The 57,671-nt window shown below is 66.1% G+C and carries 54 protein-coding genes, 1 tRNA gene and 1 riboswitch (2 of these 56 cut by a window edge); of the genes, 28 read left to right on the forward strand and 27 right to left on the reverse strand.

What is annotated here, in order from left to right:
- From atpB to J7I79_RS10625, 4 genes are all read right to left on the reverse strand, one after another.
- On the reverse strand, positions 1-316 hold the beginning of the coding sequence (gene atpB / locus J7I79_RS10610) for a F0F1 ATP synthase subunit A (protein WP_104172342.1). Its footprint begins 485 nt before the window's first position; only the first 316 of its 801 coding nucleotides appear in the window; its start codon is at positions 314-316; its stop codon lies off the left edge, out of view.
- 91 nt (positions 317-407) lie between these two features.
- Positions 408-737, reverse strand: coding sequence for a hypothetical protein (locus J7I79_RS10615; protein ID WP_104172421.1), 330 nt, complete (start codon positions 735-737; stop codon positions 408-410).
- Positions 724-1,215 (reverse strand): hypothetical protein, encoded by a 492-nt coding sequence (locus tag J7I79_RS10620; protein WP_104172341.1) that lies wholly within the window; start codon positions 1,213-1,215, stop codon positions 724-726. Before J7I79_RS10620 ends, J7I79_RS10615 begins: the two co-directional genes overlap by 14 nt.
- Before the next feature lie 107 nt (positions 1,216-1,322).
- On the reverse strand, positions 1,323-2,489 hold the full coding sequence (locus J7I79_RS10625; protein WP_214952968.1) for an MraY family glycosyltransferase: 1,167 nt from the start codon (positions 2,487-2,489) through the stop codon (positions 1,323-1,325).
- A gap of 296 nt (positions 2,490-2,785) precedes the next feature.
- Between J7I79_RS10625 and J7I79_RS10630 the strand changes: the two genes are divergently transcribed.
- Positions 2,786-3,682, forward strand: coding sequence for a glycosyltransferase (locus J7I79_RS10630; protein ID WP_104172339.1), 897 nt, complete (start codon positions 2,786-2,788; stop codon positions 3,680-3,682).
- Here the strand turns inward: J7I79_RS10630 and J7I79_RS10635 are convergent.
- The 10 genes from J7I79_RS10635 to argS all read right to left on the reverse strand — a co-directional run bounded on the left by J7I79_RS10635 (position 3,679) and on the right by argS (position 16,435).
- Positions 3,679-4,437, reverse strand: a complete 759-nt coding sequence (locus J7I79_RS10635; RefSeq protein WP_214952970.1) for a WecB/TagA/CpsF family glycosyltransferase — start codon at positions 4,435-4,437, stop codon at positions 3,679-3,681. The genes J7I79_RS10630 and J7I79_RS10635 overlap by 4 nt on opposite strands.
- On the reverse strand, positions 4,434-5,234 hold the full coding sequence (locus tag J7I79_RS10640; protein ID WP_311380561.1) for an L-threonylcarbamoyladenylate synthase: 801 nt from the start codon (positions 5,232-5,234) through the stop codon (positions 4,434-4,436). The genes J7I79_RS10635 and J7I79_RS10640 overlap by 4 nt, the downstream gene beginning before the upstream one ends.
- Positions 5,231-6,139 carry a peptide chain release factor N(5)-glutamine methyltransferase gene (prmC, locus tag J7I79_RS10645; RefSeq protein WP_214952972.1) on the reverse strand — a complete coding sequence of 303 codons (909 nt, stop codon included), beginning with the start codon at positions 6,137-6,139 and terminating at the stop codon, positions 5,231-5,233. Before prmC ends, J7I79_RS10640 begins: the two co-directional genes overlap by 4 nt.
- Positions 6,140-6,157: 18 nt before the next feature.
- Entirely contained in the window at positions 6,158-7,231 is a 1,074-nt protein-coding gene (prfA, locus tag J7I79_RS10650) for a peptide chain release factor 1 (RefSeq protein ID WP_104172335.1), read from the reverse strand.
- A 107-nt stretch (positions 7,232-7,338) separates the two neighbouring features.
- Complete coding sequence (gene rho / locus J7I79_RS10655; RefSeq protein ID WP_214952974.1) at positions 7,339-9,513, reverse strand: transcription termination factor Rho; 2,175 nt, start codon at positions 9,511-9,513, stop codon at positions 7,339-7,341.
- A gap of 346 nt (positions 9,514-9,859) precedes the next feature.
- Entirely contained in the window at positions 9,860-10,846 is a 987-nt protein-coding gene (thrB, locus tag J7I79_RS10660; RefSeq protein ID WP_214952977.1) for a homoserine kinase, read from the reverse strand.
- Positions 10,847-10,848: 2 nt separating this feature from the next.
- Positions 10,849-11,955, reverse strand: coding sequence for a threonine synthase (thrC, locus tag J7I79_RS10665; RefSeq protein ID WP_214952979.1), 1,107 nt, complete (start codon positions 11,953-11,955; stop codon positions 10,849-10,851).
- Positions 11,956-13,272, reverse strand: a complete 1,317-nt coding sequence (locus J7I79_RS10670) for a homoserine dehydrogenase (protein WP_214952981.1) — start codon at positions 13,270-13,272, stop codon at positions 11,956-11,958. It lies immediately after the preceding gene.
- Complete coding sequence (gene lysA, locus J7I79_RS10675) at positions 13,273-14,766, reverse strand: diaminopimelate decarboxylase (RefSeq protein WP_214952983.1); 1,494 nt, start codon at positions 14,764-14,766, stop codon at positions 13,273-13,275.
- 4 nt (positions 14,767-14,770) lie between these two features.
- Positions 14,771-16,435: an arginine--tRNA ligase gene (argS, locus tag J7I79_RS10680; protein WP_214952985.1), complete on the reverse strand. Its 1,665-nt coding sequence runs from the start codon at positions 16,433-16,435 to the stop codon at positions 14,771-14,773.
- A 235-nt stretch (positions 16,436-16,670) separates the two neighbouring features.
- Here argS and J7I79_RS10685 point away from each other — a divergent pair, with 235 nt between their 5' ends.
- The 6 genes from J7I79_RS10685 to J7I79_RS10710 all read left to right on the forward strand — a co-directional run bounded on the left by J7I79_RS10685 (position 16,671) and on the right by J7I79_RS10710 (position 21,275).
- On the forward strand, positions 16,671-17,147 hold the full coding sequence (locus J7I79_RS10685) for an FMN-binding protein (protein ID WP_214952987.1): 477 nt from the start codon (positions 16,671-16,673) through the stop codon (positions 17,145-17,147).
- Between the two features lie 44 nt (positions 17,148-17,191).
- A complete protein-coding gene (locus tag J7I79_RS10690) occupies positions 17,192-18,064 on the forward strand; it encodes an FAD:protein FMN transferase (protein ID WP_214952989.1) in 873 nt (290 codons plus the stop codon).
- A 5-nt stretch (positions 18,065-18,069) separates the two neighbouring features.
- Positions 18,070-19,581, forward strand: a complete 1,512-nt coding sequence (locus J7I79_RS10695; RefSeq protein WP_214953128.1) for an FAD-dependent oxidoreductase — start codon at positions 18,070-18,072, stop codon at positions 19,579-19,581.
- Between the two features lie 76 nt (positions 19,582-19,657).
- Positions 19,658-19,730 (forward strand) — tRNA-Arg (locus J7I79_RS10700).
- A gap of 136 nt (positions 19,731-19,866) precedes the next feature.
- Complete coding sequence (locus J7I79_RS10705; protein WP_214952991.1) at positions 19,867-20,910, forward strand: M4 family metallopeptidase; 1,044 nt, start codon at positions 19,867-19,869, stop codon at positions 20,908-20,910.
- Between the two features lie 62 nt (positions 20,911-20,972).
- A complete protein-coding gene (locus J7I79_RS10710; protein ID WP_214952992.1) occupies positions 20,973-21,275 on the forward strand; it encodes a protealysin inhibitor emfourin in 303 nt (100 codons plus the stop codon).
- Here J7I79_RS10710 and J7I79_RS10715 read toward each other — a convergent pair.
- A complete protein-coding gene (locus tag J7I79_RS10715; protein ID WP_214952994.1) occupies positions 21,272-22,240 on the reverse strand; it encodes a GlxA family transcriptional regulator in 969 nt (322 codons plus the stop codon). The two genes, J7I79_RS10710 and J7I79_RS10715, sit on opposite strands and share 4 nt — an antisense overlap.
- Positions 22,241-22,321: 81 nt before the next feature.
- On the opposite strand from J7I79_RS10715, the gene J7I79_RS10720 reads away from it, so the two are divergent.
- From J7I79_RS10720 to hrpA, 3 genes are all read left to right on the forward strand, one after another.
- On the forward strand, positions 22,322-22,489 hold the full coding sequence (locus tag J7I79_RS10720) for a hypothetical protein (protein ID WP_214952996.1): 168 nt from the start codon (positions 22,322-22,324) through the stop codon (positions 22,487-22,489).
- Positions 22,490-22,615: 126 nt separating this feature from the next.
- Positions 22,616-23,632 carry a YafY family protein gene (locus J7I79_RS10725; RefSeq protein WP_214952998.1) on the forward strand — a complete coding sequence of 339 codons (1,017 nt, stop codon included), beginning with the start codon at positions 22,616-22,618 and terminating at the stop codon, positions 23,630-23,632.
- Positions 23,633-23,645: 13 nt separating this feature from the next.
- Positions 23,646-27,671, forward strand: coding sequence for an ATP-dependent RNA helicase HrpA (gene hrpA / locus J7I79_RS10730; protein ID WP_251042644.1), 4,026 nt, complete (start codon positions 23,646-23,648; stop codon positions 27,669-27,671).
- A gap of 60 nt (positions 27,672-27,731) precedes the next feature.
- On the opposite strand, the gene J7I79_RS10735 is transcribed toward hrpA, so the two are convergent.
- From J7I79_RS10735 to J7I79_RS10745, 3 genes are all read right to left on the reverse strand, one after another.
- Positions 27,732-28,160, reverse strand: coding sequence for an HIT family protein (locus J7I79_RS10735; protein ID WP_214953002.1), 429 nt, complete (start codon positions 28,158-28,160; stop codon positions 27,732-27,734).
- A complete protein-coding gene (locus J7I79_RS10740) occupies positions 28,157-29,338 on the reverse strand; it encodes an NAD(P)-dependent alcohol dehydrogenase (RefSeq protein WP_251042645.1) in 1,182 nt (393 codons plus the stop codon). The genes J7I79_RS10735 and J7I79_RS10740 overlap by 4 nt, the downstream gene beginning before the upstream one ends.
- A 63-nt stretch (positions 29,339-29,401) precedes the next feature.
- Complete coding sequence (locus tag J7I79_RS10745) at positions 29,402-30,238, reverse strand: sulfurtransferase (protein ID WP_214953004.1); 837 nt, start codon at positions 30,236-30,238, stop codon at positions 29,402-29,404.
- Between the two features lie 136 nt (positions 30,239-30,374).
- On the opposite strand from J7I79_RS10745, the gene J7I79_RS10750 reads away from it, so the two are divergent.
- Positions 30,375-31,475: a PLP-dependent cysteine synthase family protein gene (locus J7I79_RS10750; protein WP_214953006.1), complete on the forward strand. Its 1,101-nt coding sequence runs from the start codon at positions 30,375-30,377 to the stop codon at positions 31,473-31,475.
- Here the strand turns inward: J7I79_RS10750 and J7I79_RS10755 are convergent.
- Entirely contained in the window at positions 31,472-32,128 is a 657-nt protein-coding gene (locus tag J7I79_RS10755; protein ID WP_214953007.1) for an MBL fold metallo-hydrolase, read from the reverse strand. The genes J7I79_RS10750 and J7I79_RS10755 overlap by 4 nt on opposite strands.
- Before the next feature lie 127 nt (positions 32,129-32,255).
- Here J7I79_RS10755 and J7I79_RS10760 point away from each other — a divergent pair, with 127 nt between their 5' ends.
- Complete coding sequence (locus tag J7I79_RS10760) at positions 32,256-32,720, forward strand: Fur family transcriptional regulator (protein ID WP_214953132.1); 465 nt, start codon at positions 32,256-32,258, stop codon at positions 32,718-32,720.
- An 8-nt stretch (positions 32,721-32,728) separates the two neighbouring features.
- Here J7I79_RS10760 and J7I79_RS10765 read toward each other — a convergent pair whose 3' ends face one another.
- From J7I79_RS10765 to J7I79_RS10790, 6 genes are all read right to left on the reverse strand, one after another.
- Positions 32,729-33,616, reverse strand: a complete 888-nt coding sequence (locus J7I79_RS10765) for a metal ABC transporter permease (RefSeq protein ID WP_214953009.1) — start codon at positions 33,614-33,616, stop codon at positions 32,729-32,731.
- Complete coding sequence (locus J7I79_RS10770) at positions 33,617-34,432, reverse strand: metal ABC transporter ATP-binding protein (protein WP_214953011.1); 816 nt, start codon at positions 34,430-34,432, stop codon at positions 33,617-33,619.
- 113 nt (positions 34,433-34,545) lie between these two features.
- The gene (locus J7I79_RS10775) at positions 34,546-35,511 is read right to left on the reverse strand and encodes a metal ABC transporter solute-binding protein, Zn/Mn family (protein ID WP_214953013.1); all 966 of its coding nucleotides are present in this window, start codon (positions 35,509-35,511) and stop codon (positions 34,546-34,548) included.
- A gap of 135 nt (positions 35,512-35,646) precedes the next feature.
- Positions 35,647-36,717, reverse strand: a complete 1,071-nt coding sequence (locus J7I79_RS10780; RefSeq protein WP_214953015.1) for a hemolysin family protein — start codon at positions 36,715-36,717, stop codon at positions 35,647-35,649.
- Positions 36,714-38,051: a hemolysin family protein gene (locus tag J7I79_RS10785; RefSeq protein ID WP_214953017.1), complete on the reverse strand. Its 1,338-nt coding sequence runs from the start codon at positions 38,049-38,051 to the stop codon at positions 36,714-36,716. Before J7I79_RS10785 ends, J7I79_RS10780 begins: the two co-directional genes overlap by 4 nt.
- Positions 38,052-38,416: 365 nt before the next feature.
- Entirely contained in the window at positions 38,417-39,898 is a 1,482-nt protein-coding gene (locus J7I79_RS10790) for a GuaB1 family IMP dehydrogenase-related protein (RefSeq protein WP_214953019.1), read from the reverse strand.
- Positions 39,899-40,169: 271 nt separating this feature from the next.
- On the opposite strand from J7I79_RS10790, the gene J7I79_RS10795 reads away from it, so the two are divergent.
- The 6 genes from J7I79_RS10795 (at position 40,170) to J7I79_RS24950 (ending at position 47,840) form a co-directional block, all read left to right on the forward strand.
- Positions 40,170-43,979, forward strand: a complete 3,810-nt coding sequence (locus J7I79_RS10795) for a multifunctional oxoglutarate decarboxylase/oxoglutarate dehydrogenase thiamine pyrophosphate-binding subunit/dihydrolipoyllysine-residue succinyltransferase subunit (RefSeq protein WP_214953021.1) — start codon at positions 40,170-40,172, stop codon at positions 43,977-43,979.
- A gap of 163 nt (positions 43,980-44,142) precedes the next feature.
- The gene (locus tag J7I79_RS10800; protein WP_214953023.1) at positions 44,143-44,742 is read left to right on the forward strand and encodes a GDSL-type esterase/lipase family protein; all 600 of its coding nucleotides are present in this window, start codon (positions 44,143-44,145) and stop codon (positions 44,740-44,742) included.
- 120 nt (positions 44,743-44,862) lie between these two features.
- Positions 44,863-46,149: a serine hydrolase gene (locus J7I79_RS10805; protein WP_214953024.1), complete on the forward strand. Its 1,287-nt coding sequence runs from the start codon at positions 44,863-44,865 to the stop codon at positions 46,147-46,149.
- An 80-nt stretch (positions 46,150-46,229) separates the two neighbouring features.
- Positions 46,230-47,057 carry a DUF4097 family beta strand repeat-containing protein gene (locus tag J7I79_RS10810; protein ID WP_214953026.1) on the forward strand — a complete coding sequence of 276 codons (828 nt, stop codon included), beginning with the start codon at positions 46,230-46,232 and terminating at the stop codon, positions 47,055-47,057.
- Positions 47,058-47,681, forward strand: a complete 624-nt coding sequence (locus J7I79_RS10815; RefSeq protein WP_214953028.1) for a PadR family transcriptional regulator — start codon at positions 47,058-47,060, stop codon at positions 47,679-47,681.
- Positions 47,682-47,765: 84 nt separating this feature from the next.
- Positions 47,766-47,840 carry a 50S ribosomal protein bL37 gene (locus tag J7I79_RS24950; protein WP_104061284.1) on the forward strand — a complete coding sequence of 25 codons (75 nt, stop codon included), beginning with the start codon at positions 47,766-47,768 and terminating at the stop codon, positions 47,838-47,840.
- 145 nt (positions 47,841-47,985) lie between these two features.
- On the opposite strand, the gene rsrA is transcribed toward J7I79_RS24950, so the two are convergent.
- Both rsrA and J7I79_RS10825 read right to left on the reverse strand, forming a co-directional pair.
- Positions 47,986-48,246 carry a mycothiol system anti-sigma-R factor gene (gene rsrA / locus J7I79_RS10820; protein WP_028270137.1) on the reverse strand — a complete coding sequence of 87 codons (261 nt, stop codon included), beginning with the start codon at positions 48,244-48,246 and terminating at the stop codon, positions 47,986-47,988.
- Positions 48,243-49,016 (reverse strand): sigma-70 family RNA polymerase sigma factor, encoded by a 774-nt coding sequence (locus J7I79_RS10825; RefSeq protein WP_251042646.1) that lies wholly within the window; start codon positions 49,014-49,016, stop codon positions 48,243-48,245. The genes rsrA and J7I79_RS10825 overlap by 4 nt, the downstream gene beginning before the upstream one ends.
- Positions 49,017-49,380: 364 nt before the next feature.
- On the opposite strand from J7I79_RS10825, the gene J7I79_RS10830 reads away from it, so the two are divergent.
- The 10 genes from J7I79_RS10830 to J7I79_RS10875 all read left to right on the forward strand — a co-directional run.
- Complete coding sequence (locus J7I79_RS10830; RefSeq protein ID WP_214953030.1) at positions 49,381-49,929, forward strand: DoxX family protein; 549 nt, start codon at positions 49,381-49,383, stop codon at positions 49,927-49,929.
- A 6-nt stretch (positions 49,930-49,935) separates the two neighbouring features.
- Positions 49,936-51,312 (forward strand): 3-phosphoshikimate 1-carboxyvinyltransferase, encoded by a 1,377-nt coding sequence (aroA, locus tag J7I79_RS10835; RefSeq protein WP_214953032.1) that lies wholly within the window; start codon positions 49,936-49,938, stop codon positions 51,310-51,312.
- Positions 51,302-52,417 carry a ribosome small subunit-dependent GTPase A gene (locus tag J7I79_RS10840; RefSeq protein ID WP_214953034.1) on the forward strand — a complete coding sequence of 372 codons (1,116 nt, stop codon included), beginning with the start codon at positions 51,302-51,304 and terminating at the stop codon, positions 52,415-52,417. Before aroA ends, J7I79_RS10840 begins: the two co-directional genes overlap by 11 nt.
- Before the next feature lie 111 nt (positions 52,418-52,528).
- Entirely contained in the window at positions 52,529-53,341 is an 813-nt protein-coding gene (gene hisN / locus J7I79_RS10845; protein ID WP_104172301.1) for a histidinol-phosphatase, read from the forward strand.
- Positions 53,342-53,533: 192 nt separating this feature from the next.
- Positions 53,534-53,647: riboswitch (SAM riboswitch) on the forward strand.
- 34 nt (positions 53,648-53,681) lie between these two features.
- On the forward strand, positions 53,682-55,109 hold the full coding sequence (locus J7I79_RS10850; protein ID WP_214953036.1) for an aminotransferase class V-fold PLP-dependent enzyme: 1,428 nt from the start codon (positions 53,682-53,684) through the stop codon (positions 55,107-55,109).
- Positions 55,110-55,172: 63 nt separating this feature from the next.
- The gene (locus J7I79_RS10855; protein ID WP_214953038.1) at positions 55,173-55,946 is read left to right on the forward strand and encodes a class I SAM-dependent methyltransferase; all 774 of its coding nucleotides are present in this window, start codon (positions 55,173-55,175) and stop codon (positions 55,944-55,946) included.
- A gap of 31 nt (positions 55,947-55,977) precedes the next feature.
- A complete protein-coding gene (locus tag J7I79_RS10860) occupies positions 55,978-56,691 on the forward strand; it encodes a metal-dependent transcriptional regulator (protein ID WP_214953040.1) in 714 nt (237 codons plus the stop codon).
- 60 nt (positions 56,692-56,751) lie between these two features.
- Positions 56,752-57,171, forward strand: a complete 420-nt coding sequence (locus J7I79_RS10865) for a CrcB family protein (protein ID WP_214953042.1) — start codon at positions 56,752-56,754, stop codon at positions 57,169-57,171.
- Positions 57,168-57,536 (forward strand): CrcB family protein, encoded by a 369-nt coding sequence (locus J7I79_RS10870; RefSeq protein ID WP_214953044.1) that lies wholly within the window; start codon positions 57,168-57,170, stop codon positions 57,534-57,536. The genes J7I79_RS10865 and J7I79_RS10870 overlap by 4 nt, the downstream gene beginning before the upstream one ends.
- Before the next feature lie 94 nt (positions 57,537-57,630).
- Positions 57,631-57,671, forward strand: partial view of a hypothetical protein gene (locus J7I79_RS10875; RefSeq protein ID WP_214953046.1) — the beginning only. It continues 331 nt past the right edge of the window; the window shows 41 of its 372 coding nt (coding positions 1-41); its start codon is at positions 57,631-57,633; the stop codon falls past the right edge of the window.

The following is a 57,671-nucleotide window of genomic DNA, read 5'->3' on the forward strand; positions in this document are numbered from 1 at the left end:
AGAAGAAGAGGCTGAACAACAGCGGGACGTACTTCATGAAGTCCTTGCCGCCAATGATGTCCTTGGCGATGCTGTTGCGGACGAAGCCATAGGCGGCCTCACCTGCAAACTGCAGTTTGCCTGGAACAAGCTGCTGCTTCCGCGCAGCTAGCAGAAAGAATGTAGCGATAATGACGACCGACAGGATTACCAGCAGCATCTGCTTGGAGAATCCGTCTGCCACACCCCACGGCAGGATTGCCGGCAGGTGCATTTCGTCAATTCCAGGAGGATTGAACTCTCCTGAATCTTGGGCCGGGAGCGCAAGCGCGATCAACGCGTTTCCTCTCTGCAGTGTCCATCATTGGGCGTTGGTGAGGGTCCGGCGATCTTCATGACCGCCCTTCCCCATGTGAAATTGTTAGGCATTACTGTTCCTCGTCCTTGGACGGGCCGCTGGCTGCACTGTCTTCACCAGTTGACGTTCTGTTACTGGTGAGGCCGTGCATATGAGAAAGATAGAACCCTCCCGCAGCTCCAAGCAGAGCGCCTGCGAGCACAATCCAGCGGGTTCCCCACAGATAATCCAGACCCCACCCTATCAAACTCCAGACGATGATTCCGCCAATTATGTAGCTAAAGACGGCGATGCCGGCGTTGTATCCGCCGTCCCCGCCGTCGGAAGATACGCCGGGAGAACCGGACGTGGAATTGGGGATTTGCCGCACGTTTTTGCGCTTGGAATTACGGCTGCTCATCATGGCCGTCTTTCACGGGTTCGGGGTCGTTATAGATGCGGAAGCGGGCTTTGCTGAAACCGTAGATCTCGGCAGCCTGCCAGAAGACGACGCAGGCAACGGCTCCAATCAGGAACCAGCGGTCGTGGAGCCAGTCGGGTGTGCCGATGACAAAGAGCACCACGGCAAAACCCACGACTTTGACGAAGTAGGTGACGACAAAGACCCCGATGGCACCTGACGGATTGTTCCGGCCGACGAAATGGCCAACCAGGAGGCTGATTGCGAAGAAGGCCATGACCAGGAGGCCGCCGAAAGTGCTGGACAGCACTCCCCCGGCGCCGTTGAGGATGGCGGCCGGTATTCCCGCGAGGACAAGACCGGCCAGCCCGGCGCCGCTGCTCAGAATCAACAGCCGCAGCCACAGTGACTTCGTGGGGCCCGAGACACCAACGGGTCCGTTGCCGGAGCTAGGTCCGGGTTCGGCGTTGGAGGTCATGAGATCCCAATCGTCGTGTACTGCGCGCTGGCAAGGGTGGGTGCGGCGAATGGCCGCACTCGAATTCTACATGAGATAGAAATTATTCGGAAAAGAGACGTCAACGCTCATTCCTGCCCCGCTGCTTCGGCTTCGGCTTCGGCTTCGGCCTCTGCTTCCGACCGCGGACCGGGCTTCGGGGCCTTGTCGCGAAGGTACGGCCATGCGGTCACCACGGCCATAACGGCGGCCGCGGCCACGTCCATGGCCAGCACCGTCTGCCACGGGAAGATGGCGAATGCCAGGCCGCCGAACGCCAGGATGCACGTCCACATGTACATCAGGACGACGGCGGTCCGGTGGGAGTATCCGATGTCCATCAGTTTGTGATGGAGGTGCCCGCGGTCGGCGGACCAGGGCGAACGGCCCAGCGCCGTGCGGCGAACGACAGCCAGGCCAAGGTCCAGCAACGGCAGGAACAACACTGCGAACGGCAGGAGGATGGGGATGATGGTCGGTATACCGTTGGCGCGGTCATAGAGTCCGGAGGTGATCTGGCCGGTTGACACGATGCCTGCGGAGGCCAGGAGCAGGCCGATGAGCATGGCGCCGGAGTCGCCCATGAAGATCTTCGAGGGAAACCAGTTGTGCGGCAGGAAGCCCACGCAGCTGCCCACCACGACGGCGGTCAGGAGTGTCGCGAGGTCGGACTTGTCCAGCACGTCCGAGTTGCGGTGCACCCAGTAGGCCGTCAGGAAGAAGGCAGCGCCGCCGATGATGGCAACGCCGGCGGCCAGCCCGTCGAGCCCGTCGATGAAGTTGAAGGCGTTCATGGTGGTCACGATCAGACCGGCGGTGAGGACTATGCTCACGATCTCGTTCTCGAGGATGATCGGTTCCGGTACGAACGGGACGATGGCCATCCTGACGCCCCAGATGGCCACCACCATTGCTGCGGCGCTCTGGCCGATCAGCTTCACCCACCACCGCAGGTCCAACAAGTCATCTGCGAGGCCCACTATGACGATCAGCGTCGCGCCGGCGAGGACCCCCCACGGGGAGGCGTTGCCGCGGTAGATGTCTTTGACGAAGAATGACTGGCTGGCAACGCAGAGCGCCACCAGGAATCCTGCGTAAATGCCCAGGCCTCCCAGCCTGGAGACCTTGTGTGAGTGCGTGTCGCGGCTGCGGATCGGCGAAAACAGTTGAAGCCTGTTGCCAATCAGGCGTGCGCCCCAGGTTGCGCCATAGGACACCACGGCCGCAGTGAGCATCATGAGCAGGTACATGATCATGGGGACGCCACCTTCCCCGTGCCGTCAGCGGAACCGGCCCTGGGCAGCGTGTATCCCTGCGGCCGGGTCAATGCCGGGCGGCTGGGATAGCTCGGGCGGGATTGCTGTGGAACTGACTTTCGATAAATGAAACTTCTCCGTCGCCGTGCGCGCGGCAGGCAGTGCGTAGTGCCTGACAGGGCTGTATTACAGTGGACTCTAGTCAAGATACTAATGCCAACGGCTTGCTGGCTTCGCGTCACACGGCCCAATGCCGGCGGGAAAACCACCGGCGGCCGTGTTGAAAGGAACCAGCAATGTCCATGTCGGTTGCAGTTGCTGCCGTAACGTTTGACCGTCCCCGTGAGCTCGCCGTTCTGCTGAACGCCATCAACAGGCAGACTTCGCCTGTCCGTTCCATTTGCCTCGTGGACAGCGGCACCGTGCCCGCCAAGGACGTGGCGGAAGAGCACTCCAACGTGGACTATGTCCGGTCGGAAGCGAATCTGGGCGGCGCCGGCGGCTTCTCGCTGGCCATCCTCAAGGCAGTGGCCAGCGGCGCTGACTGGATCTGGATGATGGACGACGACGCCGAGCCCGGTGACCCGGAATGCCTCGCCACGCTGCTCCGCGAGGCTGAGTCGCGCGGCCTCGACGCGGTTGTCCCGCTGGTGGCTGCGCCCGGCCACCCTGATCGGCTGTCCTTTTTCTTCCGTCTCGACGGCAAAGTGACGCATGACCGTGCGGAAGTGGAGAAGCTCGGCTTCCTGCCTGACGATGGCCACTTCTTCAACGGCGCGCTGATCCGCTCGGACGTCTTCTTCAAGGTGGGCCTGCCCGACATGCGGCTGTTCATCCGCGGCGACGAGGTGGATTTCACCATCAGGCTCCGCAAGGCGGGAATCCGGTTCGGCACGGTAACCACGACGGCAATCACGCATCCGCACGCGTTTGCCGAGACGAAGCACGTTTTCGGCGCCCGGTGGCACGTGATTGTTCCGGAGACCGCTTTCAAGCGCTATTACTATTACCGGAACCGCGGCTACCTGATCCGCCGCCACTTCCGGGTCAAGTCCCTCGTGGCGGACGTGGGCGGCTACCTCGGCTACTTCCTGCGTCGCGGCGACTTCCGCGGGCTGGCCGACTGGTTCCGGGCGTTTTCCACCGGACTCCGCGGCAAGGGGTTCGCACCCCTGAAGGACCAGAAGTTCTAGCGGTTTGACGTAAAGCGTCGGCGGATCAGGAGCGCCATGAGCACCCACGGCTCACCGAACACGCGGTAAGCCACCCTGCGCGGGTGCAGCATGAGCCGCCACGCCCATTCCAGGCCCAGGCGGCCAAGCCAGCGCGGTGCCAGCTTCTGGATGCCGGCAATCTGTTCGATCGCTCCGCCCACCGCGCAGTATACGGCCGGCGGAAGGTCGTCCAGCCGGCGGCGGAGAACCATCTCCTGCAGGGGCATGCCGAGGCCGATCAGCACCAGCTGCGGGCGAAGCTCCGCCAGCCAGGCCACGGCCTGGTCCTCAATTTCGTCGTTCCAGCTTTCGCCGGGCATGCCGGCAACCTTGGCATTCGGCACGATCCCCGCCAGGCGCGCCACTGCTTTGGCGTTGGCCTCTGCTCCGGCGCCGATCACGGCAATCCGTTCGAGGCCTTCGACATTCCCCAGGGCCGGGATCCAGTCGGTGGAGCCCAGCCGGTAATCCATGACCGGCCCGTCGGCTTCCCCCGAGCGTCCCCACAGCAACAGGACCGGGGCGCCGTCGAGCAGCACAACATCGCTGCTGTCGTAGAGGGCGCGGAATTCCGGGTCCGAATGGAAGAGCGTCACGCTGTGCAGGTTGTGGCCCACCACCGTGCGGGTGACGCCTTCAGCGACAAAGCGGTTGAGCGTCGCGGTCATCTCGGAAACGGTGAGTGGCGTCGCGTCCACGCCAAGAACAGGGATGTGCCGCCGCGTCATGATCATTCGGTGCCGGTTCCCGTCACGCGCGGTTGGGCAGCGGGAGCCGGTTCAGCAGGCTCATCTGGTTCCGGCTCCGGTTCAGCCACCATTTCATGGCCGGGTTCCGTTTCGGACGCCGGGACGCCGGCGGCATTACCGTCAATATCCAACAGGCCCGGGACAACCTCGCGGAGCCGTTCCAGGGTGATGGCACCCTGGCGGACCACCCTGAGCGGCTGTGCAGTGGCGTCGACGATCGTGGACGGAAGAGCCTCAACGTCCCCGTCGCCTGCCGGCCGCAGCCCACCTTCGAGGTAGACCTCCACCGATTCCGCGAGCTGGGTCATGGCGTCGGCGGCGGTCCGGGCAGCCGGCTGGCCGGTCCGGTTCGCGGAGGACACCGCCAAGGGTCCGGTCAGCGTCAGCAGGTCCTGCGCGACGTCGTCCGCCGGCATCCGCAACGCCACGGTGCCCTTGGTTTCACCCAGGTCCCAGTCCAACGAAGGCTGTGCGTGGAAAATCATGGTGAGGCCGCCCGGCCAGAAGGCCTCGGCAAGCTTGCGGGCCTCTGCGGGCACATCAGTTGCCAGTCCGTCCAGGGCATTGAGCCTCGGAATCAGGACGGGCGGCGGCATCTGCCGGCTGCGGCCTTTCGAGACGAGCAGCATGGTGACGGCCTGCGGCGAAAAGGCGTCCGCGGCGATTCCATAAACCGTGTCCGTCGGGAACACCACGCATTTGTGTTGGCGGATGGCCCGCTGGGCATGCTCCAGCCCTTCAGCCCGCTGGTCGGCTGCCGTACAGTCATAGGTTGTGGTCACTGGCCTATTCTTTCATCACTTTGGTCAGACGGTTCGGTAAGGACCGCGCTGGTGGCACGTCGCTTGCCGTTGAGGTCCACGTGCGTTGTCACATCGGACCAGCAACCGGAGTTCTTCAGCATCGCTGCGATCCACGCTGCCTGGACTTCGGCGTGTTCCATCACGAAGTAGCCGCCGGGAACGAGCAGCCGGGCAGCGGACGCCGCTGCCGCCGTCGGAAGTTCCATTCCGTCCGCTCCCCCGCCGTAAAGCGCCTCGGGCGGATCGTGCAGGGCAACCTCGGGTTCGTTGGGGATCGCTTCCGCGGGAATGTACGGCGGATTCGACACCACGACGTCGAAAGTTCCGTTGTGTTCCGGCAGCGCATCGCGAAGGTCCCCGCGGACCAGTTTGACGCCCAGCGGCGCCAGGTTCCGTGCCGCCCAGGCATGCGCGAATTCACTGAACTCCACTGCGTGGACTTCAGCACCGGGCACCTCGTGCGCCACCGAGCCCGCGATGGCTCCTGAGCCTGTGCCCAGGTCCACCACCTTAGGGTGGTCCCTGCCGTGCAGCCGCTCCAGGTCCTTGAGCCAGTCAATGACCAGCTGGACTACCGACTCGGTTTCCGGCCGGGGAATGAACACGCCGGGACCCACGGCAAGCTGCAGGTATCGGAAGTGGGCCACACCGGTGATGTGCTGCAGCGGGACGCGACGTACGCGCTCCGCCACCAGGTCGGCATAGCCGTCCGGCTCCGGGGAATCCCCCAGGAGCATGGCCCGCAGCCTGCCCAGCCCGACGCCCAGGAGGTGGTCCGCCAGCAGTTCCGCGTCCACGCGGGGACTGGGAACACCGGCATCGGCCAGCAGTGCGGTTGCTTCGCGGACCGCCTCCGCCAGGCTCAGTCCTGTTCCAAGTGTCATCAAGCGACCGGCCGGGGACTATTCGCCGATGGCGTCGAGGCGGGCCTGTTCGTCCATCTCGATGGCCGACTGGATCACGGGCTCGAGGTCGCCGTTCATGACCTGGTCCAGGTTGTAGGCCTTGTAACCGGTGCGGTGGTCCGCGATCCGGTTTTCCGGGTAGTTGTACGTACGGATCCGCTCCGAGCGGTCCATCGTGCGGATCTGGGACTTCCGCTGCGCGGAGTTCTCGGCGTCGATCTGCTCCTGCTGGTGGGCCAGGATGCGGGCACGCAGGACGCGCATGCCGGCTTCACGGTTCTGCAGCTGGGACTTCTCGTTCTGCATGGCCACCACGATTCCGGTGGGAAGGTGGGTGATACGGACCGCGGAGTCCGTGGTGTTAACGGACTGTCCGCCGGGTCCGGAGGACCGGTAGACGTCGATTTTGAGATCGTTCTGGTTGATCTCGAGTTCCTCGGGCTCGTCCACTTCCGGAAGCACCAGCACGCCGGCAGCCGAGGTGTGGATGCGGCCCTGGGATTCCGTCACGGGGACGCGCTGCACACGGTGCACGCCGCCTTCGAATTTGAGCCGCGCGTAGACGCCCTCTGCCGGATCGTTGGAGTTGCCCTTGACGGCCATCTGGACGTCCTTGTACCCGCCGAGGTCCGATTCGGTGGCTGAAATGAGTTCCGTCTTCCAGCCGCGTGATTCCGCGTACCGGGTGTACATACGAAGCAGGTCGCCGGCGAACAGGGCAGCCTCATCGCCGCCTTCACCGCCCTTGACCTCAAGGATCACGTTGCGGGCATCGTCCGGATCGCGAGGAATCAGCAGGCGCCGCAGCTTGGCCGACGCCGCCTCCAGGGCAGCCTCCAGCTCGGGAACCTCCGCCGCAAACTCCGGATCCTCCGAAGCCATTTCCTTCGCAGCAGCGAGATCATCCTGGATCGCATGCCACTTGTGGTAAGCGTCCACAATGCCATTAAGCTGCGCAGACCGCCGCCCCAGCTTACGGGCCAGCCGCTGGTCAGCATAAACAGCAGGATCCCCCAGCTGCGCCTGAATGGCATCATGCTCATCAAGCAGGCCGTGTACGGACTCAAACATTTCAAAACCTCTTTCGACTCTTACAAGTCTAGTTTCACGGGACTTAACGACGAACCGCCCAAAATATGCCGGCCATCAGGCCGGCATATTTTGAGCGGTGAGCGCAGCTACTTGTCGTTATCCGACTTCGCACCAAGCGTCGTCTTCTGGACCTGCATGAGGAACTCAACGTTGCTCTGGGTCTCCCGGATCTTGTTGGTCAGCAGCTCAAGGCTCTGCTGCGTTTCGAGTCCGGAAAGGACGCGGCGCAGCTTCCACATGATCTTGACTTCCTCGGGGGAAAGCAGGTTCTCTTCGCGGCGGGTACCTGACGCGTTGACGTCCACTGCCGGGAAGATGCGCTTGTCCGCGAGCTGGCGGGACAGGCGCAGTTCCATGTTGCCGGTGCCCTTGAACTCTTCGAAGATGACCTCGTCCATCTTGGAGCCGGTCTCGACGAGAGCGGTTGCCAGGATGGTGAGCGAGCCACCGTTTTCGATGTTGCGGGCTGCACCGAAGAAGCGCTTCGGCGGGTACAGCGCTGCGGAGTCGACGCCACCGGAGAGGATACGGCCGGAAGCCGGTGCCGCCAGGTTGTAGGCGCGGCCCAGACGGGTCATGGAGTCGAGGAGCACCACAACGTCCATGCCCATTTCCACGAGGCGCTTGGCGCGTTCGATGGAGAGCTCGGCCACAGTGGTGTGGTCGTCGGCGGGACGGTCGAAGGTGGAGGCAATGACCTCGCCCTTCACGGTGCGCTGCATGTCCGTGACTTCTTCTGGACGTTCGTCAACGAGCACCATCATGAGGTGGACCTCAGGATTGTTGGTGGTGATCGCGTTGGCGATGGACTGCAGGATGAGCGTCTTGCCGGCCTTCGGCGGCGAAACGATCAGGCCGCGCTGGCCCTTGCCGATCGGGGCAACCAGGTCGATGACGCGGGGGCCGATCTTCTTGGGGTCCGTCTCGAGGCGCAGGCGCTCGGAGGGGTAGAGCGGAACGAGTTTGGCGAACTCGACGCGGTCCTTGAGCTCTTCCGGCGTCTTGCCGTTCACTGAGGTGACGCGGACCAGGGCGTTGAACTTCTGGCGGGCCGACTGCTGGCTGCGGTCTTCGCCTTCACGCGGTGCCCGGATGGCGCCGACTACGGCATCGCCCTTGCGCAGGTTGTACTTCTTGACCTGGGCGAGGGACACGTAGACGTCGTTCGGGCCCGGCAGGTAACCGGAGGTGCGGATGAACGCGTAGTTCTCCAGCACGTCCAGGATGCCGGCGACGGGCAGCAGGACATCGTCCTCGGTGACCTCGACGTCGTCGACGTCCGGTCCCTGGGCGCGTCCACGACGGCGGTCGTTACGGTCGCGGAAGCGGTCGTTGCGGTCGTTGCGCGAGTTGTCCCGGCTGTCCTGGCCGCCTGTCCGGTCGTTGCGGTCACGCCGGTTGCGGCGGTTGCGGCGGCTTCCGCCGTCTGCATCATCGCTTTCGCGGGTGTCGTCGCGGCGCGTTTCACGCGTACCGGTGGTGTCTCCGCCGTCGCGGCCGCCTCGGGTGCGGGCGGTCTGGCGTTCGTTGCGCTGACCGGCTTCGGCAGCCTCGCCGCCCTGGTCACCTCCGCGCTGCTCACGCTGTTCGGTGCGCTGTTCACGCTGTTCGGTGCGCTGTTCACGCTGCTCGGTGCGCTGTTCACGCTGCTCGCCACGCTGTTCGGCGGGGGCCTCGGCCGGTGCTTCAGCTTCGGCGGCCGGAGCCTGGGCTGCCGCTTCACCGCGGCGGCGGTTCCGGGTGCGGGGCTGGCGGCGCTCTGCGGCTTCAGGTGCAGCAGCTTCTGACACAGCGGCCTGGCCGGCTTCAGGAGCCGACGGGGCTGCGGGCGCCTCGCTGGGTGCGCCTTCCGGGGCGGGTGCCTCGGTGGCAGGAGCGGTCACTACACCGTCGCTGCCGGCGCGGCGGCTGCGGCCACGGCGGGCACGTGTGCCTTCCGCGGCGGGAGCCTCCGCGGCTTCAGCCGCAGGGGCCGCAGCAGCCGGCGCTTTTGCCCGGGTCGAGATGGTTTCGCCGGTCTTCTCAGCGCCCTTGGCCGGAGCCTTGGTGGCTGAAGTGCCCGCACGATGAGCGGAAATGGCGGTCACCAGATCGCCCTTGCGCATGCGGGATCCGCCGGAAATACCCAACTGGCTGGCGAGAGCCTGCAGCTGGGCGAGCTTGAGGCCTGCAAGGCCGCTGCTCTTGGCGGGTGCTGCCGACAAATCGGTAGCAGAAGATGATATGTCCACAGCTGGAGACAGCTCAGTGGTTTCGGTCACGAAGGATCCTTCCCCCTCGACGGCGTCCAGACTGGGAGCTGGACGCGATGATTTGATCTGGGCTGCAGTTCAGATCTACAGCCGGATTTCGGCCTTGCCGGACGGAATTCGGCCAGCAGGGCCGGATACTGATACACCTCGACATTCCAGCAAGAGACCGGAATGGCGGACTGACGCTTCAGGGGTGCAGAGTGATTCTGCAGGTTCCTGCGACAGACCAAAGCAGGCGGCACCGGAGACTATTGCGCAGTTGAATTTCAGAGCAGCAAACGATTAGACAGGCGCCATGGCCAACATCGGGTTCTTTTGACTGCGATTCTGATTCTTTGACTAACTGCCTGCGGGATTACCGCCGGTGCACTCCCACTTTAGCACCTTCGACGTCCACCGCCAGCTTCATCACGCGCCAGCCAACATCCGGCGTGTTGGCCCGGGTGTAGGCGTCAATGAAGTCCACCACCGTGCCGGCCTCGTCTTCGCCGTTGGCCAGCACCAGGACGGTGGGTCCCGCGCCGGAAACAACGGCTGCGTGCCCAGCACGGCGCAGGGCCCGGATCAGCTCCGCGCTGGGGCGCATGGCCTCCGCGCGGTAGCTCTGGTGGAGGTAGTCCTCCGTGCCGGCGAGCAGGAATTCCGGTTTGCTGGTGAGGGCGTGGATGAGCAGCGCCGCCCGGCCGGAGTTCATGGCGGCCGCATGATGGCCCACGGACGCCGGCAGGAGCGCGCGGGCCGCTTCGGTGGAAAGCTCGTAGTCCGGTACTGCGACGACGGGAATCACCGAATCCGCCACGGTAGCGCACGTGCTGCTGTACTGGTCACTGTCCTGCCATGACAGCGCCAACCCGCCGAAAATGGCCGGTGCGACGTTGTCTGGATGGCCTTCCATTTCGCTCGTGAGCTGCAGGATCCAGTCCTTGCCCCGCCGGGAAGCCTCCGGAACCAGCGCATTCGCGGCGGTCACCGCCGCCACGACGGCCGACGCCGAGGAACCCAGGCCGCGGCCGTGCGGGTTGACGTTGTCGGCGGTAATGCGGAGTCCCTCGTGCCGGAAGCCCAGCCGGTGCAGGGCCTCCGTGACGGCCCTGACCACGAGGTGGCTGGCGTCACGCGGAAGCGTCTCCGCACCTTCGCCGCTGAGCTCGAACTGCAGTTCGCCGCTGCCCAGGGTTTCCACGGTCAGGGTGTCATGCAGCGAAAGGGCCAGGCCCAGGCTGTCATATCCCGGGCCGAGGTTGGCGCTGGTGGCGGGCACGCGTACGGTCACCAGCTGCCCGGCCGGGACTGCCGGCGTGCCGGCGGCAGACTCGGCCGGGACTGTGAGGGTGGTTTCCAAGGCTATTTTTCTTCCAGGCCCAGCTCGGCGGCCACGGTGACCACATCGTTGGACACCTTGACAGGCTGGACATCGCTGCCGTCCTCGGTGCGCAGCGCCCACTGCGGGTCCTTCAGGCCATGGCCGGTCACGGTGATCACGATGGTCTTGCCCGCGGGTACCTCGCCGGCCGCGTGCTTCTTGATCAGTCCGGCGACGCCGGCTGCGGAACCGGGCTCGACGAAGACGCCTTCGCGGGCCGACAGCCAGCGGTGGGCTGCCAGGATCTCGTCGTCGGTGACGGCGTCGATGAAACCACCGGACTCGTCACGGGCGGCGATGGCGCCGTCCCAGGAGGCGGGGTTGCCGATCCGGATGGCCGTGGCGATGGTGTCCGGCTCCGTGATGGGATGGCCGGCCACGAAGGGGGCCGCGCCGGCGGCCTGGAAACCCCACATCTGCGGGGTCCGGGTCGACACGGCAGGGAGCGTGCCGGCAGTTTCGGACTCGAAGGGCGCGGCGTACTCCTTGTAGCCCTTCCAGTACGCGGTGATGTTTCCGGCGTTGCCCACCGGCAGGACATGGATGTCCGGGGCGTCGCCGAGCGCATCGACAATCTCGAAGGCGCCGGTCTTCTGGCCCTGGATGCGGGCGGGGTTCACGGAGTTCACCAGGAAGACGGGGTAGGCCTCGCCGAGCTTGCGGGCGATGTCCAGGCAGTTGTCGAAGTTGCCGTCCACCTGCAGCAGCGTGGCGCCGTGCGCGATGGCCTGGCTGAGCTTGCCCATGGAGATCTTGCCTTCGGGCACCAGCACGGCACACTTCAGCCCTGCGGCCGTGGCGTAGGCGGCGGCGGAAGCCGAGGTGTTCCCGGTGGAGGCGCACACGACGGCCTTCGCGCCGGAGGCCACCGCCGCCGTCATGGCCATGGTCATTCCACGGTCCTTGAACGAGCCGGTGGGGTTCATGCCTTCGACCTTGAGGTACACGGTGGAGCCGGTCAGTTCGGACAGCTTTTGCGCGTGGACCAGCGGGGTGCCGCCCTCACCGAGGGTGATGACCTTGGTGCTTTCCGTTACGGGCAAACGATCAGCGTATTCGCGGATGACACCGCGCCATTGGTGAGCCACTTAGACTCCTTCTACCCGAAGAACGGATGTAACAGAATTGATGACGTCGAGGCCCTTCACGGCCTGGACGGTTGCTGCCAGTGCAGCTTCGGTTGCGCGGTGGGTGACGATCCGCAGTTCGGCCGATTCCACGTTGGAGTCGGCATCGCGGTGGATGGTCTGGCGCATGATCTCGATGGACACGCCGTGCTCTGCGAACAGCTGGGCGATCCGTGCCAGCACGCCCGGCTGGTCGGCAACGTCGAGGCCAATGTAGTAGCTCGTGTTCACGGCGTCGATGGGCAGCGCGGGAACGTGGCCGATGGTGGTCTCGGTCTGCGCAGGCCCGCCCAGGACAATCCGGCGGGCGGCGGAGACGAGGTCGCCCAGGACGGCCGACGCCGTCGGGGTGCCGCCGGCGCCCTGGCCGTAGAACATCAGCTCGCCGGCGTTCTCGGCTTCGATGAACACGGCGTTGAACGCGCCATGGACGGCCGCCAGCGGGTGTTCGCGCGGCAGCAGCGTGGGGTGCACGCGGACGGAGACGCCCTCGCTGCCGTCGGCGGCGGTCAGCTTCTCCGCGATGGCGAGGAGCTTGATGACGAACCCGGCGTCCTTGGCCGCGGCGATATCCGACGCGCTGACTTCGGTGATGCCTTCGCAGTGGACGTTCTCCAGGTCGAAGCGCGTGTGGAAGGACAGCGAGGCGAGGATGGTCGCCTTGGCCGCGGCATCAAGGCCTCCGACGTCGGCTGTGGGGTCCGCCTCGGCGTAGCCAAGGCGCTGGGCTTCGGCGAGGGCATCGGCGAACTGCGCACCGGTGGAATCCATCTGGTCAAGGATGAAGTTGGTGGTGCCGTTGACGATGCCGAGGACCCGGGTGATGCGGTCGCCGGAGAGGCTGTCGCGGATGGGGCGCAGGATGGGGATGGCGCCGGCCACGGCTGCTTCGTAGGACAGCTGGACGCCGGCCTTGTCTGCCGCCTCGTAGAGCGTGGGGCCGTCCTGGGCCAGCAGGGCCTTGTTGCCGGTGACCACGCTGGCGCCGTTCTCGATGGCGGCGAGGATCAGGGTGCGGGCAGGTTCGATGCCGCCCATCAGTTCGATGACGAGGTCGGCATCCTTGACCAGGGTGTCGGCGTCGGTGGTGAAGAGTTCCCGCGGCAGCTCAACGTCACGGGGCGCATCGATGGTGCGCACGGCGATGCCGGTCAGTTCCAGGCGGGCTCCGGTGCGGGCCGCCAGCGCTTCGGCGTCCTCAATCAGAATCCGCGCCACCTGGGCCCCAACGTTGCCACAGCCCAGCAGGGCTACCTTCAGGGTTCGCAATTCAGTCATTCAGACTCCCATGTCGCGGTTCAGCAGATCTTGTTCGGTTTCCCCGCGGACAATCAGCCGTGCTGATCCGTCGCGCACAGCGACAACGCCCGGCCGGGCCAGATAGTTGTAGTTGCTTGACAGGGCCCAGCAGTAGGCGCCGGTCCCCGGTACAGCGAGCAGATCACCGGCTGCCACGTCCTCGGGCAGATATACATCTCTAACAACTATGTCGCCGCTCTCGCAATGTTTGCCCACTACGCGGGACAGCTGCGGGGCTGCGTCGGAGCTCCGCGACGCCACAATTGCCGAATAATCCGCGTCATAAAGCACCGGACGGGCGTTGTCGCTCATGCCGCCGTCCACCGACACATAGCGGCGGGGGTGCGTAACGGTTCCTTCTGCATTCGTGGCATTTTCGCCGCCGTCACCGGTTCCGGCGCCGGGCGGGTCCACACGGACGGTCTTGAGCGTTCCCACTTCGTAGAGGGTGAAGGTGGTGCTGCCCACAATGGCGCGCCCCGGCTCAATGGAGATCCGTGGTGCGGTGATGCCCAGTTCGGCGCAGGTGGAACGCACGACGGCGGCCATCGCCTGCGCGATCTCGGCCGGCGGGCGCGGTGTGTCCACCGGCGTGTAGGCAATGCCGTAGCCGCCGCCGAGGTCCAGTTCAGGCAGGACGATGGAGTGTTTCTCCTGCATCGCGGCGAGGAAATTGAGCAGTTTCACGGCGGCCAGCGCGAAGCCGTCCGGTTCGAAGATCTGCGAGCCGATGTGGCAGTGCAGGCCAAGGAGCTCAATGCTGTGGTAGCTCGTGGCCGCGGCCACGGCTTCCTCGGCGGCGGACAGGCCGGCCTGGTCCGTGGAATCCTCCGCCATGGAGAGACCGAACTTCTGGTCCTCGTGGGCGGTGGCAATGAATTCGTGCGTGTGCGCATGCACTCCGGGGGTGAGCCGCAGCATCACCTTGGCGGTTTCGCCGCGGTCCGACGCGATTTTGGCGACGCGCTCCAGCTCCGCGAGGCTGTCCACGACGATCCGTCCCAGCTTCATGTCCAGCGCACGGTGGATCTCGGCGTCGGACTTGTTGTTCCCGTGCAGGGCGACGTCGGCCCCCGGGATGCCGGCGCGGTTGGCGACGGCGAGTTCCCCGCCGGATGCTGTGTCCAGCCGCAGCCCTTCTTCCTCCACCCACCGGACGACGGCAGTGCAGAGGAAGGACTTCCCGGCGTAGTAGACATCCACTCCCCCGCAGATGTCGGCGAAGGCGTCATTGAAGGCGTCGCTGAAGGCCCGGGCGCGTGCCCTGAAGTCGTTCTCGCTCATCACGAACAGCGGCGTGCCGAACTGTCGCTGGAGCTCGCTGACGGGAATTCCGTCGATGGCCAGTTCGCCGGCGTCGTTCCGGGCAACGCCGGCCGCCCACATGGGCTCATGGAGCGCATTGAGGTCTGCCGGGACGGCAAGCCATTCCGGTGCCAGCGGCGATGCGTGGTTCAGGGAATTCCCGGTCATTGCGTCACATCCGTTCCGGCGCCGAAACGCCAAGCAGTTCCAGTCCGTTGGCCAGCACCTGGCTGGTGGCGTCGTTGAGCCACAGCCGCGTGCGGTTGACGTCGGTGATGGGCTCATCGCCCTGCGGGGCCACGCGGCAGGCGTCATACCAGCGGTGGTAGGCCCCTGCAATGACTTCCAGGTGGCGGGCCACGCGGTGCGGTTCGCGCAGTTCGGCGGCCTTGGCCACGATGGACGGGTAGCTGCCGAGGTAGGACAGCAGTTCATTCTCGGTGGCGTGGTCCAGGAGGGCTGCGTCGAACACCTCGTTGCCATCGACATGGCGTTCCACCCCGGCGGCCACTGCATTGCGGGCCGTGCCGCGGGAGCGCGCATGGGCGTACTGGACGTAGAATACCGGGTTCTCGTTGCTGTGCTTCTTGAGCAGGTCGGGATCCAGGGTGAGCGGGGAGTCAGCGGGGAACCGTGCCAGCGAGTAACGGACGGCGTCCTTGCCCAGCCAGGAGATGAGGTCCTTGAGCTCAATGATGTTCCCGGCCCGCTTGGACAGCTTGGCGCCGTTCACTGACACGAGCTGGCCGATCAGCACCTCGATGTTGGCCTCGGGATCGTCGCCGGCAGCGGCGGCGATCGCCTTCAGCCGGTGGATGTAGCCGTGGTGGTCCGCCCCCAGCAGGTAGATCTTCTGGTCGAAGCCGCGGTCCTTCTTGGAGAGGTAGTAGGCGGCGTCCGCGGCGAAGTACGTCGGTTCGCCGTTCGCGCGGATCATCACGCGGTCCTTGTCGTCGCCGAAGTCCGTGGTGCGCAGCCAGACCGCACCGCCGTCGTCGAACACGTGGCCCTGTTCCCGAAGGCGCGCCACGGCACTTTCGATGGCGCCGGCGTCGTGCAGTTCCTGCTCGGAGAAGTAGACGTCGAAGGCAACACCGAAGCCGGCGAGGGTGTCCTTGATGTCCTTCATCTGGGCCTTGTACGCCGCGCTCCGGATGACCGGCAGCGCCGCCACATCGGTCAGCTCGCGGATGTCCGGGTGTTCCGTCAGGACGTGGTGGCCCAGATCGGAAATGTACTGGCCCGGGTAGCCGCCTTCCGGGACGCCGCGGCCGTGCAGCCGGGACAGCACGGAATGGGCGAAGACGTTCATCTGGGAGCCGGCGTCGTTGATGTAGTACTCGGCGGTGACTTTTGCGCCGGAGGCCCGGAGCACGCGGGCGATGGAGTCGCCCAGAGCAGCCCAGCGGGTGTGGCCGATGTGCAGCGGGCCGGTGGGGTTGGCCGAGACGAATTCCATGTTGACCACGTGGCCGGCGAGCGCCGAGTTGGTGCCGTATTGCGGGCCGGCTTCGACGATGGCCCTGGCAAGCGCTCCGGCTGCGGCGGCGTCGACGGTGATGTTCAGGAAGCCGGGCCCGGCGATGTCCACGGCCGATACGCCGTCGATGGTCTCGAGCCGGGCGCTGAGGATAGTGGCGAACTCCCGCGGGTTGGTGCCCGCCTGCTTTGCCAGCTGGAGGGCAATGTTGGTGGCCCAGTCGCCATGGTCCCGGTTCTTGGGCCGCTCCACCCGCACCTCGTCCGGCACGGCTGATACGGAAAGTGCAATATCACCGGCGGCGACGGCGTCTTTCAGGCAGGCGGATATGGCGAGGGAGAGTTCTTCGGGAGTCACACTTCTAGCCTACCGGTGGCCCGCGATAGCGGCGGAATCGGGCCAATGCCATGACGCTGTGAAGGCGCGCAGGAATAAGAAGCCTCACAGAATTGAATCCGGGTTCGTCACAGCCTGAACCATTACGCTGATTCCAACGTTGTCCATCCTGTAACTGCCTGGCTGAACCCGGCCACCCCGGACCCGGGTCCCCAAAAGACGCATCCATACGCAACTACACGAATCGAGTCCCTGCATGAGCTTCCCGGTACGCAAGAGCGTTTTCGTCGGCCTCGCCGGCATGTCCCTGATCGGAACCGTAGCGGGCTGTGCGCCGTCCGCCCAGGCACCGGCGGCACAGTCCACTGCCGCCTCAACCGGCTCGGCAACCAGCGGTGCCCCCATTGCGAGTACTGGCGCCTCGACGTCGGCCGCGTCCGGCTACAAGGACGGCACCTACAGCGCCGACGGAAATTATGTCTCGCCCAACGGGACGGAAACCGTGGGCGTTGAGCTGACGCTTTCCGGCGGAACGGTGTCCGACGTCAACATCACCCAGCATCCCTCCAATCCCAACACGCGCAAGTTCCAGGGCGAGTTCGCCGGCGGGATCAAGGCGCAGATCGTGGGCAAGAAGCTGGATGAGCTGAACGTCTCCAAGGTTGCCGGCTCCTCGCTGACCAGCGGCGGCTTCAATGAGGCCGTGCAGAAGATCAAGTCCGAAGCCCGGTAACTGGGGCGCCGTGTCCGGAGTTCACCGCGTCAAAAGGAGATAACGTGCCGCAACCGGGCTGGGCAGCCTTTAGTTTCGAGGGAATCGGGACCGCCTGGGAGATTTCCACGCCCGGCCCCCTGGACACGGGCCAGCGCCGCCGGCTCCTGGACGTGGTGGAGGATTACGACGCCGCGTGGTCCCGTTTCAGGACGGACTCCCTCGTGGCGCAGGCGGCCAGGGAAGCGGGGCGGTACCAGATGCCGGACGGTGCAGGCGCGCTGGGCCGCCTGTACCGGAGCCTCTACCGGCTGAGCGCCGGTGCCATGACTCCGCTGATCGGCGGCAGCCTGGAACAGCTGGGCTACGACGCGGACTACTCGCTCCGGTCCCGCGGAACCCCGCTGCCCGCCCCGCCGTGGGACGACGTACTGGACTGGCAGGACACTGTGCTGACCACCATGGCTCCCGTGGTCCTGGACGTCGGAGCCGCCGGCAAGGGGCAGCTGGCCGATTTGCTGGCAGCGGAACTCCGGTCCCAGGGCGTCAGCGAACACTTCATCGACGCCAGCGGCGACCTCCTCAATTCCGGCCCCGCTCGGGTGGCCGTCGGCCTGGAGCATCCGTACGATCCCGGACGGGCCATCGGCACCATCAACCTGGGCGCGGGCGCGCTCTGCGCCTCCGCCGCCAACCGGCGGGCCTGGGGCGACGGGCTGCACCATGTGCTGGACGGCACCACGGGGACACCGGTGCGGACCGTCATTGCCACGTGGGCACTGGCGGGGAATGCCATGACGGCCGACGCGCTGGCCACGGCGTTGTTCTTCGTTTCCGGCAAGGCGCTTGAACAGGATTTTGAGTTTTCCTGGCTTACGGTTTTCTCGGACGGAAGTGCCGCCTACTCAGCAGGTTTCGAAGGAGTGCTGTTCGAATGAGTTCCATGATCCAGCAGGTGGACACGTCCCTGAACCGCCTGACCATGTACCGCCTGGTGCTTTGGGTGCTTGCCGTCCTGGCCGCATACAGCCTGCTGCTCAACGTCCTTGGCTGGTTGACGTTCGGCATCCCCGAAATGCTGGCGCACCTGGCGCTCTGCCTGGGACTGACCTACGCGTCGAACCGCGGGCTGGCCGCGCTGTTCCACGTCCGGCCGCACTCCGAATCATCGCTCATCACGGGGCTGCTGCTGTATTTCCTGTTCTGGCCCAGCTTCAAGGCCCTGGACGTCGCGGGCGTCGCGCTCGCCTGTGTCCTGGCGTCGGCCTCGAAATACGCCCTGGCCTGGCGTGGCCGGCACATCTTCAACCCGGCTGCAGCAGGCGCCTTCACAGCAGGCCTGACGGGACTGAACATCGCCACGTGGTGGGCGGCCACTCCCGCGATGCTCTTCCTCCTGGTTCCCGGCATCCTGCTGGTGCTCTACCGCACACGGAAAGTCCTCATGGGCGCCGTGTTCACGGCCGTGTCCGTATCCATTGTGGCCACGGAACTCCTCCGGGCCGGGATGACCCTGGGCGGGGCACTCTGGCAGCCGCTCGCGCAGCGCCCGGTGCTGTTCTTCGTGGGCTTCATGCTGACCGAACCGCTGACCCTTCCGCCGCGGCGCTGGCAGCAGCTGGCGCTCGCCGCCGTCGTCGGGGTGGTGTTCGCGGTGCCCTACAACCTGGGATTCGTGGCAAACTCGCCCGAACTGGCGCTGCTCGTGGGGAACCTGATTGCCTTCCTGGCCGGGCAGCGCGGCGGCATCCGCCTGAACTTCCAGGAATCGCGGCCCCTGACACCCACGACGACGGAATTCAGCTTCCGGCCCGAACGCGCGGTCCGGTTCGCGCCGGGACAGTACATGGAGCTGCACCTGCCCCACGCCAAGTCCGACGGGAAAGGCCGGCGGCGCGTGTTCAGCCTGACCAGCGCACCGGATGCCCGGGACGTCACGATCGGTGTGGGAACCGCCGAACCCGTGTCCGCCGCCAAGCGTGCCCTGCTTGCGCTGCAGCCCGGAGATTCCGTGACGGCAACAGCAGTGGGCGGAGACTTCGTCCTCCCCCGCAGGCCGGCCGGCCCCGTCCTGCTGGTTGCGGCCGGCATCGGCATTACGCCCTACCTTGCCCAGCTCGCCGCGGGTACTGCGAAGAACCGCGACGTTGTCCTGCTGTACCTGGCGAAGTCTGCCCCTGAACTCGCCTACGCGGATGCGCTTGAGCAGTCCGGTGCCCGCGTCATTGCGCGCCTGTCCGACGGCTCCGCGCCGCCGTCGTTCATGGAAGACGCGTGCAATGTGTCGCGGCCGCCGGCACGGCTCGACGGTGCTGCGCTAAAGGAGCTTGTTCCGGACATCGCCGGCCGCGAAGTGTTCGTTTCCGGCTCTCCTGCCAGCGTCCGCTCGCTGCGGGCCGCCGCCCGCGGCGCCGGTGCGCGGCGCATCCGCACCGACTCGTTTGCAGGCTACTGACCGCCGATTTTCCATTGGAGGCCACCTTCCTGCTAAGCTCTAGGACGTCCCGCCGGCAACGGCAGGAACCCTGACTGCCCTCGTAGCTCAGGGGATAGAGCGTCTGCCTCCGGAGCAGAAGGTCGTAGGTTCGAATCCTATCGAGGGCACAGACAAACCCCGCCAGCCCAGCTGGCGGGGTTTCCTGCTTAAGGCCTGTGTGGCCCTTCAGGCGTGTCCCGTCCGCGGCAATGTCGGCACCCCCTCGTAGGCTGGTTCCATCGCCGACGAGCAAAGGGGAAATTCATGTACTGCTCCATCATCCCGCCCTACCTGCTGCGTCGCCTTGCGGCCCGGGACGAACCACGCTTCTCCGCCGTTGCCCGGGCAGCCAAGGAAGCGCTGCTGCATGTCAGGTCCATCCAGGCCACCCGTGCACTTCCGTTGCCGGCCGTCCCGTCCGGAATCCGGCAGCTCAAGCCCGGTCCGCCCAGCCGCACGGTCTATGACGCAAAGGGCTCCGAATCCGTGCCCGGCCAGCTGGTCCGGAAGGAGGGCGAACCCGCCACGGGAGACGCCTCGGCAGACGAGGCCTACGACGGCCTGGGGCACACCCACCGACTGTACGCCGAGGCCTTTGGCAGGAACTCGATCGACGGCCAGGGCCTCCCGCTCGACGCCACCGTGCACTTCGGAAAGCTGTACGACAACGCGTTCTGGGACGGAACCCAGATGGTTTTCGGCGACGGCGACGGCGAAATCTTCCAGCGCTTCACCCGGTCCCTGAGCGTCATCGGGCACGAACTGGCCCACGGCGTCACGCAACACTCGGCCGGCCTCGTCTACCGGAACCAGGCGGGGGCCCTCAACGAATCGCTTTCGGATGTGTTCGGCGCCCTGGTGGAACAGTACGTCGGCCAGCAGCCGGCGCCGGAGGCCAGCTGGCTGATCGGCGAAGGCCTGTTCACCGATCAGGTGGAAGGTGCGGCCCTGCGGTCGCTGAAGGCCCCCGGCACCGCCTACGACGACGACGTACTGGGCAAGGATCCCCAGCCGGACTCGATGGATTCCTACGTGCGGACCAGTGCGGACAACGGTGGCGTGCACATCAACTCAGGCATCCCCAACCGCGCGTTCTACCTGGTGGCGTCGGCACTTGGCGGCAACGCCTGGGAAACTCCGGGCCGGATCTGGTACGACACACTCACCGGAGGATCCCTGCCCGCCAATGCCACCTTCACCAAGTTCGCCAAAGCCACCGCCGCATCCGCGAAGGAACTGTTCGGCGGCGACTCCCCCGAACATGACGCCGTCCGGAAGGCGTGGGAAACTGTGAAGGTAAAGCTGTAACTGGATCGCCGCCGGAGCGGTCAGCCGGCGGCCAGCAGTACCGGAAGCACAGGAACCAGGCCATGAAGATCACTGTCCAGCGCAGCGGCGGGATTGCTGCGCTCAAGCGGGTGTGGAGTGTCCAGGCCACGACGCCCACGGACAAGAGCCGCTGGGAGCCGCTCGTTGAGGCCTGCCCCTGGGACGCCGTCCCGCGGTCCGCTGAGGCCGGGGGCCAGCCGGACAGGTTCATGTATTCGATCAAGGCCGGCCAGCACCGCGCCACGCTCCCGGAGCAGGCTGTCACGGGGCCGTGGCGGGTCCTCGTGGACAACACCCGGGCGGCCGCCGAAGCCGCCCGGAACAGCGGACGCCAGTCCGGCTAGACCGCCGGCTCCAGCTGCCCGCGGAACGCCCTCCGGTAGGACTGGGGGCTAGTGGACAGCACCTTGCCGAAATGGTGCCGGAGCAGTACGGAATGGCCGAACCCGGACTCGCGGGCAATCTCGTCGATGTTCAGCTCGGTGGATTCGAGGAGCTCCTGCGCCCGCAGCACGCGCTGGGAGTTCAGCCAGGCGGCGGGAGTGGCCCCCGTTTCGGACCGGAAGCGGCGCGCGAACGTCCGCGGCGACATGTGGACCCGGGCCGCGAGTTCGTTCACGGTGTGCTCGTTTTCGAGGTTGCGGACCATCCACCGCAGCAGCTCTTCCATGGGCTGTGAACCGCAAGCAGGAATGGGACGGTCGATGAACTGCGCCTGCCCGCCGTCGCGGTGGGGCGGGACCACCATGTCGCGGGCAATGCTCGCCGCCACGTTGGCGCCGAGTTCCACCCTCACCAGGTGAAGGCAGGCATCAATGCCGGCCGCGGTGCCTGCACTGCTGATGATCCGGCCGTCCTGGACATACAGGACGTTTTCGTCCACCAGGGCCGCCGGGTAACGGCTGGCCAGCACCTGCGAATAGTGCCAGTGCGTAGTGCATCTGCGCCCGTCCAGCAGGCCGGCCCGCGCCAGCGCGAAGGCGCCGGAACAGATGGACATCACCCAGGCGCCACGGGCGTGGGCGGCCCGCAGGGCGTCCAAAACGGATTCCGGGACGTCCTGGTCGTGGCCGTAGGGGGCCATGATCACGAGGTCCGCATCGGCGGCCGCTTCCAGCCCCAGCTCCACGTGCAGGGACAGGCCGGACTTGAGCCGGATATCCCCCGGTTCCGGCGTGCAGACACGGAAATCGAAGGCCGGAACCCCGGTCCCCCGGGCCGATCTGTCAATGCCGAACACCTCGAACGCGGTCCCGAACTCGAAGATGGAAAAGTTGGGAACAACAATCACTGCCACCGATTTGAGCATGCTTCCATTATGGCAGAAATTATAGCTTTTTGGTCATTTCTGCCACTGTTTTGTCGCCGGGAACAGTAGAAACATAGAGGCATGGAAACCATCGGAGTTGCACTCATCGTCCTGTTGCTCGTCATCCTGTCAGCCACCATCGCCGCACTCCTCAAGGACGGACGGGGCCATACGCCGCCCGAACGCTCGGAGAAGGACTGGTCCGCACTGGAACTGCCGAGCGTCAGCTACACCCTCAGGAACTACTGACCACCGCCGTCGTGGCCGGCTGCCGCAGGGCAAGCCCGGCCAACGGTCCGACATCTCCACCCATCACAGCAACCTACGCCCCTATCCGGACAGTTATGGTCCGCATAGGGGCGTACATTCGTTCCTATGATCCAGACGTCCGCCCGCCTGCTCCAGTTGTTGAGCCTGTTGCAGGTGCGCCGTGAATGGACGGGACCGGCCCTGGCTGAACGCATGCAGGTGACGGAACGGACCGTCCGCCGCGACATCGGCAAGCTCCGCAGCCTGGGGTATCCCATCCAGGCTTCCCCCGGTGTTGCCGGCGGCTACCAGCTGGGGTCGGGAGCCCAGCTTCCGCCACTCCTGCTTGACGACAACGAGGCCCTGGCCGTGGCCCTGGGCCTCAGCTCGGTGGCGGCAGGCCCGGTTGCGGGGATCGGCGAGGCCTCCGTGCGGGCCCTGGCCAAACTCGAACAGGTGCTGCCGTCCCGGCTGCGCACCCGGTTCTCCACGCTGCGAAACGCAGTGACGACGCTGGCCAGCGACGCCGCGCCGGTTGATCCGCTATTTCTGACGGCGGTGTCGACGGCCATTGCCGACCGCCGCCAGGTGAGCTTCGACTACACAAAGGCCGACGGCGGCGCGGGCCGCCGTCTGGTGGAGCCGTACCGTCTCGTGGACACGGGGCGCCGCTGGTATCTGGTCGCCTGGGATTGCGACCGGGCGGACTGGCGCACGTTCCGGGCAGACCGCCTCGCCTCCATGCCGGCCGAACGGAAGAAGTATGTGCCGCGTCCCCTGCCCGCACCGGACCTGGCAGCCTATGTGCAGCGCTCGGTGACGCGGTCCCCGTACAGGTACGAGGTGGTGGTGCGGCTGCACGCGCCGCTGCACGACGTGGCAGCCCTGGTGGGTCCGCATGTGGCCACCCTGACCGCCGAAGGACCGGACCGGACCATCCTGCGCGCCGGCTGGGACCGGTTCGAGGCCCCCGCCGCACACCTGGCAGGGCTGGACATGGACTTCGAGATCCTCGCCCCGGCGGAGTTCGCGCAGCATGTCAGCAGGCTGGCCGAGCGGCTGGGGAAGGCGGCGGGCGGCGGCGGGCCGGCGGCGGACGGTATCCCTGACGATGAACCAGGCTCACCGGCTGCGCCACAGTAGACTGGTTCCAGCCATGACTTTTCATATTTCGTACCCCGCCGAGCTGCCGGTCTCCGAGCGCCGCGAGGACCTGATGGCCGCCATAGCGGCCAACCAGGTGACCATCATTGCCGGCGAGACCGGTTCCGGTAAGACCACGCAGATTCCGAAGATGTGCTTGGAACTGGGCCTGGGTGAGAACGGACTGATCGGCCACACCCAGCCGCGCCGGCTCGCTGCCCGCACGGTGGCCGAACGCATCGCCGAAGAACTAGGTGTGGAGATCGGCCAGGAGGTGGGCTTCCAGGTCCGCTTCACCGGCGAGGTCAGCCGGTCCACCAAGGTCAAGCTCATGACTGACGGCATCCTGCTGGCGGAGATCCAGCGCGACAAGCTGCTGCGCAAGTACAACGCCATCATCATCGACGAAGCCCACGAGCGCAGCCTCAACATCGACTTCATCCTCGGGTACCTAAAGCGCATCCTGCCGCAGCGCCCGGACCTGAAGATCATCATTACGTCCGCCACCATCGACCCCGAGCGGTTCGCCAAGCACTTCGGCACGGAGGAGGATCCCTCCCCCATCATCGAGGTTTCCGGCCGGACGTTCCCGGTGGAAATCCGGTACCGGCCGCTCTCCCAGCCGGCTGGCGGGGCCGCATCTGCCGGCGACGATGAAGACAACTCCTCCGACGACGAACTCGAGGAGGACCGCGACCCGCTCGACGCCGTCTGCGACGCCGTCGACGAACTGGCCCTCGAAGCGCCGGGCGACATCCTCATCTTCTTCTCCGGCGAGCGCGAAATCCGCGACGCCGCCGAGGCCCTCAACGCCCGGATCCAGTCCAACCGGCGGCTGGCCGGCACCGAGGTGCTGCCGCTCTTTGCCCGGCTGAGCCTGCAGGAGCAGCACAAGGTCTTCCACCCCGGCCGCAACCGGCGGATTGTGCTGGCCACCAACGTCGCGGAAACCTCCCTCACCGTGCCCGGCATCAAGTACGTCGTGGACACGGGCACAGCGCGCATTTCGCGGTACTCGCACCGGACCAAGGTGCAGCGGCTGCCCATCGAGCGTGTCTCCCAGGCCTCGGCCAACCAGCGTTCCGGGCGCTGCGGCCGTGTCTCCGACGGCATCGCCATCCGGTTGTATTCGGAAGAGGACTACGAATCCAGGCCGCAGTTCACGGATCCCGAGATCCTGCGCACCAACCTCGCAGCCGTCATCCTGCAGATGACGGCCATGGGCGTGGCGCGCGGCCCCAAGGACGTGGAGAACTTCCCGTTCGTGGAGCCGCCGGACTCCCGCGCCATCAACGACGGCGTCACGCTCCTCCGGGAACTCGGTGCCTTGACTGCGGCGCGCCCGCAGGAACAGGCGGCCGACGGCGGACACCCAGCCGACGCGCGCCCCCGCGGCGGCCGCCCGGCAGGTGCTGCGGGCGGCAGGAACGGCGGCGGGCTGACCGCCGTCGGGCAGCAGCTTGCCCAGCTGCCCGTGGACCCGAGGCTCGGCCGGATGATCGTGGAGTCCGGCAAGCGCGGCTGCGTCCGGGAAGTCATGATCCTCGCCGCGGCCCTGACCATCCAGGACCCTCGCGAGCGCCCTACCGACAAGCAACAGCTCGCCGCCGAGAAGCATGCGCGGTTCCGGGATGAGAACTCGGACTTCACCGGCTTCCTGAATCTCTGGAACTACCTCCAGGAGAAGCAGCAGGAGCTTTCCTCCACCCAGTTCCGCAGGCTTTGCCGCGCCGAGTTCATCAACTACCTCCGCGTCCGGGAATGGCAGGACCTGTTCGCCCAGCTCCGCCAGCTCGCCAGGCCGCTGGGCATCAGCCTCGACAACAAGCGCCTGGCCGATCCGGTGGGCAACCACGAGGGCATCCACATCAGCCTGCTCTCAGGCCTGCTGAGCCATATCGGTATCCTTGACGAGCGCAAGCGCGAATACGCGGGCGCCCGCGGCAGCCGGTTCGCGGTCTTCCCCGGCTCGGCACTGTTCAAGAAGTCGCCCACCTTCGTGATGGCCGCGGAACTTGTCGAAACGAGCCGGCTGTGGGCCCGCGTGGCGGCGAAGTTCGATCCGCTCTGGGCCGAACAGGTGGCGCCGGACCTCGTCAAACGAAGCTACAGCGAACCGCACTGGTCCAAGAAGATGGGCTCGGTGATGGCCCACGAGAAGGTCACGCTCTACGGGGTGCCCATCATTCCCAGCCGGCAGATCAACTACGGCAAGGTGGACCCGGAACTGTGCCGGGAGCTGTTCATCCGGCATGCCCTCGTCGAGGGCGACTGGCAGACCCACCACAAGTTCTTCCACCGCAACCGTGCCCTGCTCCACGAAGTCGAGGAGCTCGAGGCCCGGATGCGGCGCCGGGGCATCCTGGTGGACGATGAAACACTGTTCGGATTCTATGACGCCCGGATCGGCAAGGACGTGGTGTCCGAACGCCACTTCGACAAGTGGTGGAAGGAAGCCCGTCAGCAGGATCCCGCGCTGCTCGACTTCGACCAGGCGCTGCTGATCAGCGAGGACGCCGACGCCCTCGATGATTCGGCCTACCCGAAGACCTTGCTGCACAAGGGCTTCGAACTGCCCCTGAGCTACGAGTTCCACCCCGTTGCGCCGGGCTCCCCGCCCAACCCGTCCGACGGCGTCACGGCCGAGGTGCCCGTGCTCTTCCTGAACCAGCTGGACGACGCGGCGTTCCGCTGGCTCATTCCGGGCCAGCGGGTGGAACTCGTCACGGCCCTGATCAAGTCGCTGCCCAAGCAGGTGCGCAAGAACTTCGTTCCCGCCCCGGATGTGGCGCGACAGGCCGTGGCCGCGCTGGAGGCCGATTTCGATCCCGCCACCGACGAGCTGGAGCCCTCCCTGGAGCTGGTCCTCCGCCGGATCCGCGGACAGGTCATCCCGCCGGGCACTTGGAACTGGGATGCCGTGCCGTCCCACCTTCGCGTGAGTTTCCGGGTGGTCGATTCCAAGGGCAGGACGCTGGATGAAGGCAAGGACCTCGCGGAACTGCAGGAACGGCTTGCAGCGGCCACGAGGCGGGCCATCGCCGAATCCCTTGGTGCAACCCCGGTGACGACGGCCCCCAAGGGGCCGAAGGGTGGGCAGTCCACGCGGTCCCCGCAGACGGCCGGCGGCTTTGCGGCGTCCCCGGACGGGGCAGGCACACCTGGCTTCGCTGAGAAGACGGGGCTGACCGACTGGGGCTTCGGCACGGTCCAGCGCCAGGTCCAGGGAGTGGTGAAGGGACACACTGTCACCGGCTACCCCGCCCTGGTCGACGAGGGCTCCACCGTTGCGCTACGGCTGTTCCAGACCACGTCCGAACAGGAACAGGCCATGCGCGGCGGCGTCATACGCCTGCTGGCGCTGAAAGTGCCGCCGCCGGACCGGTATGTCCTGGAGCACCTGAACAACACTGAGAAGCTGACGTTCAGCCAGAACCCGCACGGCTCCGTGTCCGCGCTGATCGCAGACTGCGCACTGGCAGCCATCGACAAGCTCACACCGGCCGAACTGCCCTGGGACGAGGCCTCCTTCAAGGCACTGTACGAGCAGGTCCGGGCGGAGCTGATCGACACGGTCTTCACGGTCACCGCCGTCGTCGAACGGATCCTGGCCAGTACGCGCCGGATCGAAAAGCAGCTCAGGGGGACCACCAGCCTGGCCCTGATCAGCGCGCTCAACGATGTGAAAAGCCAGCTCGAACAGCTCGTCTTTCCAGGCTTCGTAGCACGCACGGGCTACGCCCAGCTCAGCCAGCTGCCGCGCTATCTGGCCGCCATCGAGAAACGCCTCGAGAAACTGCCCGGCAACGTCCAGAGGGACGCCCTGGGCATGGCAGCGGTCCAGGGGCTGGAAGACGACTACGACGATGCCGTCTCCGCGCTGCTGCCCGGCCGCCGCGCGGGCGCAGAGTTAACCCAGGTGCGCTGGATGATCGAAGAGCTGCGGGTGAGCCTCTTCGCCGTCGAACTCGGAACAGCCTATTCCGTCTCGGAGAAGCGGATCCGCGCGGTGCTGAACAAGGCTCTGGCCCCGGCGTAGCCCCGGGAAGGGGAACTGCGCCGCCGGCGCCGGAATCCTGCCCGGCAGGGCACCAGAGTGTCAGGATGCGGGAACGTGCTCTCCGTGACCGGCCTGGCGGAGCCCTTCGCGGAGTTTCTCGGCGTTGGCGTCCAGCTCTGCGGGATCGGGATTCTGGTCTGCCGAACCGAAGTCGTAGTCGGCCATGGAGTTGGACGGCCACACGTGGACGTGGAGGTGGTTGACCTCGTACCCGGCCACGATCAGTCCGGCCCGTGCGGCATCAAAAACATCGACCTGGACCGCGCCGATCTTCCGGGCAACCTCCATCACCCGGGCCAGGAGCGCGGGTGGGGCGTCCGTCCAGCGGTCCACTTCCTCGGTGGGAACCACCAGGGTGTGGCCGTCAGCGAGCGGGCCCATGGTCAGGAACGCCACAACGTCCTGGTCGCGCCAGACGAACCGTCCGGGGATCTCGCCGTTGATGATCTTGGTGAAAACGGTGCTCATGCGTCTGCCTTTTCCGATGGGGTCCCGAGGGTACTGGTGTCCAGGACAAAACGATACTTGACGTCGCCTGCGACCATGCGGTCATACGCCTCGTTCAGCTGGTCGGCGCGCACCACCTCGACGTCGGACACCACGCCGTGTTCGGCACAGAATTCCAGCATCTCCTGGGTCTCGGCGATGCCGCCGATCAGGGAGCCTGCGTAGGCGATCCGGCGCCGGATCAGGGTCCCCGGGTTGACCGGCGGCATTGCTTCGGACGGCAGGCCCAGCTGGAACAGCGCTCCGTCCAGGCGCAGGGTCCGGAAGTAGGGGTTGAGGTCATGCGGTGCCGCGACTGTGTCGATGATGACGTCGATGCTCCGGTTTGCGGCTGCCATGGACGCTTCGTCACGGGGCAGGATGACATCGTCGGCGCCAAGTTCGCGGGCCGCATCAAACTTCGATTCGGAGGTGGTGAACACCTTCACCTCGGCGCCCATGGCCTTGGCGAGCTTCACGGCCATGTGGCCCAGTCCGCCCAGGCCCACCACTCCCACGACGTCCCCGGCCTCGACGTCGAAATGCCGCAGCGGTGAGTAGGTGGTGATGCCGGCGCAGAGCAGCGGCGCAACGGCGGCGGGGTCAAGGTTTTCCGGAACCCGCAGCACGTAGCGGCGGTCCACCACCACCGAGGTCGCGTAGCCGCCCTGGGTGACGGAGTTTTCGTTCCGGGCATCCGTTGCCCCGTACGTACCGGTCATGCCGTTTTCGCAATATTGCTCCAGTCCGTCCAGGCAGCTGTCGCATTCCCGGCAGGAATCCACCATGCAGCCCACGCCGACGAGGTCACCCGGGGCGAAATCCCCGACGGCGGCACCTACCCGGCTGACACGCCCGACGATTTCGTGGCCGGGCACCAGCGGGTATTTCTGCGCGCCCCACTCGCCGCGTGTTGCGTGCACGTCCGAGTGGCAGAGCCCGCAGAATTCGATGGCGATCTCGACGTCGTCGTCCTTCGGAGCCCGGCGGGCGACGGTCAGCGGCACAAGGCCGCTGTCGCTGGCCGTGGCGCCGTACGCCGCGGCCAGCCGCGGGCTGGAAACAGGTGGGGATCCAGGGGCAAGGGATGCGGCTTCAGGGATCGGAGTGCCGGGGATGGGCTTGGCAAGGGGCGGCGGTACGGGTCGTCCGGGAGTCATGCTCCGACGCTACCCCCGCCCCCCTCCGCTGTTCCAATCGGAGCCGGGCCAACGGCGCCAGCCTTAGGGAGCTGCCCCCGTCGCCACCTCGTTCGCAGGGTCGTTGGACCATTGGGAAAACGATCCGGGATACAGCGCCGCCGGGAAGCCGGCGATTTCCAGGGCAGCGATTTCGTGCGCTGCCGTTACGCCTGAGCCGCAGTAGACGGCGGTGGGCACGGCCGGCCTCACCCCCAGGGCAGTGAAACGGTCCCGCAGCTCCTCCGGGGGCAGGAACCGTCCGTCGCTTCCGATGTTTCCGGTCGTGGGGGCACTCACAGCGCCGGGAATGTGCCCTGCCCGCGGATCGACTGGTTCGATCTCACCGCGGTAGCGCTCCCCCGCCCGCGCGTCCAGCAGCACGCCGCGCCCGGGCCACTCCGCGGCCTGGGCTGCACCGATCACCGGCATCGCACCGTCGGTCAGCGTGACATCGCCCAGCGATGCCTGCTCGAGGCCGCCTTCGACGGGGTATCCGGCCGCCCGCCAGGCGGACAGGCCGCCGTCGAGCAGGAAAACGGTGGAAAGACCGGCGTTGCGGAGCATCCACCAGAGCCTCGCCGCAGCTGTGCTGCCCGTGTCGTCGTACGCAACCACGACGTCGTTGTCCCGGATGCCCCAGCACCGCGCCGATTCCTGGAACTGCTGCAGCGGCGGCAAGGGATGCCTGCCCTGGCCCGGATCCGCCGGCGCTGCCAGCTTGGTGGGCAGGTCAACGTAGAGCGCACCGGGAATGTGGGCCGTCAGGTAGTGCTCGCGGCCGTGGGGATCGCCCAGCGCCCAGCGCACGTCCAGCAGAACGGTGCGCTCACCGGAGGTCATCCGGTGGTTCAGCGCGGACACGTCCATCAGGGGGTTCATCAAATCTCCTTTGGTTCGGATGACAGGCTGTCCGGTCCGGTGCAGGAAACGCTCGTATGTGCAGGGCTTTGCTGCGGGCGGCCAGCCGATTCCAACTGTAGCCGTGGAGGCCCTCCGTCCCGGGTAGGCTGAATCGGTGAGCAGAGCAGGTAACCGTGTGAGCAGCCAGGACCGCGCCTGGGCCGATGAAGCCGTCCGCAGGATCAACGCCGAAAACAACAGGTCGGCGGACACGCATCTCTACTCCGTCCCGCTGCCGGAACACTGGGGCGTCCAGCTGTACCTGAAGGACGAATCCACGCACCGCTCGGGCAGCCTCAAGCACCGGCTGGCACGTTCGCTGTTCCTCTTCGGCCTGGTCAACGGCTGGATCCGGGAAGGCACCACCATCGTGGAGGCCTCGAGCGGCAGCACGGCCGTCTCCGAGGCCTACTTCGCCCAGCTCCTTGGCCTGCCGTTCATCGCCGTCATGACCCGCACCACCAGTCCGGAGAAGATCGACCTGATCGAGCAGTTCGGCGGCTCCTGCCTCCTGGTGGACCATGCCTCGGAGGTCTACGCGGCCGCGGAGGAAGTCGCCACCACCGCCCGCGGGCACTACATGGACCAGTTCACCTACGCCGAGCGTGCCACCGACTGGCGGGGGAATAACAACATCGCCGAGTCCATCTTCGGGCAGTTGGCCCTCGAAGAGCACCCCATCCCCCGGTGGATCGTGGTGGGAGCGGGCACCGGCGGCACCAGCGCCACCATCGGCAGGTACCTGCGGTACCACCGCCATGACACGGAGCTCGCCGTCGTGGACCCGGAAAACTCCGCCTTCTACCCCGGCTGGAGGGACGGCGTGGCCGACTTCAGCACGGGGATGCCTTCCCGCATCGAGGGAATCGGCCGGCCGCGGATGGAGCCGAGCTTTGTGCCCGCCGTGATCGACCACATGATCCAGGTGCCCGACGCCGCGTCGGTGGCCGCGATGCGGCACCTGCGTGGCCTCGCAGGACTGCACGCCGGACCGTCCACCGGGACCAATCTCTGGGGCGTGTGGCAGCTGATCGCGAAGATGGTCGCGGACGGAACGCCGGGCAGCGTGGTCTCGCTGATGTGTGACGCCGGCGACCGCTACGCGGGGAGTTACTACAACGATGCGTGGCTTCAGGCGCGCGGCCTGGACCCGCGGCCACACGAGGCGACCATCAGGGATTTCTTCGAAAAAGGATCCTGGCCCGGAGGGAGCTAGACCTCCACTGAATCGCCGCTGGAGAGGTGCGCGTACTCGGTGCCGTACTTGGCCCCCAACCGCTTCACGTGCCCTTCAATGAGGCCGAGTCCGGTTTCGTTGAGCAAGGCGTCGTGGATGGGGAACGCCTTGGCGGCGCGGACCCCGATGACGAAGTCCACCACCTCGCCCACTTTGTTCCAGGGCGCGTGGACCGGCACCAGGAGTGTCCGGACCGCGATGCCGTCCGGAATAACGAAGGAGTCCCCCGGGTGGTACACATTGGAGTCGATGAGGTATCCGATGTTGGCCACCACGGGTATCTGCGGGTGGATCAGCGCGTGTTGCCCGCCGAAGGTCCGCACGTCGAATCCGGCAGCCGTGAACGTCGAGCCCGGGTCCACGGCATGGATCCGCGGGGCCGCTGACGGCGCTTCGGACCGAAGCTTCGCTGCTACACCAGCGGGTGCAAAGACCTGCAGCGCATCATTGCCCTGCAGGGCCCCGACGACGGCGGGGACATCAACGTGGTCGCCGTGTTCGTGGGTGATCAGGACGGCCCCGGCGGAGTTGAGGGCCGGGCCGGTTTCGGAGAACGTGCCGGGATCCAGCACGAGCGCCTGGCCGTCCTTCTCGAGCCGGACACAGGCGTGGGTGTACTTGGTCAACTTCATGGAGCCAGCCTAGGGTGGCCCGCACGGCACTGTCCATGAACGGCCATGCATATGAACGGCAGCGCCCATGAACCCCGGCTGGTAATCTTGGACATTGCCAACACCCCTCAGGGAAGCGAGTTCATCCATGGCCCACGGCGCCAAAGCCGACGGCACGAAGCTAGCCGCACCGGCTGCCACCGGTGGCAGGGAGCAGCGTGTCACCAAGCAGCGACTGGCTGTGAGCGCCGCCCTGGATGAGCTTGACGACTTCGTCAGCACCCAGGAGCTCTACCGGATCCTGCAGAACCAGGGCACCTCCGTGTCGCTGGCCACTGCCTACCGGATCCTGCAGTCGCTCGCCGACGACGGGCTGGTGGATGTCCTGCGTAACGGCGAGGGCGAGGCCGTGTACCGGAGGTGCGCCGTCACCGGCCACCACCATCACCTGCTGTGCCGCAACTGCGGCAAGGCTGTGGAAGTCGAGGCTCCCGCAGTAGAGACCTGGGCTGCGCGGACTGCAGCGCAGCACGGCTACACCGAAGTGGCCCACACCGTTGAGATCTACGGCCTGTGCCCGGACTGCACGGCACGGAAGGCCGCGGCAGGCTAGGCGTACACCTAAGCCGCTCCGGCCTCCGCCGGGAGCACACGCCCGTTCAGGCCGCGCCCGGCCCGTACACCGCCGACTATCCGGCACACAACGTAGATCAGGAACGACAGCGTGGTCACATACGGGCTGATCGGAATCCGGCCGCCGAGGGCCAGCATGATCCCGCCCACCGTGGCCGTCACCGCGAAGGCCACACTGAGCGTGACCACCAGCCGGGGTGAGGACGTCACGCGCAGCGCCGCAGCCGCAGGGGTGATCAGCAACGCGAGCACCAGCAGTGCCCCCACCACCTGGATGGACAGCGCCACGCTGATTCCCAGCAGCACCATAAAGCCGATGCCCAGCGTCCGGACGGGCACACCGCGCGCTTCCGCCACCTCCGGGTCCACGCTCGCAAAAGTGAGCGGACGCCAGATCGCCACCAGCGCAATCATCACCACCAGGGCGGCCGTGGCCAGCACCTGGAGCTGGACGGTGTCCACGGACACGATCTGCCCCGTCAGGAGGCCAAACTTGTTTGAAGCCCGCCCCTCGTAAAGCGAGAGGAACAGGATGCCCAGGCCAAGGCCGAACGGCATGATCACACCAATGATGGAATTCTTGTCCCGGGCGCGGACGCCCATCACTCCCAGGAGCAGCGCCGCGAGCACCGAACCGATGAGGGATCCGAAAACGATGTCTGCTCCGATCAGCAGCGCAAAGGCAGCGCCGGCGAAGGATAGCTCGGAGATTCCGTGGACCGCGAAGGCGAGGTCACGCTTCATCACGAAGGTGCCCATGAGACCGCCCAGGAGGCCGAGCAGCGCGCCGGCCCAGATGGAGTTCTGTACCAGGGCCAGGAGCTCGCCGTAGTTCTCGAAATTGAAAATGGCACGCAGGATGCTGTCCAAATCCATTTAGCCCACCTCCCCTGCCACGGAGTGTGCGTCCTCGTGGTGGTGCGTTGCGCCCTCAGGCAGCCCCACCACGATCATCCGGCCGTTGGCGTGGATCACTTCCACCCGGCTGCCGTAGAGGCCGGAGAGCACCTCGGTAGTCATCACTTCAGACGGCTTGCCCACCCGGAACCGTCCGCCGGCAAGGTAGAGGACGCGGTCCACGTAATTGATGATCGGGTTGATCTCGTGCGTCACGAAGACCACGGCGCTGTCCTGGCTGCGGCACTGCTTGTTGATCAGCGCGCTGACGGCCTGCTGATGCTGAAGGTCCAAAGAGAGCAGCGGCTCGTCGCACAGCAAGACCTGCGGATCCGCGGCCAGCGACTGGGCCACCCTGAGCCGCTGTTGTTCACCGCCGGAGAGCTGACCCACCGGCACCTTGGCGTACTCCGTGGCGCCGACAAGGTCCAGCAGTTCATCGATCCGGCGGTTGGCCTTGGCGGCGCCCACCCGCAGGCCCCAGCGGTGGCCGTCAACGCCCAGACCCACAAGGTCCCGGGCACGCAGGGGCGTGTCCGGTGCGAAGGATTTCTGCTGCGGAATGTAGCCGATCAGGCTGCTTCCGCGTTCCACCGGGCGGCCACCCAAGGTCGCCGACCCGGAATGGAGCTCCTGGAGTCCCAGCAGGACCTTCAGGAACGTGGTCTTTCCGCTGCCGTTCGGGCCGAGGACGGCAAAGAACTCGCCGGGATTGATGTCGAGGTCCAGGTCCTCCCAGAGCGTCCGTTTGCCGAACTTCAGGGTGGCTCCGCGGAGGCTCACTACCGGTTTCAACGTTCTTTATCCTCGATTCATGCGGGGCGAAGCGCCCCCACCATCTTAGGACGGCCCGTCCAAGGATGGTTCAATCCGGCACGGTCCGATGCCGGCGGTCCGGTTGCGGCGGGCTACTTGCCCAGCGCCTGCTTGATGCTGTCCACGTTGGCGGTCATCCACTGAAGGTACGTCTTCCCGTCGGGCAGGGTTTCGCTGAAGTCAAGCACCGGAACCCCCGCTCCCTCGGCCGCCTTCTTCAGGGCCTGCGTCTGCGGGCCTTCGGTCTGCGTGTTGTACGCCAGGAACTTGATGTCCCTTGAACCGGCCAGTTCCGTGGCTTCCTTGAGCGCCGCGGGCGGCACATCGGAGCCTTCCTCGATCGCGGCCGTATAGTCCGCCGGCGTTTTGTTCACCAGGCCGGCGGCTTCGAGCAGGTAAAGGGGCACAGGTTCAGTGACGGCCACGGGCGCCTGCGCGGCCGTCGCCGTGAGGCCGGTGACCTGCGCATTGAGCCCGGAAATCTCCTGCTTGAACGCGGCGGCATTGGCCTGGAAGGTCGGTGCCGAGGCCGGCTCCAGCGCTGCGAGCTTGGCCTCAACGGCATCGGCCAGCTTGGTCATGGCACCGAGGCTGTACCAGACATGTTCGTTGAAGGCTCCGTGGTCATGGGAGTGACCGTGTTCGTCGGCCTCGGCTGTGGAACCGGCAGCCGGCTCCTCCTCGGGGGCAAGCCCGGACACCTCAACGGCGCTGATGATGTTGTCATGGCCCAGGTTGCTGTCATCGGCGAGCTTGTGGATGAAGTCGTCATAGCCGCCGCCGTTTTCAACGACCAGCCTGGCTTTGGAGACCGCCAGTTTGTCCTGGGTGGTGGCCTCGTAGGAATGCGGATCCTGGCTCGCCTTGGTGATGAGTGCCTTGACATTGACCTTGTCCCCGCCGATTTCGCGGACGATGTCCCCGTAGACGTTCGTGGAGGCGACCACCTCGATGGCGCCGGAACCCTCCTGCTGGCCACCAGCCGTCGTACTGCAGGCTGACAGCAGCAGGCTCAGGCCGGCAAGGGCGGTGACGGAAAGGACGGCTGAACGGCGCACGGAAGGACCTCGGATCTGGTTGTCTGGACTTGCTACATGAGAATCAGGAGCATTAGCAACAAGACGAGTGTAGCCCTAAATAGGAATGATTCCTATTTAGGGCTACACCGGTCAGGGCGCGGGCGCTGCCGGCGGCTACTCTCTGTCCGGCTGACCCAGCCGGCGGATACCCTTCGCCTGCGTCGCATCGCGGATCTCGCCGACCAGCTGCTCGATCACGTCCTCCAGGAACAGCACGCCCCGGGTGTTCCCGTCGGGTCCGATGACGCGCGCCAGGTGCGAACCGGTGCGCTGCATCACGGACATCGCTTTCTCGATCTCGTCGTCCATGGACAGGTTCGCCAGGGACCTGATCCGGCTTTCCGCAATCGGATGCTCGTAGTCGCCTTCCGGGATGGACAGCACATCCTTGATATGGAGGTAGCCCGAGAGCATGCCGTCCTCGTCCATCATCGGGAAGCGGGAGAACCCGGTGCGGCTCACGGCCTTTTCGAACTCAACCGGCGTGGTGGCCGCTTTCATCATGACCAGCTTGTCCAGCGGGACCATGATGTGGGATGCCGTATGTTCCGAGAATTCCAAGGCGCCCGTAATCAGCCCGGCATCATCGTCCACCAGCCCGTGCCGGGTGGATTCCTGCACGATCGACTGGACTTCCTCCAGCGTGAACGAGGAGTTGACCTCATCCTTGGGTTCGATCCGCATGGCGCGCAGAATGTGGTTTGCGGACCAGTTGAGGGCCACAATCGCCGGATTCACGAGCCGCGCAATGAACATGAGCGGCGGCGCCAGCAACAAGGCCGCCTTGTCCGCGACGGAAACCGAAATGTTCTTCGGCACCATCTCGCCGAAGGTCACATGCAGGAAGGTCACCACGAGGAGCGCCACCCCGAACGCCACGACATCCGCGATTTCCATGGGCAGGCCCACTGCTTCCAGGGGCACCGCCATCAGGTGGTGGATCGCGGGCTCAGCCACCTGCAGGATCAGCAGGGAACAGACAGTGATGCCCAGCTGCGCACAGGCCAGCATCAGCGAGACGTTTTCCATCGCCCGCAGCGTGGTCTGGGCACGCATGGACCCGGCTTCCGCCAGCGGCTCGATCTGGCTCCGGCGCGCCGACATCACGGCGAACTCCGCGGCCACGAAGAAGGCGTTGCCGATCAGGAGGATGACGAGCCACAGGATTCCTACCCAGTCGCTCATGCGGTGCCTCCCTTGCCGGCAACATGCTCTTCGCCGTGGACAGGAGAGGGCTTGAAGCAGATCCGGTCGATCCGGCGGCCCTCCATGCGGGTCACGCTCAGTGTTCCGCCTCCGACGTCGACCCTGTCCCCCACCACCGCGATCCGGCCAAGCTGGCTCATGACATAGCCGCCGACCGTCTCGTACGCGGACTCATCGGGAACAGTCAGGCCTGGAATCTGTTCGGAGAGCTCGTCCGGGCGCAGCAGCCCCGGGAAGTACCAGTCGCCCGAAGCGCTCTGGAGGAGCCCGGGCCTGACTTTGTCGTGTTCATCCGCGACTTCGCCAACGATTTCCTCGACGAGGTCTTCCAGCGTGGCAATGCCGGCCGTGCCGCCGTATTCGTCCAGCACAACGGCGAGCTGCAGGTTTCCTTCCCGCAGTTCAGCCAGGAGTGCATCCAGGTGGATGGTTTCGGGCACCCTCAGCACATCCGTCATGATGGCGCCGGCTTCGAGGTTGGCGCGCCGGTCCCAGGGCACGGCGATTGCTTTCTTGACGTGAACCAGGCCGCGGATGTCGTCCGCGGACTCGCCGATGATCGGGAAACGCGAATACCCCGTGCGCTTTGCGGCGTCCACAATGTCCGACACCGGCTGTTCGGCCGCGATGGTCTCCACCCTGATCCTGGGCGTCATAACGTCCGCGGCCGTGCGGCCGGAGAACTTGAGCGTCCGGTCGATGAAGTTGGCCGTGCCGGCGTCGAGCGTTCCCATGGCGGCGGAGCGCCGCACCAGGGAGGCCAGTTCGGCCGGTGTCCGCGCCCCGGAAATCTCTTCCTTGGCTTCCAGTCCGAAGACGTTCAGCACCTTGTTGGAGAATCCGTTAAGTACGACGATGGCCGGTTTGAAGATCGCGGTGAACACCAGCTGCGGGCGGGCCACTGCCTTGCCGATGGGCAGCGAGAGCGCAATGGCCATGTTCTTGGGGACCAGTTCGCCGATCAGCATCGACAGCAGGGTGGCGATGGTCATGGCGAGCACCAGGGATACTGACGCCGCTGCGGCCTCGGGAACGCCGGCCGCGGCCAGCGGACCTTCCAGCAGCTGTCCCACGGATGGCTCCATAACGTAGCCGGTCAGCAGGGTGGTCAGGGTAATGCCCAGCTGGCAGCTGGAAAGCTGGGTGGATAGCGATTTGAGGCACTTGAGCAGCGGCACGGCCGCGGCGTCGCCGTTGTCCACGGCCCGCTGGACCGTGGCCTGGTCAAGGGCGACGAGGGAAAACTCGACAGCGACGAAGAAGCCCGTGCCAAGGATGAGCAGGAGGCCTGCTCCAAGCAGTAACCATTCCATCAGCGGCTGGCCTCCGGATTTCCGGCGAGCAGACGTCCTTCACCGGGATCAGTGGGCGCCGGGGGTCCAGCGGGCGAAGAGTGGAAGGTGTTGCCGGGGAAACTGGCCGGCGGAGGATGGTCGGCCGGTGCCGACCCTGTTTCCTGAAAAGCTGCGGCGGAGTGAACTGCTGCAGAGTGATGGGCGCGTGAACGGGGTTTGCCGGCTCTGTGGGTGTGCTGCGGGGAGCTCGTGTTCCTGCTCCGCTGACAGCCCCCAGGCCGGCACCTAGATTTACTGTCCATAAGAGTTTCAGTCTACAGGAGCAGCCACGGCGTACCGGAGCGGCGGCCGGGCAGCCGCCGCCGCTCCTTCGCACGCACCCCTCACCAGCTTTGCGGAACGGGCCGGCCTTCCTCGTAGCCGGCCGCAGACTGGATTCCGGCAACGGCACGCTCGCGGAAGCCGGCGAGGTCGGCGGCGCCGGCATAGCTCATGGAACTGCGAAGTCCGGCGGTGATCATGTCCACGAGGTCCTCCACACCCGGCCGGGCGGGGTCCAGATACATGCGCGAGGTGGATATGCCTTCTTCGAAGAGCGCCTTCCGGTCCTTTTCGAAGGCGCCTTCACGCTGGTTGCGGTTCTGCACCGCCCTGGCCGACGCCATGCCGAAGCTCTCCTTATATAAGCGGCCGTTCGCATCCGGCTGCAGATCCCCCGGGCTTTCGTGGGTACCTGCGAACCACGAGCCGATCATCACCTGGCTTGCCCCGGCTGCCAGCGCCAGGGCAACGTCACGCGGGTAACGCACGCCGCCGTCGGCCCAGATCCGCCCTCCCGCGGCCCGTGCCGCGGCCGCGCACTCAAGCACGGCGGACAGTTGGGGGCGGCCGACCGCCGTCATCATGCGGGTGGTGCACATGGCGCCCGGGCCAACGCCCACCTTGACGATGTTCGCGCCGGCGTGGATCAGTTCGCGGGTGGCGTCCGCGGTCACGACGTTCCCGGCCACGAGGGGAACGGAGGGGTCCAGGCGGCGGACGGCTGCCAGGGCATCGAACATCTTCTGCTGGTGCCCGTGGGCCGTATCGATGACGAGTACGTCCACTCCGGCGGCCAGCAGTTCCGCGGCCCGGCCCGCCACGTCACCATTGATTCCGACGGCGGCAGCCACCTTCAGCTTTCCCTCCGCATCCAGCAGCGGCCGGTAGATGGTGGAACGAAGGGCGCCCCTGCGGGTGAGGACCCCCGCGAGGGAACGGTCGAGCTGAACGGGAGCGAAGTCCGCACCCGCGGAATCCATGGCCGCAAAAGCAGCACGGAGCGAGGCGTCTCGGGCGGCCGGGCCTGTTCCCGCCCCGTCCGCGGCACCGGCGCCGAAGTCGGCGGCGTCGAGCACCAGGGCCTGCCGCATCACGGACGCGAGGGAGGCAAAACGGTCCTGCCCCTCGCAGTCCGCCGCCCGGACCACCCCGGCAACCTTGCCGGCGTCGTCCACCACCACGACCGCCCCGTGCGGCCGCTTGCCCATCAGGTGGAGGGCGTCGATGACGGTTTCCGAGGCCAGCAGGCTCACCGGAGTTTCGAATACCGTGTGGCGGGACTTGATCCAGGCTGTGACGTCCCGGAGCACCTCCAGCGGAACGTCCTGCGGCAGGACCGCCAGCCCGCCGCGGCGGGCCATCGTCTCGGCCATCCGCTTTCCGGTCACGGCCGTCATGTTGGCCACCACCAGCGGGATGGACGAGCCGGTGCCGTCGTCGGCTGCAAGGTCCACATCCAGCCGTGACGTCACGTCCGAACGCGAGGGCACCAGGAAGGCGTCCGAATAAGTCAGGTCGGTGGACGGTTCACTCAGAAAACGCACGGCTGCTCCTCGTCGAAAAGGGGTTCTCACTGCGAGTCTAGGCGAGGGCGCGCCCCCAGAGGGACGACGCCGGGGAAGGCGTCGGAGGCTTATTCCCGCAATAGTTTCGCCGCTACATGATTTGGGTCACCCTTATTGGCAGTTAACCAAGAATCGTCACTAGACTGGCAAAGGTCTGGGTTCACAGGACGCAGAAACTGGTTCGATTGTTGTGCTAAGGCACCGAAGGCGACCAGAGGGAAATCAAACTCATGGAAGAGGCGTATTTCAAGTGCCAGAGCAGCCTAGCCACCGTCTACCAGAGGAATTTGGCGGAAACGAGTGGCTCGTTGACGAACTGTACGAGCGTTACCAGCAGGACAAGAACACGGTTGATGCCAAGTGGTGGCCGCTGTTCGAATCTTTCGACGCCGGTGACAGCTCGTCTTCCAACGGGACCTCGGGGGCACCGGCGCCCGCCGACCCCGCAACTCGCGAACTTCCAGTTGTAGCTCCCGCTGCGGCAGCACCGGCAGCGTCGCCGGCAGCCCCTGCCAAGCCGGCTGCTCCTGCCCAGCCCGCTGCTGCCCAGCCGCAGGCAGCCCCGGCAAAGAAAGCTCCTGCCACTATTGCCCGCGACGGCGCAAAGAAGCCCGAGTCCGCCGGCACCCCGCCGATCCCGGCACAGCTGCCCAAGAACATCAAGGCCCCCACGGCACCTGAAGAGGACGTCGTCTCCGTCCTTCGCGGACCGGCGAAGGCCATCGCGTCCAACATGGTCACCAGCCTGGAGGTTCCCACCGCCACCAGCGTCCGGGCCATCCCTGCCAAGCTGCTGATCGACAACCGCGTGGTCATCAACTCCAACCTGGCCCGCGCCCGCGGCGGCAAGGTCTCCTTCACGCACCTGATCGGCTATGCCGTCATCCGTGCGCTGTCCCAGTTCCCCTCCATGAACGTCTACTACGACGAAGTGGACGGCAAGCCCGTAGCGGTCCAGCCGGCACACGTGAACTTCGGCATCGCCATCGACATGCCCAAGCCGGACGGCACCCGCCTGCTGATGGTGCCGAACATCAAGAAGGCGGAGACCCTTAACTTCTCCGAGTTCTGGCACACCTACGAGGACCTGATCAAGCGCGCCCGCAACGGCAAGCTGACGGCGGATGACCACTCGGGCACCACCGTGTCCCTGACCAACCCGGGCGGCATCGGCACCGTGCACTCCGTGCCCCGCCTCTCCAAGGGCCAGGCGGCCATCATCGGCGTCGGCGCACTGGATTACCCGGCCGAGTTCCAGGGCGCCAGCGAGAAGATCATCGCGCACAACGCCATCAGCAAGGTCCTCACGCTGACCTCAACCTACGACCACCGCGTCATCCAGGGTGCCGGCAGCGGCGAATTCCTGAAGCTCGTGCACCAGCTCCTGCTGGGCGCGCAGAACTTCTATGACGAGATCTTCGAGTCCCTGCGCATCCCGTACGAACCCGTGCGCTGGAGCCCGGACCTGCAGGTTGATCCCGCCGACCAGATCAACAAGGTCGCCCGGATCCAGCAGCTCATCCACTCCTACCGTGTCCGCGGCCACCTCATGGCGGACACGGATCCCCTGGAGTACGTCCAGCGCAAGCACCCTGACCTGGACGTCCTCACCTACGGCCTGACCCTGTGGGATCTTGACCGCGAGTGGCCCACCGGCGGCTTCGGCGGCAAGCCCATGCTCGCGTTCCGCGACATCCTGGGCGTTCTCCGCGACGCCTACTGCCGCACCACCGGCATCGAATACATGCACATCCAGGACCCGGCCGAACGCAAGTGGTTCCAGGACCAGCTGGAGCACCCGTACTCCAAGCCGAGCCGCGAAGAGCAGCTGCGCATCGTCTCCAAGCTCAATGCTGCGGAAGCCTTCGAGACCTTCCTGCAGACCAAGTTCGTGGGCCAGAAGCGGTTCTCGCTGGAAGGCGGCGAATCGCTGATCCCGCTGCTGGACGCCATCATCTCCGATGCGGCCGACGACAACCTCGACGAAGTCGCCATCGGCATGGCCCACCGCGGCCGCCTGAACGTGCTCACCAACATCGCCGGCAAGACCTACGCACAGGTCTTCCGCGAATTCGAAGGCACCCAGGACCCGCGCTCCGTGCAGGGCTCCGGCGACGTCAAGTACCACCTCGGCACCGAGGGCACCTTCACGTCGGATAACGGCAAGGAGACCAAGGTCTACCTCGCCGCCAACCCCTCGCACCTCGAGGCCGTGGACTCGGTCCTCGAAGGCATCGTCCGGGCCAAGCAGGACCGCCTGGACCAGGGCGAGGCCTTCCCTGTGCTGCCCATCATGGTGCACGGTGACGCCGCCTTCGCAGGCCAGGGTGTGGTGGCGGAAACGCTCAACCTCTCCCAGCTGCGCGGCTACCGCACCGGCGGTACCATCCACGTGGTCGTCAACAACCAGGTCGGCTTCACCACCGCGCCGTCCTCGTCACGTTCCTCCACCTACTCCACGGACGTCGCCAAGATGATCCAGGCGCCGGTGTTCCACGTGAACGGCGACGACCCGGAGGCAGTGGTACGCATCGGCCAGCTCGCCTACGAGTTCCGCCAGCGTTTCCACAAGGATGTCGTCATCGACATGGTCTGCTACCGGCGCCGCGGGCACAACGAGGGCGATGACCCCTCGATGACCCAGCCGCTGATGTACAACCTGATCGAAGCCAAGCGTTCGGTGCGCAAGCTGTACACCGAATCGCTGATCGGCCGAGGCGACATCACCGAGGAAGAAGCCGAGCAGCTGCTCCGCGACTACCAGGAGCGGCTGGAACGCGTCTTCGCAGAAACCCACGCGGCCCAGACCTCCCCGATCCCGATCATCACTGCGGATTCCGCCGCCGTGTCGGACATCGAACGGCCCATCGCCCAGCAGGCCGACTTCGGCATCAACGCACCGGCCTCCACCGCGATTTCCGCCGAAACCCTGGCGCGTATCGGCAAGGCACACGTTGAAATCCCCGAGGGCTTCACCGTCCACGCCAAGCTCAAGCAGCTGCTGGAGAAGCGGGAACAGATGTCACGCGAAGGCGGCATCGACTGGGGCTTTGGCGAGATCGCAGCCTTCGGCTCGCTCATCATGGAAGGCGTCCCCGTCCGGCTCGCCGGCCAGGACTCCCGCCGCGGCACCTTCGTCCAGCGCCACGCTGTGTTCCACGACCGCGCCAACGGCAACGAGTGGCTGCCCCTCGGCAACCTCTCCGATGACCAGGCCAAGCTCTGGATCTACGACTCCCTGCTATCCGAATACGCCGCCATGGGCTTCGAGTACGGCTACTCGGTGGAGCGCCCTGACGCGCTGGTCCTGTGGGAAGCGCAGTTCGGTGACTTCGTCAACGGTGCCCAGACCATCATCGATGAGTTCATCTCCTCGGCCGAGCAGAAATGGGGCCAGCGCTCCTCGCTGGTGCTCATGCTGCCCCACGGCTACGAAGGCCAGGGTCCGGACCACTCCTCCGCACGGATCGAGCGCTTCCTGCAGATGTGCGCCGAAGAGAACATGATCGTGGCCAACCCCACGACGTCGGCCTCCCACTTCCACCTGCTGCGCCGCCAGGCGTACAGCCGGCCGCGGAAGCCGCTCATCATCTTCACGCCCAAGCAGCTGCTCCGCCTGAAGGCCGCGGCCTCGTCCGTGGAGGACTTCACCACGGGCGCCTTCCGGCCCGTCATCGCCGAGCACGAGCACCTGCAGGCAGATGCTGTCGAGCGTGTGCTGCTGGTCTCCGGCCGGCTGTACTACGATCTCCTGTCCACCCGGCAGAAGACCGGCGACAAGACCACCGCGATCGTCCGCGTCGAGCAGCTCTACCCGCTGCCCGCCGCTGAAATCGCTGCCGAGCTCGCCAAGTACCCGAACGCCGAAGTGGTGTGGGCACAGGACGAACCGGCCAACCAGGGTCCGTGGCCGTTCATGGGCCTCAACCTGCCCGAGGCCCTGGACCGCAGGGTCAGGCTGGTTTCCCGTCCGGCCTCGGCCTCCACGGCCGCCGGTTCCATGAAGCGGCACGCCGCGGAGCAGGATGCCCTCCTTAAGCAGGCGTTCGCACGGAAGTAGCTTGAACGTTGCCCGGTCGGAGCTCGAAATACACGACTCCGGCCGGGCAGTGCTGCTTAATGGAAGGGGCGGCCGCCATCAGACCGTCCGCCGCCGGAGTTGGCCGGGAGCCCGTTTCCATGGAACGCTGAATTTAGTTGCATATTGAGGTAAAGAGGTAGTCGTGGAAGACAGGAAGCTGCGGATCGCGGCTGTTGGAGATGAACTGTTGGCCGGCTTGGGCGACCCCCGGGCGCTGGGCTGGCTGGGCCGCGTACTGGCCCGCACTCCGCAGGACGGCATAACCGTTGAGTGCTATGCCCTCCCCTGCCCGCAGGAAGGCACCGAAGGCCTGGCCGCCCGGTGGCTTGACGAGGCCGGGCGCCGGTTCGGCAACAACCACGAAAACCGGCTCGTGATCGGACTCAGCGGACGCGACGTCGAATTCGGGCTGTCCACGGCCCGCAGCCGGCTGAACCTCGCCAACATCCTGGACTCCGCATCGCAGAACAAGATCGAGGTCTTTGTGGTGGGCCCGCCGCCGTCGCTCGATCCGGCGCAAAACAGGCGGTTGGGTGACCTGAATACGGCGTTCGCGGACGTCACCACACGGCGCAAGCACCTGTACGTTGACACGTTTTCGCCGTTGCTCAACCACGAGCAGTGGCGCCAGGACCTCGCCGCCAACAGCGGCACACCGGGACAGGCCGGCTACGGACTGATGGCGTGGCTGGTGCTGCACCGCGGCTGGTTCCAGTGGCTCGGCATCGCCGCTCCGGAGTAAAAAAAATCCCTGCCGCCGCGCCGTGGGCAATTTGCTGCACCGTACCCGGTAAGGCTTGACACCTGAGTCGTGCCCGTGACCCAATGGCCCCATAGCGCCGTCGACAGAAGGTTGTGGGTCATGACCGCTCCCGGAAATTCCAAGGCTTCCCGTGCCCCGGCAGCCCTGACCGTGGCACTGATGCTTGCCCTGGCAGGGTGCAGTCCGGGCCAGTCTCCCGCTCCGTCCAGTCCGGGGTCGAACTCAGCCTCAACGTCGCCGTCCAACGCCACCACCGGTACATCGTCGCCTTCGTCGGGAGACAGCGCGCTGCACCCATTTGACCAGGCCGTGCTTGAGCAGACCTTCAGCGAAGCTGCCCGCGAACTGCGCGTCCCCGGGGCAGTGATGTTGCTGCGGACCCCTGGCGGCAATCTCACGCGCACCTACGGCGTGCGAAGCATTGGCGGATCCGATCCGGTGACGCCGGAAGACCACGTCCGGATCGGCTCCATTACCAAGACCTGGACCGCCACGGTCATCCTGCAGTTGGTCCAGGAAGGCAGGATCAAGCTCGACGACCCGGTGGCGGACTATCGTTCGGATGTTCCGAACGGCGCCAACATCACCATCGAGCAGCTGCTGACGATGCGCAGCGGGCTATACAACTATACGGAGGCCCTGGCAGTAAACCAGGTCCTCGACTCGGATCCCGGGAAGACGTGGAATACCGACGAACTGCTCGCCGTTGCCTTCCGCAACCCGCCGTACTTTCCTCCCGGCGAGGGCTTCCACTATTCCAATACGAATACGGTGATTCTTGGCCTGATCGCGGAAGCCCTGGACCGTAAACCGCTGGCAGCGGCCTTCCGCGACAGGCTGTTCAAGCCGCTTGGCCTGACCGGATCCGTGTTTCCCGAGCGGGCGTCAAACGACATTCCCGCCCCGCATCCGCAGGGGTACATGTTCGGGACCAACGTGCTGACCCTCGATGACCGCGCCCTCCCCGAGGACATGCAAAAGGCCGCCGCGGACGGGACGCTCCAGCCCACGGACCAGACAGCCATGAACCCGTCATGGGGCTGGGCGGCCGGTGCGGGAATCTCGACGGCGGAGGACCTGGCCACCTGGGCCGAGGCGCTCGGCGGCGGGAAGGTGCTGGGGCCGGATTTGCAAAAATTGCGTTTGGACAGCCTCCAGCCTGTTAAGGCCGACGATCCGGGCGGCGCCCTCTACGGGTTGGGCATCGCAAAATTCGGCAACCTTTTCGGGCACACCGGTGAACTGCCCGGGTTCAACAGCTTCGCCGGCTATGACCCCGGGAACAAGGTCACCCTGGTTGTCTGGACCAACCTGGCCCCGACGCCGGACGGCCGGGACCCGGCAACGGCGATAGCCCGCACCCTCATCGGGAAGCTCTACCGCTAACGGCTGTCGACTCTTGCTTTTGACCAAGACGCGATATATCGTAAATCTATATTCACGATATATCGCAACTTGGAGGAACTGTGGACGACAACACCTGGACCGTCACCGGTCCGCAGACCATCGACGTCGACGGCGTCAGGTCACTCAAACTCGGAATCATCCGGGGCCGGTTCGATGTGGTCACCCAAGCCGAGGATGTCACGCGGATCGAAGTCTCCGAAATACACGGCGACCCGCTGACCGTGACCATGGCCAACGGAAGGCTCGAGGTGCGCCACCAGCTTCAGGGCGCCCAGGGCTGGTTCAAGAACCTCATGGGAACGGTCCACAACAACAGCACGAACTCCATCGTGATCAGCATTGCGGTCCCGGCAGGAGTCGAAGTCGAAGCCGGCACCGTCAGCGGCGACGGCCTTGTCTCCGGGATCAGCGGGCATACGAGGCTGAATACCGTCTCAGGATCAGTCATGGCGGACGGCACCGCCGGCGAGCTCCACGTCAACACGGTCAGTGGCGAAGTCATCGCCCGGAACCACGACGGCGTCCTCACCGCCAAGAGCGTCTCCGGCGAAGTCACCGCCTCGGGCCGGTTCAGCAACATCCGCGCCAACACCGTGAGCGGCGACATGAGCTTTGACCTGCACGGCTTCACCCACGACTTCGGGGCGAATTCAGTGTCAGGTGACCTCACCGTCCGAGTGCCCCAGGACGTCGGTGTGGACATCGTGGCAAAGTCCGCCAGCGGCGCTGTGGTCATCGACGACCACAAATACGTCCAGCCCGGCGGCAAGGTCCAAACCATCGCCGGCCCGGATACGCAGCTGATGCTGGTCCGGACCAACTCCATCTCCGGAAAGACGTCCATCATCCACAGCGAGTCGCCCGCCGAAGCCGAAACGGGGGCCTAGATGCCTCCGGTCTTCGCCCATGGCGCTCTGCGCCTCTATCTCCTCTCCCTGCTGGAGTCCGGCCCCAAACACGGCTACGAGCTCATCAAGGCCCTCAGCGAGCGGTTCGGGGGAACCTACTCCCCCAGCGCCGGCACCATCTACCCGCGGCTCGGCAAGCTGGAGGAAGAGGGGCTCGTGGCCACGGAGTCCGAGGGGCGCCGCACTAACTACCGCATCACGCCTGCCGGGCTGGTGGAACTCAACCGGCGCAGGGACGAACTCGCCGGAGTCGAAAATGATATTTCGGACTCCGTGCGCAGGCTGGCCGACAACCTGCGCGAGGACATCCGCGCCAATATGCGCGGACTCCGGGCCGACCTTGCCGCCACCGCGGAAGCTGCCAGGTCATCAGCACGTTCCGCCGCATTTCCCGACCGCGGCACCCGGCATGGCCCCGAAAGCGACCGAACGCTAAAGGAAGCGGAAATGCTGCTCCAGGCCTTCAGGGACAGCCTCCGGGTTGAGCTCCGGGTTCGGGCCGGCGCCACCCCCATCAGCGGCGTCACGCTGGAAACGATCCGGACGGTACTGGATCAGGCCCGGATATCCATCCGCAACTCGCTGAAGGCAGACAGTCACTGAGCCGGGACTCGGTTCGCGGGCCGTCGCGTGATGTGGGAGACTTGAGGGCAGCTCTTTTGAGTACCAAGATTAAGGAGGCCAGCTATGAGCAAGCGAGCACGTAAACGTCGTGACCGTAAGCGTGGCGGCGCGAACCACGGGAAGCGCCCCAACGCCTAAACTACGGTTTGGAACATGAGCTTTAAAGCGAAGGGCCCCGGAAACCACATGGTTTCCGGGGCCCTTCGCTTTAACATCCGGGGCGGGCTGCCGGCCTGCCGGAAATAGCCTGTCGGCCAGCCGGCAGTCGGACCGCCACGGGGAGCTAGGCCTCCACGGGACGAATCGAGTGGATCCGGTCCAGGATCGCGTTTTTCAGGTTCTCCGGCGCGGCTTCCGTACAGGACCGCTTGACCACCTTGCGGATGACACACTCGAGATCGTACTCCTCAAGGCACTCCGGGCAACCGTCCAGGTGATCCTTGATCTCGGCGATGTCGCTGTGTGTCAACGCACCGTCCAGGTATTCGTAAATACGTTGCATCCGGGCGTCGTCGCAATCGCCCAGTCCCTGGCAGTCGCTCATTTCCTGTTCTCCTGTTTTTTGCTTTCGGCCGCTGCGCCTGAATCGGTTGCGGCTTTGAAACCCCGCTCTGCGGCATAGTCCGCGAGCATGTCCCGCAGCATTTTCCGGCCGCGGTGGAGCCGGGACATCACAGTGCCGATGGGGGTGTTCATGATGTCCGAGATTTCCTTGTAGGCGAACCCCTCCACGTCAGCGAAGTACACCGCGAGCCGGAATTCTTCCGGGATCGCCTGCAGGGCCCGCTTCACATCGGAATCGGGAAGGTGGTCCAGTGCTTCGGCTTCCGCGGAGCGCAGACCCGTTGAGGTGTGCGACTCCGCCCGTGCCAGCTGCCAGTCCTCAATCGTGTCCGAGTTCGACTGGAGCGGCTCGCGCTGCCTCTTGCGGTACAGGTTGATGTACGTGTTCGTGAGGATCCGGTAGAGCCATGCCTTGAGGTTTGTGCCGGGCTTGTACTGGTGGAATGCGGAGAAGGCTTTGGTGTACGCCTCCTGGACCAGGTCTTCTGCGTCAGCAGGGTTCCGCGCCATTCTCATGGCAGCGGAATAGAGCTGGTCGACGTACTGCATGGCGTCGCGTTCAAACCGCTGCCTGCGCTGCTCCGTCGTCTCGGACACCACGTCGACTTCAGCCTCCGCAGCGTCCGTCTCCACAGCTTGCGGCGCGCCGCCAGGGCGGGCCGCAGCGTCCTTCGGGGACTCACTGATGGTCTTGGCGTCGTTTCCGGCAGCCGCATATATGGCCGCAACGGCCGGGTCAATGGTGCTCATTGCCTTCAAGTCTACTGTGACGCGTCCGGCACCTCCCGGCGGGGGTCCGCCAGCTTCGCCGTCGCGTCCGGGGAACTCCAACGGGGCGAGGAGTTTCACGCTGTCCCTAACCAATGTCAAGCTCCATCTCCGCTCTGTGTCCTTACTGTTGGGGCCTTTGCTGTTGACGCCCCGCGCTGACGCCCTGAACGTGCAACCGCCCGGCGTCCGCAAACGTCCCGAGGCCGCGCCCATGCACGGCCCCTGACTCATTGGGACTTGCTTTTGACAACCACGTCCGGCGGGCAAATATTCCGCAAAAGTGCAAGACTAGAACCGGTTCTCCCGCAGAAGTTCCGCGGCTCGTCCACCCAGGAGGAAATTCATGTCCTTAGTCCGTTTTCTCGCCCGGCCCATGCTGGCTTCCAGTTTCGTCCTCGCCGGCCTGGACAAGCTAAGGAACGCGGATGACACTGCGACGCAGCTGTCCCCGCTGCTGCGGCGTGCGGCGGACTCCCTCCCGTTCGCCACGAACGAAAAGGTGCTGGCCCGGGTCATCGGTGGCACCCAGGTGGGCGCCGGCGTGCTGTTCGCCCTGGGCAAGTCAGCCCGGCTCGCTGCCTCCGTGCTCGCGGTTATTTCAGTTCTGAATGCCTATGTCGAGTGGCGCAGCGCGGATATCACGTCCAAGGAAGCACGGGACGCCCGCCGCACCCAGCTCCTGAAGAACGTCACGCTCACCGGCGGCGTGCTGCTGGCCTCTGTGGACACCGCCGGCAAGCCGAGCCTGGCCTGGCGGGCCGAGCACCTGGCCGCTGATGCCCGCAAGGGTGCCAGCCACCTGACTTCGGACGTCCGCAAGACCACCGGCAAGCAGCTCAAGAAGGCCGACAAGGCTGTCCGCAAAGCCGTGGACCACGCAGTGAAAGCATAGGCACGAATGACAGGCACGGCCCCCACCACCCCGGCTCCCTCAACACCTGCGGACGGAACCCACTGGCCCGCACCGTTCGCCGAAACACCGGTCAACGCGACGGTTACCGTCCCGGGCTCCAAGTCGCTGACCAACAGGTACCTTGTCCTTGCCGCCCTGGCCGACGGCCCGTCCCGCCTCCGCGCACCCCTGCATTCGCGCGACTCCGCACTGATGATCCAGGCCCTGCGCCAGCTGGGAGCCGGTATCCGTGAGGTCCCGGGAGACGGCTCGTTCGGGCCCGATCTGGAGATCACTCCACTCAGCCCGGACGCGGCGGCGGCCGGTACCGCCATCGACTGTGGCCTCGCCGGTACCGTGATGCGCTTCGTCCCCCCGGTGGCTGCGCTCCGCAACGGCACCACCGTATTCGACGGCGATCCGCACGCCCGCAAGCGGCCCATGAACACCATCATCGAGGCACTGGCTGCCCTCGGCGTTGAGGTCACTGCCGCCGACGGGACGAGGCCGACGTCGCTTCCCTTCGTAGTGGAAGGCACGGGCGAAGTGCGCGGCGGCCACCTGGTAATTGACGCGAGCGCATCATCGCAGTTCGTGTCGGCACTGCTCCTCGTGGGCGCGCGTTTCACCGAGGGCCTGCACCTGGAGCACGTCGGCAAGCCCGTGCCGAGCCTGGACCACATCAACATGACCGTGGCCGTTCTGCGCGAAGTCGGCGTGTCCGTCGACGATTCCGTCCCGAACCACTGGATCGTGGCACCCGGCTCCATCCGGGCGTTCGACCGCCGCATTGAACAGGACCTGTCCAACGCCGGTCCCTTCCTCGCCGCGGCGCTGGCAACCGGCGGCACGGTCCGCATTCCCAACTGGCCAACTCCCACCACGCAGGTGGGCGATCTTTGGCGCAGCATCCTGGCAGAGATGGGGGCCAGCGTCACGCTGGAGAACGGGACACTCACGGTCACAGGCGGGCCCGAAATCAAGGGCGCAGACTTCGCCGACACCAGTGAACTGGCGCCGACAGTGGCCGCCTTGTGCGCGCTGGCCACCGGTCCCTCACGGCTCACCGGCATAGCGCACCTCCGGGGCCATGAGACGGACAGGCTTGCCGCCCTCGTCACCGAGATCAACCGCCTGGGCGGGGATGCCGAGGAAACAGCCGATGGCCTGGTGATCCGGCCCGCGAAGCTCCACGGCGGCGTCGTCCACAGCTACGCCGACCACCGCATGGCGACGGCGGGGGCAGTCCTGGGCCTCGCCGTCCACGGAGTCGAAGTCGAAGACATCGGCACCACATCCAAGACCATGCCGGACTTCCCGCAATTGTGGGAAGCCATGCTGACGCAGCTTGGCCGGCAGACGGAACAGGCCAGTGGGGCGTAGCACCGGTTCCTGGGACGAGTCCGATATCCGGATCCGCCCAAACAAAAAAGGTACTCGTCCCCGGACCAAGGACCGGCCCAGCTATGACGACGCCGTGACCGGACGCATCATCACCGTGGACCGCGGCCGCTACACGGCTGTGGTCGGCGAGGATACCGGGAACGAACGCATTGTCATCGCGGCGCGGGCGCGCGAACTGCGCCGTTCGCCGGTGGTGGCCGGTGACTTCGTGTCCCTCGTCGGCGATGTCTCCGGCGAGTCGGACACCCTAGCCAGGCTCGTGAAGATCCAGGACCGCCACACGCTCCTGCGGCGCAGCGCCGATGACACCGACCCGATCGAACGGGCGGTGGTCGCGAACGCCGACCAGCTCGTAGTGGTCGTTGCCGCCGCCAACCCCGAACCGCGCACCGGTTTTATTGACCGCGCCCTGGTGGCGGCCTACGACGCCGGGATCGAGCCGCTGCTCCTCGTCACCAAGGCGGACGTCAAGGACCCCACCGAACTCCTGTCCAACTACAGGCACCTGGACTTCCCCGTGATCATCAGCAGGACCGCCGATGCGGCCGCCTCGGGAATCGATGCGCGCTCCGATGACGGGCTGTCCGCCCGGCTCGACGGCGACGCCGTGTCGCAGCTGCGTGCCCACCTCGACGGCAAGGTGACGGTCATGCTTGGCCATTCCGGGGTGGGCAAGTCCACCATGGTCAACGCCCTGACCGGCGCAGAGCGCGCTACCGGAGGCGTCAACGCCGTCACCGGGCGGGGACGGCACACGTCGTCGTCGGCACTGGCCCTGCGGATCAGTGACGCGCCCGCCGGGAGCTGGATTATCGACACACCGGGCATCCGGTCATTCGGCCTCGCGCACGTGGACCCGGACCGGATCCTCCGGTCCTTTCCCGATCTCGAACCCGGAACGGATGCCTGCGAACGCGGCTGCAAGCATGACTCCTCCGCCGTCAACTGCGGAGTGGACGCCTGGGTGTCCGAAGGGCACGCAGGGCCGTCCGGCGCAGCGCGGCTGGCGTCACTGCGCCGCCTGCTCGGCACCGATCCCCGGATGGACGCTCAGGAAGCCAAGGAGCTCGGCATTGTTTCGTAGCGCCGTTTCGCCGCCTGTGCCCGCGGCCACGCCACGGTGCGGGTTCACGGGCAGCACGGTGCAGGACGTGGCCTCCCAGCCGGCCGGCCGCAGAGACGGTAGTTTGGAAGCATGACCCAACCCGCTTCGAGCTACAACGATGACCTGCGCCTCGCCCATGTCCTGGCCGACTCTGTTGACTCCCAGACCATGAGCCGTTTCAAGGCGCTGGACCTTCAGATTGAAACCAAACCGGACCTTACCCCGGTCACGGATGCTGACAAGGCAGCTGAAGAATCCATCCGCGGACAGCTCTCGCGCTCCCGTCCGCGCGACGCCGTCCTCGGCGAAGAGTTCGGCAGTTCCGGGCATGGTTCCCGCCGCTGGATCATCGATCCGATCGACGGCACCAAGAACTTCGTCCGTGGCGTGCCTGTTTGGGCCACCCTGATTGCCCTCGTGGATGAGGGCGAACCCGTGGTTGGCCTGGTCAGCGCGCCGGCACTGGGCAAGCGCTGGTGGGCCGCGAAGGGCGCCGGCGCCTACATGGGGCGGTCGCTTGCTGCGGCCACGCGACTGAAGGTCTCGAACGTGTCCGAGCTTTCGGACGCTTCACTCTCCTACTCGAGCTTGGGCGGCTGGAAGGAACGCGGCAACCTGGACGAGTTCCTCGGCCTCACCGAGGAGGTCTGGCGGACCCGCGCCTACGGCGACTTCTGGTCCTATTGCATGGTGGCCGAGGGTTGCGTGGACATCGCGTGCGAGCCGGAGCTGAACCTCTACGACATGGCCGCGCTGGTGCCGATTGTCACCGAGGCGGGCGGCCGCTTCACGTCCTTGGAGGGAGTGGACGGCCCCTTCGGCGGAAACGCCCTGGCCACCAACTCGATCCTCCACTCCGAAGTCCTCAAGCGGCTGAACCCGGACCTCGACGACCTCCTCTGACCGGTGCACCGCGCTGGAACCCGGTGCGGACGCTTAGACGGACTGCAGAATAAACGACGGCGGGCACCCCTCCCAAGGGGTGCCCGCCGTCGTTTATTCGGCTGGAACCCGCTTCTCCCGGCATGCGTAACAAACGGCTTAATAATTGGCGTGGCTTTCCCGCGGCGCCGCGAATGTCCTAATCTCGAAACAGGTCACGAGTGCCAGCGCGAAACCCCGGTTTGCTGGCCGGCAACCCTCCATTCGCGGTGGGGTGCCCCGGGTGACGACCAGGCCGGTCCGGAACGGACCCGGCAAGCGCGGATCCCCGGAGTGAGGGGTCCTTTACAGTGAGGTCCCCATGACTACTGCCACTTTCCCCGCAAACCCCGGAACCACGTCCGCGACGGCCGCAGGCCTCCTCGACGAACGCTTCACCATTGCCAAGCGGCCGCTCTCGGCCGTCACCGGTGCCGAGATCCAGGCTCCGCTGATCCAGGGTGGCCACGTCCGCTACGCGAACCTGGACTATGGAGCGTCCGCTCCGGCCCTGTCCGTCGTGTCGGCCTACCTGAACGAAATCCTGCCGTACTACGCCAGCGTTCACCGCGGCGCCGGCTACGCCTCGCAGATCAGCACCTCGGTGTACGAAAACTCCCGGAACATCGTCCGCGCATTCGTCGGCGGGAGGACTGACGATTCCGTCATCTTCACCAGGAACACCACGGACTCCCTGAACCTGCTGGCGGGCTGCCTGCCCGTGGCAGACGGCCGCCACACCGGTGAGGTGCTGTATCTCGACATCGAACACCACGCCAACCTGCTCCCCTGGCAGGGTGTGCCGCACCGCAGCGTTGTTGCCGCTCCCACGCTGAGCGCCACGCTCGAGAACCTGCGCTCCGAGCTCAGCCAGGGCGACATCAGCCTGCTGGCCGTAACGGGCGCCTCCAACGTCACCGGTGAAATCCTCCCTATCCGCGAGCTGGCCGCGCTGGCCCACGAACACGGCGCAAGGATCGTTGTGGACGCGGCACAGCTGGCCCCGCACCGCCGCATCGACATCGCGGCGGACGACGTCGACTACCTCGCCTTCTCGGGCCACAAGCTGTACGCGCCGTTCGGCTCGGGTGTCCTCGTGGGCCGGCCGGACTGGCTCGACGCCGGCACACCCCACCTTGCAGGCGGCGGAGCCGTCCGTGAGGCCCGGCTGGACTCCGTCAGCTGGGCTACCGGACCGGCGCGGCATGAGGGCGGGTCGCCCAACGTCCTTGGTGCAGCCACGCTGGCCCGCGCCACGCAGGTCATCGGTGCGCTGGACCAGGAGCTGTGGCACGCCCACGAGACCGCCATCAGGTCCTTCCTCGTTGAAGGCCTGCGGAAGATCGACGGCGTTACGGTCCACCAGATCTTCAGCGACACCGACCAGGCAACGGACACCATCGGCGTGGTCAACTTCTCGGTCGAGGGCTACGACGCTGGCCTCGTGGCCGCCTACCTTTCCGCGGAACACGGTGTTGGCCTCCGCGACGGCCGCTTCTGCGCCCACCCGCTGCTCAAGCGCTTGGGCCTTCCGTCCGGTTCGCTGCGTGCAAGCTTCGGCGTCGGGTCCAGGCTGGAGGACGCCCAGCGCCTGCTGGCCGGCATCGAGGAACTCCGCCGGACCGGTCTCGGCTGGGACTACGTGGTGGACTCCGGCCGCTGGGTGCCGGCCAACGACACCCGCAGCTACCCGGACTGGGCACCCAACACCCCCGGCACCGCGGGAGCAGCACCCTGCACCGAAGACTAAGGGCCCGGCGTTTGCGGTAAATTCGAGGGGTAAGTAATCCAGCCTGCCCGAAGGAGACTGCACGTGGCACGGGGAGGCCCCAAACTGCACCACCAGCGCCGGTATGAACTCGGACAGAGCTTCCAGGACGGTGGTGAGCGCTATGACCGTGTCCGTCCGGGCTATCCTGCCGATTCCGCGGACTGGCTGATCCGAAGCGTCAACGGGACAGGCGGGGCCGCCAAGGCCGCCGACATCGGAGCCGGGACGGGCAAATTCACCGCCCTGCTGGTGCAGCGTGGTCTCGCGGTCTCCGCAGTGGACCCCTCACCGGACATGCTCGGCCAGCTGCGGCTCGCCCTGCCGGGTGTTCCCGCGGCGGAGGGCACCGCAGAGGCGACCGGACTCGCTGACAGTGCGTTCGACGTCGTAAGCGTTGCCCAGGCGTGGCACTGGTGCGACCCCCTCCTTGCGAGCACGGAACTTTCCCGCATCCTCCGCCCCGGCGGCGTGCTGGGGCTGGTCTGGAACCAGTTGGATACGTCGGTCCCGTGGGTTCACCGGCTCTCCCGGATCATGCATGCCGGCGATGTGCACAAACCGGACTTCCGTCCCGCGATCGGGCCGGAGTTCACCGGGCTTGAGAGCCACCTGACACGCTGGAAAGATCCGGTGACCACCGAGGACATCGTGGAATTGGCGAAGTCCCGCAGCTATTACCTTGCCGCCGGTGAGGGCACCAGGGCCAAAGTCCGGGACAACCTGGACTGGTACCTCCACGAGCATCTGGCCCACTCGCGCGGGGACGTCGTCGGGCTCCCCTACCTGACCCAGACCTGGCGGGCGTTCAAAGCATGAGTCCTGCAGACAAAGCGGTAGGCTAGGACCCGTGAAGACCAGCGCGCCCTCCTCCTCCATCGAGGACTACGTCAAGGTCATCTACTCCTTCACGGAGTGGCAGGACAAACCCATCACCTCCTCGCAGCTGGCACAACGGCTCGGGGTCGCGAACTCCTCGGTCTCGGAAATGGTCCGCAAGCTCAAGGACCAGGGCCTGGTTGACCACAAGCCCTACAGCGCCATCACGCTCACAGCCGACGGCATCCGGCTGGCGCTGTCCATGGTTCGGCGTCACAGGCTCATTGAGACCTATCTCGTCCAGGAACTCGGCTACAGCTGGGACGAGGTCCACGACGAAGCCGAGCTCCTGGAACACGCCGTCTCAGACACCTTCATAGAGCGGATGGCCGGCAAGCTCGGCAATCCGCTCCGCGACCCGCACGGTGATCCCATCCCCGCAGCAGACGGCACCGTCCGCATGCCCCGCGCCCACCGTATGAGCGAGCTCGACGAGGGCCACACGGGCCGGATCACCAGGATCAGCGACGAAAACCCCGATCTCCTGCGCTACCTGTCCGCAGAGAAGATCAACCTCGATGCAGACATCGAAGTACTCGGCCGGAAGCCCTTCGGCGGCGCCCTCGTGGTCCGGATCGGCCCGGCGGGCGCCGACCGCGAATTCGACCTCGCCGATGAGGTTTCGTCAGCGCTGTGGGTACACAGCGACACGGGCCATGCCGGATGCCGGCTTGCGGACGCCTGAACGCGTGCCGCCCGAATGGATGCCACCTGTATCGGTACTGCCTGTAATGGTGCTGCCTGAATGAAGGGTGTCGCGGGTCCGGGTTGGCGCGCCTGGGCGGCGGTAGCCGTCGGGGCGCTCGTTGGGACGGAGCTCCGCTACGGCCTGGGCGCGGTCTTCCCTGAAGCCGCCGGAACGCTCCCCTGGACCACCCTGGCCATCAACGTCAGCGGCAGCTTCGTCCTCGCGGCCCTCACCACGCTCTGGATGGCACGGCCGACGACGGCCTTCTGGCTGAGGGCCGGGATCGGACCGGGACTGCTGGGGTCCTTCACCACCTTCTCGGCGGTGGTCTTCTCCGTTGACCAGCAGGCACGTTCCGGCCAGCACGTGACGTGGCTGATCTATCTCGGACTCTCGCTGATCCTGGGGCTCGGCGCTGCCGCCGCGGGCTGGAAGGCCGGCAAGGCCTTAAGCGACTGGACCGGAGGAGCCTCATGACAGCTGTGCTGGTGGGTATTTTTGGCGTTGCCGGGGGCTTGCTCAGGTTTTCCATCGACACCTGGTTCGCGCACCGCACCGGCACGCGCCGGCACTGGCCCTGGGCAACACTGCTGGTCAATGTCACCGGGTCACTCATCATCGGCCTTTCCGTGGGCGTCAGCGGACGGCTGGGGCTCGGCGAGGAATGGCATGCCGCGGTCGCCACGGGTCTCGCGGGCGGCCTGACGACGTTCAGTTCCTGGACCACTGCAACCATCCGGCTTGTCAGTGAAGGGCGGTACCCGGCGGCGGCGCTGAACGTGGCTGTCAATCTCGTCGCAGGGCTCTCCGCGGCGGCGGCAGGCATAGCCCTCGCGGGCTGACAGGCACGGTCCTCCCAACCGACGTACGCAAGCAAGCGTTCCGCCGTCTGAATATGTGAATCTCGAGGGGTCCTGCATCCCGTATCGTTAAACGATGGTTACGCGACGTGAAGCAGCTCAGATCCTTGATATTCC

Source organism: Arthrobacter sp. ISL-69, from assembly GCF_018613775.1.
In the GTDB taxonomy this organism is placed as follows: domain Bacteria; phylum Actinomycetota; class Actinomycetes; order Actinomycetales; family Micrococcaceae; genus Arthrobacter.

Coding starts and splice junctions, on each gene's coding strand:
- J7I79_RS10780 (WP_214953015.1), bottom strand. CDS start 36,717: ATGAGCGACTGGGTAGGAATCCTGTGGCTCGTCATCCTCCTGATCGGC.
- J7I79_RS10870 (WP_214953044.1), top strand. CDS start 57,168: ATGACAGCTGTGCTGGTGGGTATTTTTGGCGTTGCCGGGGGCTTGCTC.
- J7I79_RS10760 (WP_214953132.1), top strand. CDS start 32,256: ATGGCCCACGGCGCCAAAGCCGACGGCACGAAGCTAGCCGCACCGGCT.
- J7I79_RS10765 (WP_214953009.1), bottom strand. CDS start 33,616: ATGGATTTGGACAGCATCCTGCGTGCCATTTTCAATTTCGAGAACTAC.
- J7I79_RS10705 (WP_214952991.1), top strand. CDS start 19,867: ATGTACTGCTCCATCATCCCGCCCTACCTGCTGCGTCGCCTTGCGGCC.
- hisN (WP_104172301.1), top strand. CDS start 52,529: ATGACCCAACCCGCTTCGAGCTACAACGATGACCTGCGCCTCGCCCAT.
- J7I79_RS10710 (WP_214952992.1), top strand. CDS start 20,973: ATGAAGATCACTGTCCAGCGCAGCGGCGGGATTGCTGCGCTCAAGCGG.
- rsrA (WP_028270137.1), bottom strand. CDS start 48,246: ATGAGCGACTGCCAGGGACTGGGCGATTGCGACGACGCCCGGATGCAA.
- J7I79_RS10715 (WP_214952994.1), bottom strand. CDS start 22,240: ATGCTCAAATCGGTGGCAGTGATTGTTGTTCCCAACTTTTCCATCTTC.
- prmC (WP_214952972.1), bottom strand. CDS start 6,139: ATGACACTTGGAACAGGACTGAGCCTGGCGGAGGCGGTCCGCGAAGCA.
- J7I79_RS10785 (WP_214953017.1), bottom strand. CDS start 38,051: ATGGAATGGTTACTGCTTGGAGCAGGCCTCCTGCTCATCCTTGGCACG.
- J7I79_RS10725 (WP_214952998.1), top strand. CDS start 22,616: ATGATCCAGACGTCCGCCCGCCTGCTCCAGTTGTTGAGCCTGTTGCAG.
- J7I79_RS10630 (WP_104172339.1), top strand. CDS start 2,786: ATGTCCATGTCGGTTGCAGTTGCTGCCGTAACGTTTGACCGTCCCCGT.
- hrpA (WP_251042644.1), top strand. CDS start 23,646: ATGACTTTTCATATTTCGTACCCCGCCGAGCTGCCGGTCTCCGAGCGC.
- J7I79_RS10865 (WP_214953042.1), top strand. CDS start 56,752: ATGAAGGGTGTCGCGGGTCCGGGTTGGCGCGCCTGGGCGGCGGTAGCC.
- J7I79_RS10615 (WP_104172421.1), bottom strand. CDS start 737: ATGAGCAGCCGTAATTCCAAGCGCAAAAACGTGCGGCAAATCCCCAAT.
- J7I79_RS10740 (WP_251042645.1), bottom strand. CDS start 29,338: ATGACTCCCGGACGACCCGTACCGCCGCCCCTTGCCAAGCCCATCCCC.
- J7I79_RS10745 (WP_214953004.1), bottom strand. CDS start 30,238: ATGAACCCCCTGATGGACGTGTCCGCGCTGAACCACCGGATGACCTCC.
- J7I79_RS10755 (WP_214953007.1), bottom strand. CDS start 32,128: ATGAAGTTGACCAAGTACACCCACGCCTGTGTCCGGCTCGAGAAGGAC.
- J7I79_RS10735 (WP_214953002.1), bottom strand. CDS start 28,160: ATGAGCACCGTTTTCACCAAGATCATCAACGGCGAGATCCCCGGACGG.
- J7I79_RS10805 (WP_214953024.1), top strand. CDS start 44,863: ATGACCGCTCCCGGAAATTCCAAGGCTTCCCGTGCCCCGGCAGCCCTG.
- J7I79_RS10850 (WP_214953036.1), top strand. CDS start 53,682: ATGACTACTGCCACTTTCCCCGCAAACCCCGGAACCACGTCCGCGACG.
- J7I79_RS10825 (WP_251042646.1), bottom strand. CDS start 49,016: ATGAGCACCATTGACCCGGCCGTTGCGGCCATATATGCGGCTGCCGGA.
- aroA (WP_214953032.1), top strand. CDS start 49,936: ATGACAGGCACGGCCCCCACCACCCCGGCTCCCTCAACACCTGCGGAC.
- J7I79_RS10815 (WP_214953028.1), top strand. CDS start 47,058: ATGCCTCCGGTCTTCGCCCATGGCGCTCTGCGCCTCTATCTCCTCTCC.
- J7I79_RS10830 (WP_214953030.1), top strand. CDS start 49,381: ATGTCCTTAGTCCGTTTTCTCGCCCGGCCCATGCTGGCTTCCAGTTTC.
- J7I79_RS10685 (WP_214952987.1), top strand. CDS start 16,671: ATGAGCTTCCCGGTACGCAAGAGCGTTTTCGTCGGCCTCGCCGGCATG.
- J7I79_RS10720 (WP_214952996.1), top strand. CDS start 22,322: ATGGAAACCATCGGAGTTGCACTCATCGTCCTGTTGCTCGTCATCCTG.
- J7I79_RS10635 (WP_214952970.1), bottom strand. CDS start 4,437: ATGATCATGACGCGGCGGCACATCCCTGTTCTTGGCGTGGACGCGACG.
- lysA (WP_214952983.1), bottom strand. CDS start 14,766: ATGACCGGGAATTCCCTGAACCACGCATCGCCGCTGGCACCGGAATGG.
- J7I79_RS10695 (WP_214953128.1), top strand. CDS start 18,070: ATGATCCAGCAGGTGGACACGTCCCTGAACCGCCTGACCATGTACCGC.
- J7I79_RS10625 (WP_214952968.1), bottom strand. CDS start 2,489: ATGATCATGTACCTGCTCATGATGCTCACTGCGGCCGTGGTGTCCTAT.
- prfA (WP_104172335.1), bottom strand. CDS start 7,231: ATGTTTGAGTCCGTACACGGCCTGCTTGATGAGCATGATGCCATTCAG.
- J7I79_RS10670 (WP_214952981.1), bottom strand. CDS start 13,272: ATGACTGAATTGCGAACCCTGAAGGTAGCCCTGCTGGGCTGTGGCAAC.
- J7I79_RS10620 (WP_104172341.1), bottom strand. CDS start 1,215: ATGACCTCCAACGCCGAACCCGGACCTAGCTCCGGCAACGGACCCGTT.